This is a genomic window from Veillonella sp. 27098_8_77, assembly GCF_041431535.1.
Taxonomy (GTDB): Bacteria; Bacillota; Negativicutes; order Veillonellales; family Veillonellaceae; genus Veillonella.
Window position 1 is genome coordinate 1 of the sequence record NZ_JAPVXW010000006.1, and the last position, 57,671, is coordinate 57,671.

At 39.8% G+C, this 57,671-nt stretch carries 56 protein-coding genes and 1 pseudogene (1 of these 57 running past the window's edge); 56 read left to right on the plus strand and 1 reads right to left on the minus strand.

Features of this window, described 5'->3' with window-relative positions; translation table 11 throughout:
• Positions 1–77: 77 nt before the first annotated feature.
• The 31 genes from O3617_RS04830 (at position 78) to pyrR (ending at position 31,054) form a co-directional block, all read left to right on the plus strand.
• Positions 78–1,268, plus strand: coding sequence for a RuBisCO large subunit C-terminal-like domain-containing protein (locus tag O3617_RS04830; protein ID WP_371448962.1), 1,191 nt, complete (start codon positions 78–80; stop codon positions 1,266–1,268).
• Between the two features lie 91 nt (positions 1,269–1,359).
• The gene (locus tag O3617_RS04835) at positions 1,360–2,169 is read left to right on the plus strand and encodes an MBL fold metallo-hydrolase (protein ID WP_371448964.1); all 810 of its coding nucleotides are present in this window, start codon (positions 1,360–1,362) and stop codon (positions 2,167–2,169) included.
• Between the two features lie 13 nt (positions 2,170–2,182).
• Positions 2,183–2,662: a 23S rRNA (pseudouridine(1915)-N(3))-methyltransferase RlmH gene (gene rlmH, locus O3617_RS04840; protein ID WP_371448966.1), complete on the plus strand. Its 480-nt coding sequence runs from the start codon at positions 2,183–2,185 to the stop codon at positions 2,660–2,662.
• Positions 2,663–2,768: 106 nt separating this feature from the next.
• Positions 2,769–3,224 carry a CBS domain-containing protein gene (locus tag O3617_RS04845; protein ID WP_371448967.1) on the plus strand — a complete coding sequence of 152 codons (456 nt, stop codon included), beginning with the start codon at positions 2,769–2,771 and terminating at the stop codon, positions 3,222–3,224.
• 158 nt (positions 3,225–3,382) lie between these two features.
• Positions 3,383–4,687: a trigger factor gene (tig, locus tag O3617_RS04850; protein WP_371448969.1), complete on the plus strand. Its 1,305-nt coding sequence runs from the start codon at positions 3,383–3,385 to the stop codon at positions 4,685–4,687.
• Positions 4,688–4,721: 34 nt separating this feature from the next.
• A complete protein-coding gene (gene clpP / locus O3617_RS04855) occupies positions 4,722–5,315 on the plus strand; it encodes an ATP-dependent Clp endopeptidase proteolytic subunit ClpP (protein WP_316579824.1) in 594 nt (197 codons plus the stop codon).
• Positions 5,316–5,327: 12 nt separating this feature from the next.
• Entirely contained in the window at positions 5,328–6,581 is a 1,254-nt protein-coding gene (gene clpX / locus O3617_RS04860) for an ATP-dependent protease ATP-binding subunit ClpX (RefSeq protein ID WP_371448971.1), read from the plus strand.
• Positions 6,582–6,646: 65 nt separating this feature from the next.
• Positions 6,647–8,956 (plus strand): endopeptidase La, encoded by a 2,310-nt coding sequence (gene lon, locus O3617_RS04865; protein WP_371448973.1) that lies wholly within the window; start codon positions 6,647–6,649, stop codon positions 8,954–8,956.
• Positions 8,956–9,654 (plus strand): ribosome biogenesis GTP-binding protein YihA/YsxC, encoded by a 699-nt coding sequence (yihA, locus tag O3617_RS04870; protein WP_371448975.1) that lies wholly within the window; start codon positions 8,956–8,958, stop codon positions 9,652–9,654. Before lon ends, yihA begins: the two co-directional genes overlap by 1 nt.
• Complete coding sequence (locus O3617_RS04875; protein ID WP_371448977.1) at positions 9,651–10,622, plus strand: polyprenyl synthetase family protein; 972 nt, start codon at positions 9,651–9,653, stop codon at positions 10,620–10,622. Before yihA ends, O3617_RS04875 begins: the two co-directional genes overlap by 4 nt.
• Position 10,623: 1 nt before the next feature.
• The gene (gene tatC, locus O3617_RS04880; RefSeq protein WP_371448979.1) at positions 10,624–11,508 is read left to right on the plus strand and encodes a twin-arginine translocase subunit TatC; all 885 of its coding nucleotides are present in this window, start codon (positions 10,624–10,626) and stop codon (positions 11,506–11,508) included.
• 22 nt (positions 11,509–11,530) lie between these two features.
• A complete protein-coding gene (locus O3617_RS04885) occupies positions 11,531–14,188 on the plus strand; it encodes a valine--tRNA ligase (protein ID WP_371448981.1) in 2,658 nt (885 codons plus the stop codon).
• Positions 14,189–14,197: 9 nt separating this feature from the next.
• Entirely contained in the window at positions 14,198–15,505 is a 1,308-nt protein-coding gene (locus tag O3617_RS04890) for a folylpolyglutamate synthase/dihydrofolate synthase family protein (RefSeq protein ID WP_371448983.1), read from the plus strand.
• A 9-nt stretch (positions 15,506–15,514) separates the two neighbouring features.
• The gene (locus O3617_RS04895; protein ID WP_371448984.1) at positions 15,515–16,783 is read left to right on the plus strand and encodes an O-antigen ligase family protein; all 1,269 of its coding nucleotides are present in this window, start codon (positions 15,515–15,517) and stop codon (positions 16,781–16,783) included.
• A gap of 368 nt (positions 16,784–17,151) precedes the next feature.
• Positions 17,152–18,654 carry an acetyl-CoA hydrolase/transferase family protein gene (locus tag O3617_RS04900; RefSeq protein WP_005377419.1) on the plus strand — a complete coding sequence of 501 codons (1,503 nt, stop codon included), beginning with the start codon at positions 17,152–17,154 and terminating at the stop codon, positions 18,652–18,654.
• A 28-nt stretch (positions 18,655–18,682) separates the two neighbouring features.
• Entirely contained in the window at positions 18,683–20,329 is a 1,647-nt protein-coding gene (locus tag O3617_RS04905; RefSeq protein ID WP_118353668.1) for a methylmalonyl-CoA mutase, read from the plus strand.
• A gap of 27 nt (positions 20,330–20,356) precedes the next feature.
• Positions 20,357–20,752, plus strand: a complete 396-nt coding sequence (locus O3617_RS04910; RefSeq protein WP_005377409.1) for a cobalamin B12-binding domain-containing protein — start codon at positions 20,357–20,359, stop codon at positions 20,750–20,752.
• A gap of 78 nt (positions 20,753–20,830) precedes the next feature.
• Complete coding sequence (meaB, locus tag O3617_RS04915) at positions 20,831–21,769, plus strand: methylmalonyl Co-A mutase-associated GTPase MeaB (protein ID WP_287506062.1); 939 nt, start codon at positions 20,831–20,833, stop codon at positions 21,767–21,769.
• A 51-nt stretch (positions 21,770–21,820) separates the two neighbouring features.
• Entirely contained in the window at positions 21,821–22,243 is a 423-nt protein-coding gene (gene mce, locus O3617_RS04920) for a methylmalonyl-CoA epimerase (RefSeq protein ID WP_005377395.1), read from the plus strand.
• Positions 22,244–22,279: 36 nt separating this feature from the next.
• Positions 22,280–23,809, plus strand: coding sequence for a carboxyl transferase domain-containing protein (locus tag O3617_RS04925; protein ID WP_205096844.1), 1,530 nt, complete (start codon positions 22,280–22,282; stop codon positions 23,807–23,809).
• A 73-nt stretch (positions 23,810–23,882) separates the two neighbouring features.
• Positions 23,883–24,227, plus strand: coding sequence for an OadG family protein (locus O3617_RS04930; protein ID WP_287506035.1), 345 nt, complete (start codon positions 23,883–23,885; stop codon positions 24,225–24,227).
• 22 nt (positions 24,228–24,249) lie between these two features.
• Positions 24,250–24,417: a hypothetical protein gene (locus O3617_RS04935; protein ID WP_287506037.1), complete on the plus strand. Its 168-nt coding sequence runs from the start codon at positions 24,250–24,252 to the stop codon at positions 24,415–24,417.
• 98 nt (positions 24,418–24,515) lie between these two features.
• On the plus strand, positions 24,516–24,899 hold the full coding sequence (locus tag O3617_RS04940) for a biotin/lipoyl-containing protein (protein WP_005377346.1): 384 nt from the start codon (positions 24,516–24,518) through the stop codon (positions 24,897–24,899).
• 73 nt (positions 24,900–24,972) lie between these two features.
• On the plus strand, positions 24,973–26,094 hold the full coding sequence (locus O3617_RS04945; protein WP_371448986.1) for a sodium ion-translocating decarboxylase subunit beta: 1,122 nt from the start codon (positions 24,973–24,975) through the stop codon (positions 26,092–26,094).
• 197 nt (positions 26,095–26,291) lie between these two features.
• Complete coding sequence (locus O3617_RS04950; RefSeq protein ID WP_371448988.1) at positions 26,292–26,549, plus strand: hypothetical protein; 258 nt, start codon at positions 26,292–26,294, stop codon at positions 26,547–26,549.
• Between the two features lie 39 nt (positions 26,550–26,588).
• Entirely contained in the window at positions 26,589–27,887 is a 1,299-nt protein-coding gene (locus tag O3617_RS04955) for an SLC13 family permease (RefSeq protein ID WP_118353671.1), read from the plus strand.
• Positions 27,888–28,126: 239 nt separating this feature from the next.
• Positions 28,127–28,390: a SemiSWEET family transporter gene (locus tag O3617_RS04960; protein WP_004696474.1), complete on the plus strand. Its 264-nt coding sequence runs from the start codon at positions 28,127–28,129 to the stop codon at positions 28,388–28,390.
• 498 nt (positions 28,391–28,888) lie between these two features.
• Positions 28,889–29,053, plus strand: coding sequence for a DUF362 domain-containing protein (locus O3617_RS04965; RefSeq protein ID WP_005386021.1), 165 nt, complete (start codon positions 28,889–28,891; stop codon positions 29,051–29,053).
• Positions 29,054–29,144: 91 nt separating this feature from the next.
• A complete protein-coding gene (gene lspA, locus O3617_RS04970; protein ID WP_371449070.1) occupies positions 29,145–29,603 on the plus strand; it encodes a signal peptidase II in 459 nt (152 codons plus the stop codon).
• Positions 29,604–30,521: an RluA family pseudouridine synthase gene (locus tag O3617_RS04975; protein ID WP_371448990.1), complete on the plus strand. Its 918-nt coding sequence runs from the start codon at positions 29,604–29,606 to the stop codon at positions 30,519–30,521. It begins immediately after the preceding gene.
• A gap of 11 nt (positions 30,522–30,532) precedes the next feature.
• Complete coding sequence (gene pyrR / locus O3617_RS04980) at positions 30,533–31,054, plus strand: bifunctional pyr operon transcriptional regulator/uracil phosphoribosyltransferase PyrR (protein WP_371448992.1); 522 nt, start codon at positions 30,533–30,535, stop codon at positions 31,052–31,054.
• A 100-nt stretch (positions 31,055–31,154) separates the two neighbouring features.
• Here the strand turns inward: pyrR and O3617_RS04985 are convergent, their stop codons facing one another.
• A complete protein-coding gene (locus O3617_RS04985) occupies positions 31,155–32,360 on the minus strand; it encodes a nucleotidyltransferase family protein (protein ID WP_371448994.1) in 1,206 nt (401 codons plus the stop codon).
• 185 nt (positions 32,361–32,545) lie between these two features.
• Between O3617_RS04985 and O3617_RS04990 the strand changes: the two genes are divergently transcribed.
• The 25 genes and pseudogenes from O3617_RS04990 to hisS all read left to right on the plus strand — a co-directional run.
• Positions 32,546–33,109: a hypothetical protein gene (locus O3617_RS04990; RefSeq protein WP_060807901.1), complete on the plus strand. Its 564-nt coding sequence runs from the start codon at positions 32,546–32,548 to the stop codon at positions 33,107–33,109.
• Positions 33,110–33,112: 3 nt separating this feature from the next.
• Positions 33,113–34,318, plus strand: coding sequence for an acetate/propionate family kinase (locus O3617_RS04995; protein ID WP_275249262.1), 1,206 nt, complete (start codon positions 33,113–33,115; stop codon positions 34,316–34,318).
• 138 nt (positions 34,319–34,456) lie between these two features.
• Entirely contained in the window at positions 34,457–35,074 is a 618-nt protein-coding gene (locus O3617_RS05000; protein WP_371448996.1) for a hypothetical protein, read from the plus strand.
• Positions 35,071–35,640: a nucleoside triphosphate pyrophosphatase gene (locus tag O3617_RS05005; RefSeq protein WP_371448998.1), complete on the plus strand. Its 570-nt coding sequence runs from the start codon at positions 35,071–35,073 to the stop codon at positions 35,638–35,640. The genes O3617_RS05000 and O3617_RS05005 overlap by 4 nt, the downstream gene beginning before the upstream one ends.
• A 108-nt stretch (positions 35,641–35,748) precedes the next feature.
• Positions 35,749–36,447, plus strand: a pseudogene (gene radC / locus O3617_RS05010) (DNA repair protein RadC).
• Between the two features lie 44 nt (positions 36,448–36,491).
• Positions 36,492–37,529 carry a rod shape-determining protein gene (locus O3617_RS05015; RefSeq protein ID WP_371449000.1) on the plus strand — a complete coding sequence of 346 codons (1,038 nt, stop codon included), beginning with the start codon at positions 36,492–36,494 and terminating at the stop codon, positions 37,527–37,529.
• On the plus strand, positions 37,526–38,443 hold the full coding sequence (gene mreC, locus O3617_RS05020) for a rod shape-determining protein MreC (protein ID WP_371449001.1): 918 nt from the start codon (positions 37,526–37,528) through the stop codon (positions 38,441–38,443). The genes O3617_RS05015 and mreC overlap by 4 nt, the downstream gene beginning before the upstream one ends.
• Positions 38,440–38,931 carry a rod shape-determining protein MreD gene (gene mreD / locus O3617_RS05025; RefSeq protein ID WP_371449003.1) on the plus strand — a complete coding sequence of 164 codons (492 nt, stop codon included), beginning with the start codon at positions 38,440–38,442 and terminating at the stop codon, positions 38,929–38,931. The genes mreC and mreD overlap by 4 nt, the downstream gene beginning before the upstream one ends.
• A gap of 38 nt (positions 38,932–38,969) precedes the next feature.
• Positions 38,970–40,862, plus strand: coding sequence for a penicillin-binding protein 2 (gene mrdA / locus O3617_RS05030; protein WP_371449005.1), 1,893 nt, complete (start codon positions 38,970–38,972; stop codon positions 40,860–40,862).
• Positions 40,863–40,874: 12 nt separating this feature from the next.
• Entirely contained in the window at positions 40,875–41,789 is a 915-nt protein-coding gene (locus tag O3617_RS05035; protein WP_371449006.1) for a P-loop NTPase, read from the plus strand.
• Positions 41,790–41,796: 7 nt separating this feature from the next.
• On the plus strand, positions 41,797–42,900 hold the full coding sequence (gene rodA / locus O3617_RS05040; RefSeq protein WP_371449008.1) for a rod shape-determining protein RodA: 1,104 nt from the start codon (positions 41,797–41,799) through the stop codon (positions 42,898–42,900).
• Positions 42,901–42,960: 60 nt separating this feature from the next.
• Entirely contained in the window at positions 42,961–44,844 is a 1,884-nt protein-coding gene (locus tag O3617_RS05045; RefSeq protein ID WP_371449009.1) for a TIGR03960 family B12-binding radical SAM protein, read from the plus strand.
• Positions 44,816–45,511: a TIGR03936 family radical SAM-associated protein gene (locus O3617_RS05050; protein ID WP_371449011.1), complete on the plus strand. Its 696-nt coding sequence runs from the start codon at positions 44,816–44,818 to the stop codon at positions 45,509–45,511. The genes O3617_RS05045 and O3617_RS05050 overlap by 29 nt, the downstream gene beginning before the upstream one ends.
• A gap of 59 nt (positions 45,512–45,570) precedes the next feature.
• Complete coding sequence (locus O3617_RS05055) at positions 45,571–46,998, plus strand: Rne/Rng family ribonuclease (protein ID WP_323725221.1); 1,428 nt, start codon at positions 45,571–45,573, stop codon at positions 46,996–46,998.
• Positions 46,999–47,026: 28 nt separating this feature from the next.
• Positions 47,027–47,596: a manganese efflux pump MntP family protein gene (locus O3617_RS05060; protein WP_371449013.1), complete on the plus strand. Its 570-nt coding sequence runs from the start codon at positions 47,027–47,029 to the stop codon at positions 47,594–47,596.
• A 209-nt stretch (positions 47,597–47,805) separates the two neighbouring features.
• Positions 47,806–48,117 (plus strand): 50S ribosomal protein L21, encoded by a 312-nt coding sequence (rplU, locus tag O3617_RS05065; protein WP_005377353.1) that lies wholly within the window; start codon positions 47,806–47,808, stop codon positions 48,115–48,117.
• 2 nt (positions 48,118–48,119) lie between these two features.
• Entirely contained in the window at positions 48,120–48,434 is a 315-nt protein-coding gene (locus tag O3617_RS05070) for a ribosomal-processing cysteine protease Prp (protein WP_371449014.1), read from the plus strand.
• A gap of 12 nt (positions 48,435–48,446) precedes the next feature.
• Positions 48,447–48,731: a 50S ribosomal protein L27 gene (gene rpmA, locus O3617_RS05075; protein ID WP_004696430.1), complete on the plus strand. Its 285-nt coding sequence runs from the start codon at positions 48,447–48,449 to the stop codon at positions 48,729–48,731.
• A 251-nt stretch (positions 48,732–48,982) separates the two neighbouring features.
• The gene (hydG, locus tag O3617_RS05080; protein WP_371449016.1) at positions 48,983–50,401 is read left to right on the plus strand and encodes a [FeFe] hydrogenase H-cluster radical SAM maturase HydG; all 1,419 of its coding nucleotides are present in this window, start codon (positions 48,983–48,985) and stop codon (positions 50,399–50,401) included.
• A 281-nt stretch (positions 50,402–50,682) separates the two neighbouring features.
• On the plus strand, positions 50,683–52,677 hold the full coding sequence (gene recJ / locus O3617_RS05085; RefSeq protein ID WP_371449017.1) for a single-stranded-DNA-specific exonuclease RecJ: 1,995 nt from the start codon (positions 50,683–50,685) through the stop codon (positions 52,675–52,677).
• Positions 52,674–54,914, plus strand: coding sequence for a bifunctional (p)ppGpp synthetase/guanosine-3',5'-bis(diphosphate) 3'-pyrophosphohydrolase (locus tag O3617_RS05090; protein ID WP_371449019.1), 2,241 nt, complete (start codon positions 52,674–52,676; stop codon positions 54,912–54,914). Before recJ ends, O3617_RS05090 begins: the two co-directional genes overlap by 4 nt.
• Entirely contained in the window at positions 54,914–55,549 is a 636-nt protein-coding gene (locus O3617_RS05095) for an MBL fold metallo-hydrolase (RefSeq protein ID WP_371449021.1), read from the plus strand. Before O3617_RS05090 ends, O3617_RS05095 begins: the two co-directional genes overlap by 1 nt.
• A 30-nt stretch (positions 55,550–55,579) precedes the next feature.
• Positions 55,580–56,068 (plus strand): Fur family transcriptional regulator, encoded by a 489-nt coding sequence (locus O3617_RS05100; RefSeq protein WP_005376313.1) that lies wholly within the window; start codon positions 55,580–55,582, stop codon positions 56,066–56,068.
• A complete protein-coding gene (hemZ, locus tag O3617_RS05105; RefSeq protein ID WP_371449023.1) occupies positions 56,061–57,488 on the plus strand; it encodes a coproporphyrinogen dehydrogenase HemZ in 1,428 nt (475 codons plus the stop codon). The genes O3617_RS05100 and hemZ overlap by 8 nt, the downstream gene beginning before the upstream one ends.
• Positions 57,488–57,671, plus strand: the 5' portion of a protein-coding gene (hisS, locus tag O3617_RS05110; RefSeq protein WP_371449025.1) for a histidine--tRNA ligase. Its footprint extends 1,088 nt past the window's final position; 184 of the gene's 1,272 nt are visible here — the first part of the coding sequence; the start codon lies at positions 57,488–57,490; its stop codon lies beyond the right edge, outside the window. Before hemZ ends, hisS begins: the two co-directional genes overlap by 1 nt.

Here is a 57,671-nt window from a genome sequence, read left to right on the forward strand (position 1 = left end):
CTTTTTTGTATCTATTTATGGAAAGGTGTACTGCTTTGGTATATAATTAAATAATGTTATTGCAAAGGAGACGCATTATGAAGGACGATCGATTTATAGTTACCTACCGAATTGAAGCTGACACATATGAAGACGCAAAGTCTATTGCTTGGGCTGTTCAAGTAGAACAAACGATTGAATTCCCTTATGAATTTGTAACTGATCCATATATTAAAAATACAATTACCGGTCGATTGGAATCTCTCGAACCGATGGCACCAGATTCCGCATATGCTACTGTGGGAGTGATGCCTAATGTAGTGATTGATGTTTCTCGCTATTATGTAGCTCGCATTTCATATCATATAGATACTACCGCATTAGAAGCAACACAATTCTTAAATGTCATATTTGGTAATTCTTCCTTACAGCCTCATATTTGGGTGGTGGATATAGAATTATGTCCAATGTTATTGGACGTTTTCAAAGGACCACGATTTGGGCTTCACGGCATTCGCCATTTAGTTAATACTCCTACGAGACCGATGATTCAGGCCGTTATTAAACCGATGGGAACACCTAATGAAGAATTAGCTCGTATGTGTGCTGCCTATACTCGTGGGGGCGTTGATGTTATTAAGGACGATCATGGCATTACGAATCAATCCTTTTCACAGTTTAAGGATCGCGTAAGACGATGTGCTGCTGCGGTGCGTGAGATGAATGAAGCTCATGGAAAACACGCATTATATGCAGCTAATGTGTCTGGTGACGGCACAGATGTATTAGAACGAGCTTATTTTGCTAAAGAGGCAGGGGCTACGGCACTTATGGTGGCCACAGGCCTTGTTGGTGCTGGTTGGTTGCATAAATTAGCTACCGATGAAAAATTGCGCTTGCCGATTATTCACCATCCTGCCTATTCTGGTGGCTTCGTAAGTCCTGGTGTGTCCGGCATTGCCGACTATTTACAATTGGGATTCTTACCTCGATTATTTGGCGCTGATATGATGGTTTTCGTGTCCTATGGAGGTCGTTTTACCTTTACTCAAGAGCAATGTAAGCGAATTGCCGCGTATATTAAACATCCCGTAGGATTGGTGAAAGCAGGGTGTCCGGCTCCTGGTGGTGGTGTGACTGATGCACGCCTCACAGAATTAGTTGAGTTGTACGGAAATGATACAATGTTCCTCGTTGGGGGCGATATGTTCCGTCGTGGACCAGATCTTGAGTCGAATATGGCGTATTTTATCAATCGCTTAGAAGAGTTAAGCCAACTGAAAAAGTAATAATGGGTGAAGGATAACTTTCACCAAAACAGTTATGGGTGAATGAAAAGCTTTCACTAACAGTCATATATTAATTAGATGGAGTAGTTTGATGAGTGAATCCTCACCGTTGGAGGTCCATGTTCTTGCCAGTGGTAGCAAGGGCAATTGTACAGTTATAAAAAAGGGAAATTCTGTAATATTACATGATGTGGGCATTAGTTGCCGACGCATCGTTAATGGACTTAAAGAATTACATATCGATATGAGCCAGGTGGAGGGAATATTTATTAGCCATGAGCATACTGACCATATTGCAGGGCTACAACAACTATTAAAGCGTTTTGATATTCCTGTATATACTAAGCAGGGCACGTGGCGTGAGATACAAGATAAGTTGATTGTCCCAAAACACCAACTGGTGGAATTAACCAAGGGCAGTTTGTCGCTTGGTAATCTTACGGTGGAGTCCTTTGGCGTTAGTCATGATGCGGCAGATCCTATAGGCATCAATGTATTTTCCGGTAAAGACAAGGCAACAGTTGTCACCGATACCGGTGTGATTACGGACGATATATTGCATCGATTAGATGACAGCACATTGCTAGTCTTGGAGGCTAACTATGATCCTCAAATGTTGCGCTTCGGCCCGTATCAACCCTTTTTAAAGCAACGCGTGGCAAGTGATGAAGGTCATTTAAGTAACGAAATGGCTGCACAGGCCTTACTTATGATGAAACGACCTAATTTTATGCAGGTCATTTTGGCACATCGCTCTGAAAATAATAATAACCCTGTCCTCGTAACGCAGACGATTGGTCAAATGCTCGTCGATGGGGGCGTTAAAATTGGCCCAGAAATGAAATTACAGCATGGCCAACCTAACGAAATAGTATCCATCCGGTCTGTTCATAAAAATTAGAGGTACATCTTGTATGAAGTTTCATGTAATCTGTATTGGTAAATTAAAAGAAGCGTATCTTCGCGAAGGGGTTGCAGAGTTTGTAAAACGTATGCGCCCCTATGGAGGCGTTACAATTACTGAATTGAATGAAAGTAAAATAGGGGATAAGCCCAGTGATGCGGACCGTAAACAAGTAGTCGTAGAAGAGGGACAGCGATTGTTAAAGGCCGTTCCTAAATCGGCATATACCGTATTGCTAGATGTATATGGTAAAACGATATCTTCTGAAAATTTGGCCTCTATGGTATCTAAATTAGAGGTGGACGGCATCAGTGATATGGCCTTTATCATAGGCGGTGCCTTTGGCGTTAGTGACGAATTGCGACGTTCTGTAAAATTTAAGTTATCCTTTAGCCCTATGACCTTTACTCATCAAATGGTTCGATTGTTGTTAGTAGAACAGATTTATCGCAGTACTAAGATAAATCGCAATGAACCATACCACTGGTGATATACCTAATAAATATTAGTTATATACAAATTTTGAAAAAGGAGTTTTCAACTATGAGGTCGAATAGTATAATAAAGAGTAAAGTTATATGAAGGAGGAATTCACTATGAAAATCCAAGACGTAATGAATAAATATCCTGTTACAGTTGGTAAAGATGCTCCGATTTCTGATGTAGCAGACTTATTGGTGAAATATAATTTAACAGCTGTCTCTGTTGTAGATGAAGAAAATAAATTGTTAGGTATTATTTCAGAAGGCGACTTATTATATAAAAAGGTTCGCCCTCATGTACCTCATTATGTAAATGTTTTGGGTGCTAGTATTTATTACAATGGTATTGGCGAATATAATGCACAATTCAAAAAATTGTTGGCATCCCATGTATATGAATTGATGACTAGCGATGTTATTACTACAACACCGGATAAAGATGTAGAAGAAATCGTATCCGTTATGCTAGATCAACATTTGAAAAACATTCCTGTTGTAGATAAAGAGTACCGTTTGGTAGGTATTTTATCTCGCCGTGACATCATCAAATTGATTGCAAAAGATAATTAATTATTTACATATATGTAATACTAAACAGCCACTCCGTATGAGTGGCTGTTTCCTTATAATGGTAATAATTGCATTGAATTTTCATTTATGATATTATAAGGAGTGCATAATATACTACAGAAATTTGGGCGTTTGCCCTTCAAGGAGGACATATTTTAATGAAAGCAACTGTAAATCCTGTTGATCAACACGTAGTAACGTTAACTATCGAAGTACCTGCAGCAGAAGTAGACAAAGGTATCAAACAAGCGGTAAAACGCATTGCAAACCAAGTGAACATTCCTGGTTTCCGTAAAGGCCATGCACCTCGTCGTGTATTGGAAATGAATTTTGGTAAAGAAGCAATCTTGGAAGAAGCCTTTGACGTATTGGCTAGCCAAAACTATAGTGCTGCTCTTCGTGAAAACGATATCGTTCCAGTATCTGATCCAGAAACTGAACGCGTACAATTCGAAGAAGGTAAAGATTTAATCTTCAAAGTAACTGTAACAAAACGCCCTGAAGTTAAACTTGGCGAATACAAAGGCTTAGAAGCTGAAAAACAAGACGCTACTGTAACTGATGAACAAATCGAAGAACAATTGAACAACATCCGCGAACAACAAGCTAAAATGGTTGTTGCTGAAGAAGGCGCTACAATTCAAAAAGACGACTTCGCAGTAATCGATTTCGCTGGTTCTGTTGACGGTAAACCATTTGATGGTGGTGAAGGTAAATCCTACCCATTACAAATTGGTTCCGGTAGCTTCATCCCAGGTTTCGAAGATCAATTGATCGGTGCAAAAGCTGGTGATGATGTAACTGTAAAAGTAACATTCCCAGAAGATTACTTCGTAGCTGAATTAGCTGGTAAAGAAGCAGAATTCAAAACTCATATCCATGATATTAAACGTAAAGAATTGCCTGAATTGAACGATGAATTCGCAAAAGAAGCAAGCTCTTACGAAACTATTGAAGAATTGAAAAACGATCTTCGCGCTAAAATGGAAGAAGAAGCATCCCGTCGTGCTATCGACACTTACAATGCTGATTTGATCCAAGCAGCTGTTAAAAATGCAACTGTAGATATTCCAGAAGTGATGATTAACGATCGTGTAGAACAAATGATTCAAGAATTGGCTATGAATATGGAAGGCCGTGGCTTGAAACTTGATGACTACTTGAAATTCTCCAATAAAACTATCGAAGATTTACGCACTGAATACAAAGATTCCGCAGCTGAAAACGTACGCGCTGATTTAGTATTGGATGCTGTTGCAACTGCTGAAGGTATTGAAGTAACTCCAGATGATATGAATCGCGAAATCTTCATTATGGCTCAAAACTTTGGGGCAGATCCTAAAGAAGTTTGGGATATTATTGCAAAAGAAGGTCGTGTAGCTATGTTAGCAGGCTCTGTAGCTCGCAAAAAAGCAGCTCGATTCATCATCGATAATGCAAAAGGTGCAGAAGCAGCAGAATAATGCTTGCTCACTAGGTACATGAAAAGGTGATTATATGTATGTACCAATCGTAGTTGAACAAGGCGAACGTGGAGAACGTTCGTATGATATTTACTCTCGCTTATTAAAGGATCGCATTATTTTCTTAGGTGGACCTATTGATGATAATGTTGCAAATGCGGTGATTGCCCAAATGCTTTTCTTAGAAGCAGAGGATCCAGATAAAGATATTCATCTATATATTAATAGCCCAGGTGGTGTTGTTACTGCAGGTATGGCTATTTATGATACGATGCAATACATCAAACCAGATGTGTCTACCATTTGTGTAGGTTCCGCCGCAAGTATGGGGGCTGTCTTGTTGACAGCGGGCGCAAAGGGAAAACGCTTTGCATTGCCTCATGCTCGCGTTATGATTCACCAACCATTGGGTGGTGTTCAAGGTCAAGCATCTGAAATCGAAATCCATGCCCGCGAAATTCTTCGTATGCGCGAAGAATTGAATGGTATCCTAGCGTCTCGCAGTGGACAAGACATTGAAGTGGTAGCTCGCGACACAGATCGCGACAACTTCATGAGTGCCCAAGATGCTGTTGAATATGGTTTAATTGATGAGGTGCTAACTCGCGATACTCTAGAAAGCAAGTAATGGAGGCGCTCATTGGCAAAAGATAAAGAAACTATGCGTTGCAGTTTTTGTGGACGCACAAGTGATGAAGTAAGAAAACTCGTAGCCGGTCCTAATGTGTACATCTGTGATGAATGCGTAGAAGTTTGTGAACGCATCATTGAAGATGAACTTGGTGACATCGGTACAGAAGACTTTAAATTAAAAGAATTGCCAACGCCAAAAGAAATTAAAGCTCATCTTGATCAATATGTTATTGGTCAAGATGATGCTAAAGTTTCCCTTGCGGTGGCAGTATATAATCACTACAAACGTCTACAGACAGACAATGTGGTAGATGATGTAGAATTACAAAAGTCCAATGTTCTATTTATTGGGCCTACAGGTAGTGGTAAAACATTATTGGCGCAAACATTGGCAAAAATGTTAGAGGTTCCATTTGCTATTGCAGATGCAACAAGCTTAACCGAAGCTGGCTATGTAGGGGAAGACGTAGAAAATATTCTATTAAAACTCATTCAAGCCGCTGATTATGATATTGAACGGGCAGAACGAGGCATTATCTATATCGATGAAATCGATAAGATTGCTCGTAAGTCTGAAAATCCTTCCATTACACGTGACGTGTCAGGGGAAGGTGTGCAACAGGCACTGTTAAAAATCTTAGAAGGTACTGTTGCTTCTGTACCACCTCAAGGTGGCCGTAAGCATCCAAATCAAGAGATGTTACAAATTGATACTACGAATATTCTCTTTATTTGTGGTGGTGCATTCGATGGTATGGATAAGGTAATTACTAAACGTACCGCTAAGAAAACCCTAGGTTTTGGTGCTGATGTACAACGTGCTGAAGAACGCGATGTATCTGCGATTCTTAAAGAGGTTGTACCGGAAGATTTATTAAAATTCGGCTTGATTCCTGAATTTATTGGTCGTTTACCAGTTATGGTAACTTTAGACTTGTTAGATCGGGATGCATTAGTCCAAATCCTTACAAAACCGAAAAATGCATTGACGAAACAATATGAAAAGATTCTATCCCTCGACGGAGTGGAATTGACATTTGAAGATGATGCATTAGAAGAAATCGCTGATGAAGCATTACAGCGTAAAACTGGTGCTCGTGGTTTGCGTGCCATTATTGAGAAGGTAATGAAGTATGTTATGTATGAAGTTCCATCTATGGATGATGTGGCAAAATGCATAGTTACCAGAGAAGCCGTAAAGGGCACAGGTGAACCTATACTCAAAAATGAGGCAGACAAAGACATCCAGCTGAAATCGTAATTCGAAGAAACTCATTTCTGTGTAGGAATGAGTTTCTTTTCATAATATAAATCCTTGGAGGACATATGAATTTACTCGAAGTAGGTATTCCTACCGTTCCCCTAAGAGGGATGGTTGTATATCCGAATATCGTGATTCACCTCGATATCGGTCGAGACAAATCCATCAAAGCGGTAGAAGCCGCAATGAACGAAGATCGTATTATGGCAGTAGTATCTCAAAAAGATGATACTGTAGATGCACCTACTGTTCATGATTTAGCCCAAATGGGCACACTTGTAAAAATTAAACAAATGTTGCGCTTACCAGGTGGTATTGTTCGTGTTCTCGTTGAAGGTATTACTCGTATTCGTGTCATGAACATTACGAGCATGGATCCTTATTATGTGGGGGACTATGAACGTATTGCATCTATTTTCGAAGATGATGTAGAACTTGAGGCGTATCGTCGTTTAGTACAGTCAAAATTCAATGAATGGGCTGATGAAGCTAAAACGATTACAGAAGAAGGCGTTACACGCGTTATGGAATTGCGTGACCCTTGTGAATTAGCCGATCAAGTAGCATTTATGCTACCTGTTAATAATGCAAAACGACAAGAGTTACTAGAAGAATTATCTGTTGCAAGACGATTGAACATGATTGTTGGTATTCTTAATATGGAATTACAAATTTCTGATTTAGAAAACTCCATTAATAATCAAGTTCGTCAAGCTATGGAAAAAACGCAAAAAGAATATTTCTTGCGTGAAAAGATTCGCGTTATTCATGATGAATTAGGCGATAAGGGTGATCCGGAAGAAGAAGCGGATGAATTAAGAGAGCAATTAAAGGCTCTTAACTTGAGCGAAGAGGTTCATAATCGGATTGATAAAGAAATTTCTCGCTATAGCCGCATGCCACAAATGATGCCAGAAGCGACTATTCTCAGAAATTATCTTGACTGGGTATTGAGCTTACCATGGAACGATGTTACAGATGATCGTCTAGATATCAATGAAGCTAAAGACATCTTAGAGGCTGATCATTATGGCTTAGAAAAGGTTAAGAAACGTATCTTAGAATTCTTGGCTGTTCGCAAATTGACCGGTAAGAATAGCGGTTCTATCCTTTGCTTAGTAGGACCTCCTGGTGTTGGTAAAACATCATTAGCTTCATCCATTGCTAAAGCGATGAATCGTAAATTCGTACGCGCATCCTTAGGTGGCGTTCGCGATGAAGCTGAAATTCGCGGCCATCGTCGTACATACATTGGCGCATTGCCAGGTCGTATGATTCAAGGCATTAAAAATGCAGGTACACGTAATCCTGTATTCTTGCTCGATGAAATTGATAAGTTGGCATCTGACTACAAAGGTGATCCATCATCTGCATTGCTCGAGGTGTTAGACCCAGAACAAAATAGCACATTCAGTGATCATTTTATTGAAATTCCCTTTGATTTCTCCGATGTATTTTGGATTACTACAGCTAATGTAGCATCCAATATTCCAGGCCCATTGTTGGACCGTATGGAAATTATCGAGCTTTCAAGTTATATGGAAGATGAAAAATTAGAAATCGCTAAGCGCTATTTAGCACCTAAACAAATCGAAAAGAACGGTTTAAAAGATAATAAGATTAAACTATCTGATGCAGTGTTAAAGAAAATTATTTCTGAATATACTCGTGAAGCTGGTGTTCGTACCTTGGAAAAAACGATTGCAAAGGTATGTCGTAAGATGGCGTACCAAGTGGTCGAACAAGGGGTTGAAACGCCAAAGGTTTCCGTTAAAAATTTACCAGATTACTTGGGTGCACCTATTTTCATCGACCAAGAGCGTGAAAAGAAACCACAAGTGGGCTATGTTAATGGGCTTGCTTGGACCTCTGTAGGAGGTGTAGTATTACCTTGTGAAGCTACAACAATGGCGGGGACTGGCAAATTAGCACTAACCGGTAGTCTTGGTAAAGTTATGCAAGAATCTGGTCATGCAGCGATGAGCTATATTCGTCATAATGCAAAGTCCTTGAAAATTGATGAAGAATTCTACAAGAAATTGGATATTCATGTTCATCTTCCAGAAGGGGCAACGCCAAAGGATGGTCCTTCTGCAGGGATTACTATGACATTGGCTATGGTTTCTGCGTTGACAGGACGTAAGGTTCGCTCTGATCTTGCCATGACAGGTGAAATTACATTACGCGGTCGCGTATTACCAATTGGCGGTCTTAAAGAGAAATTGTTAGCAGCATTGTCATATGGTGTTAAAGAGGTTTTAATTCCTAAGGGAAATGAAAAGGATATTCCTGAGTTACCAGACAGTGTAAAAGAAGGACTTATCATTACACCAGTAAAGACAATGGATGAAGTTTTAGCAAAGGCACTTGTATAATGCAAAAGAAGAAAAAATCCACAAAACATATGGGGCCAAAACCACAATATACAAGAAAAGAAATGAAAGGGCCTCGCATTATAGCAGCAAAATATAATACATCCTGTGTAAAGGCTGATCAATATCCTGAAGGGGATACGGTAGAAGTAGCTTTCTTGGGACGCTCTAATGTGGGCAAATCCTCACTGATTAATTCTTTGTGTAATCATCGTGGTTTAGCTCTCGTCAGTGGACAGCCAGGGAAAACTAAGACGATAAATTATTTTGATATTGAATCAAAAGAGGATATTAGCGAAACTGAAGAACGTCGGTATCATTGGTTCCTAGTCGATTTACCTGGCTACGGCTTTGCAAAAACGAATAAAGATAATCGCAATATGTGGTCATCATTTATATCTGACTATATATTACATTCTGAACGATTGATGCTGTTATGCTTACTTATTGATGGGCGTCATCCAGAGATGCCTATTGATAAGGTGGCCTTTGATTGGCTCGTTGAGGCTGGTGTGCCACTTCAAATTGTGGTTACAAAGGCTGATAAACTTAACGCTAAAGAAAAATCTGTAAATTTAGCAAAAATTAAAGCTATATATCCGACGGATGCGCCACCGATATTGTATAGCTCATTGAAACATACAGGACGTGAGCTACTACAACAACGAATTAATAAAGTATTAGTAGGGGAGGAAGCATGAGTAATTCAAACCAATTAGAGATGATGGAACGCATCGCTCTTGATTTAGAGGGTGTTGAACGTGCTCTTGCAGCATCCTTTAATACAGGGTCTGAAGATTTTAATGAACTCATTCGACCTTTATCCGAGGCCGGTGGCAAACGGCTAAGAGCTCAATTATGCTTGCTCATCGCCAATGCGGGCCAATCGATAAAGGAAGAGCGCATTAAAATTGCAGAAGCTGTTGAAATGTTACATCTGGCTACATTGATCCATGATGATGTTCTGGATCAGGCTGAAATACGTCGTGGTGAAGAAACTATCCATAAGCATAAAGGAAATAAGGTTGCTATTTTAAGTGGGGATTATCTATTCGCCAAAGCATTCCGCATTGTCTCTGAAATGCCTCATATGGAATATTTAAAAATCTTTTCTCATATCATCACTTGCCTTGTGGAAGGTGAGTTCATGCAAATGGAAGATGTATATCGCATCGATCAAGGCATAGAGCGGTATATGATAAAGACCCAAAAGAAAACAGCTGACTTTATGGAAGGCTGCATGGAACTCGGTGGCCTCTTAGGCGGTTGGTCTACTGAAGAGATTGTGTATCTAAAACGGTATGGTCACGCATTGGGCATGGCATTCCAGATTACTGATGATATTATGGACTATCGCGAAACCTCAGATACCACAGGCAAACCTGTAGGTAATGACCTACGAGAGGGTTTATTGACATATCCATTGCTCAGTATTGTTAATGAAAGCAATCAGGACCAATTGCTGAAAGATATCAAAAATCTAAATCATGGCGGTAACGAACAAGATTTAATCGATTATGTTATAGCCCAAGGCGGCATAGATAATACATTACAGGTAGCACAACAGTATTGTGATGATGCGTTATCTGCATTACAATCTATACGTGATTTTGATGGTAAAGAGTTTTTGGTATTAGCTGTTCAAAACTTGGCAGATAGAAAGGTATAATATGGAGGCTTTCGAACCTAAAGATTTCGAATATCCCATTAAGAAACCTTCATTTGACAGTGTAGTTCGGCAAAAACGTCGGGAGCAAGCACAAAAAGCAGAACAGGAGCAATATGCTGTAGTTAATGCGGATACGGCCGAGGATAGTCCAGAACCGTTATATACGGAGATGGAACAAAAAATGATGGATGAAGCAGCTAATTTATCGTTGGTAGGTCATTTATCAGAACTTCGTAGACGTATTATAATTATGGTAGTTACTATTATTATAGGAACGGGCATCGCCTATTATTATGTAGATGTTTTATTAGATATTTTGTTGGCCCCTGCGGGCAAATTGTATTATATGCGTCCTACAGAAGCCTTCTTTACATATATGAAGGTTTCCATCGTAGGCGGCATAATTTTGGCATCGCCCATCATATTGCATCAAATATGGCTCTTTGTAAAACCAGCGTTGACGGTTCGTGAAAAACATCTATCAAACTGGATTTTACCAGTAGCCTTTTTGTTGTTTGTTATAGGTATTTTATTTTCCTATATCTTAGTGTTGCCCGCTGCGGTTAAGTTCTTTATGGGCTTTGCCACCGATGAATTGCAACCGATGTTTTCCATTGGTCAATATATGGACTTTGTATTGGCCTTTGTATTGCCGTTCGGCTTTATATTCGAACTACCATTGATCATTATCATTATGGGATACTTTAACTTAATTACATCCCAATTTTTAAAGAAGAAACGCAAAATATTTATTTTGCTTTCCTTTATTATAGGTGCAGTAATTTCACCTACACCGGATATGTTCTCACAAACCATGATTGCATTGCCGATGATCTTATTATATGAAACTAGCCTCTTTGTGTTAGCTAAAGTGATGAAACGATAAGTACTTACTTTCAGGAGGAACGATGAAAACCTACGAAAATTTAACCACCTACAATCCTGGTGAAATCGAAAGTAAATGGTATTCCTATTGGGAAAACCAAGGTTACTTTCACGAAGAAGTAGACACTGACAAGGAACCATTTAGCATTGTATTGCCACCTCCAAATGTAACAGGTATGTTGCATATGGGGCATGCGCTAGATAATACATTACAAGATATCTTGATTCGTTTTAAACGTATGCAAGGTTACAATGTGTTATGGATGCCTGGTACAGACCATGCTGGTATTGCTACACAAATCAAGGTAGAAGAAATGCTCGCCAAAGAAGAGGGCAAATCTCGCTATGATTTAGGTCGTGAAAAATTCGTAGAACGCGTCTGGAAATGGAAGAAAGAATACGGCGATACTATTGTTAAACAAATTCGCAGCTTAGGTGCGTCCTGTGATTGGAGCCGTGAACGTTTTACATTGGATGAAGGCTACTATCATGCAGTGCGTGAAGTATTCGTAAGCCTTTATGAAAAAGGCTTGATTTATCGTGGTGAACGTATCATTAACTGGTGCCCTCGTTGTGCAACAGCGTTGTCTGATGTAGAGGTAGAACACGAAGATGAACACGGTCATTTATGGCATATTAAATACCCTGTAAAAGGTGAAGAAGGTCGCTTTGTTATCGTTGCAACAACGCGTCCTGAAACAATGTTCGGCGACGTAGCGGTAGCGGTAAATCCTGAAGATGACCGTTATAAAGATTTAATTGGTAAAACATTAATCTTGCCATTTGTTAATCGTGAAATTCCTGTTATCGCCGATGACTATGTAGATGCAAGCTTTGGTACCGGTTGTGTAAAAATTACACCAGCTCATGACCCTAACGACTTTGAAATGGGTCAACGTCACAACTTAGAATCCATCGTTGTTATGAACAATGATGCGACAATGAACGACGGTGCTGGTAAATTTAACGGCATGACACGCGAAGAAGCGCGTAAACAAGTGGTAGCTGAGCTTGATGGATTAGGATTGCTAGAAAAAATCGAAGATCATGACCATGCGGTTGGCCATTGTTCCCGTTGTAAAACGATTATTGAACCAATGGTTTCTAAACAATGGTTCGTAGATATGAAACCTCTTGCAGAGCCAGCATTGAAGGTTGTAAAAGATGGTGAAGTTCAATTTGTTCCTGAACGATTCACCAAAACCTATGTAAATTGGCTCGAAAACATCCGTGACTGGACGATTTCTCGTCAATTATGGTGGGGTCACCGTATTCCAGCATGGTATTGCGATGACTGTGGTGAAACTATTGTTAGCCGTGAAGACATTACAGAATGCCCTCATTGTCATGGACATGTAACACAAGATCCAGATGTGCTTGATACATGGTTCAGTTCTGGTTTATGGCCTTTTGCTACCATGGGGTGGCCTAAAGATACAGCAGAGCTTAAACAATGGTATCCAACAAGTGTACTCGTAACTGGTTATGATATTATCTTCTTCTGGGTTGCTCGTATGATTTTCATGGCTCTTGAGTTTGAACATGAAATTCCATTCAAACATGTATTTATTCATGGTCTTGTACGCGATAGCCAAGGTCGCAAGATGAGTAAATCCTTGGGCAATGGTATTAATCCATTAGATGTAATCGGCGAATATGGTGCTGATGCATTGCGCTTTACACTTGTAACAGGTAATACACCGGGCAATGATATGCGTTTCTACATGGAACGTGTAGAAGCAAACCGCAACTTTGCAAATAAAATTTGGAATGCTTCTAAATTTGTTCTCATGAATTTGACGAATTATGATGAAAGTTTCGTTCCTACTGAGGCTGATTTGACATTGGCTGACAAATGGATTGTTGAAAAATACAATGAAACCGTAGCAAGTATTACTGCAAATCTTGATAAATTTGAGCTTGGTGAAGCGGCTAGCTCCGTATATGATTTCATTTGGAATACATATTGCGACTGGTACATTGAACTTGCAAAACCTCGTTTGTATAGCGATGCTAATGAACGCGATCGTCGCACTGTACAATATTTGCTTGTAACAATCTTGCGTCATATGCTTGAATTGTTGCATCCATTTATGCCATTCGTTACAGAACATATTTGGCAACATTTGCCTCATGAAGGTGAAAGCATTGTGATTGCTAAATGGCCAGAAGCATTAGCTTTCACAAATCTTACAGAGGCTGCACGTCAAATGGAAGTTATGATGGATGCTATTAAAGGTATCCGTAACATGCGCGCTGAAATGAATGTACCTTTAGGCAAAAAAGCCGAAGTTATCGTAGCACCGACTGATGCGTCTATCGCTGAGGCCGTTGCAGATCATAGCGATTATTTCGTAACACTTGCATGGGCTGAAAAGGTAACTATTCTAGGTGCTGATGATCCAAAACCTGAAAATGCAACTGTAACTGTTGTAAATGGTATGGAAGTATATCTTCTATTGAAGGATCTTATCGATGCAGATAAAGAAAAAGAACGTATCGAAAAAGAAAAAGGTCAAATGCAAAAAGAAATTGCACGCTTAGAAGGTAAATTGAGCAATCAAGGTTTCCTTGCAAAAGCACCAGAAGCAGTTGTAGCAAAAGAAAAAGAAAAACTAGAAGAATATAAACAAAAACAACAAGCGTTGTTAGAACGTGAAGAATTCTTAAAAACCTTATAGGAGGTTTATATGACATACGAAGAAGCCTTAACGTATTTAGAAGATACCTCATCCTTTGGCATAAAACCTGGGTTAGAGCGTATTCGTGCATTATTGCAAGCGTTGGGGAATCCTGAACGAGATTATAAAATCATTCATGTTACGGGTACAAATGGCAAAGGTTCTGTAACAACCTATATTTCGTATGCTCTATTTACCAGTGGATTACGGGTGGGGCGATTTACATCGCCTCACCTTGAATCTTATACGGAGCGTATAGAAATTAATGATGTTCAAATTAGCAAAGACGCTTTTGGCAGTTTGATCGATTGTGTTCGACAAGGCGTAGATAAGATCATTGCTGATGGGGTAGAGCCACCTACACAATTTGAAATTCTAACGGCCGCAGCATTCCTATTCTTTAAAGAACAAGGTGTAGACTATGCTGTTGTAGAAGCTGGCTTGGGGGGATTACTGGATTCAACGAATGTTGTGACACCAGTGGTTTCCGTTATTACTAATGTTACCCTTGATCACCAAGCGTATTGTGGCAATACGGTGGAAGAGATTGCCAAGCATAAGGCAGGCATTATAAAAGAAGGTATTCCTGTTGTAACAGCGGCTCAAGAAGGACCATTAAAGGTCATTGAAGAGACAGCTGAAGAAAAACATGCACCATTATATGTGTTTAACAAAAAGTTTGGTATCGATAGCCGTAGTGTAGTGCCTGGTGGGCAATTGATTACGGTCAGTGCTATTGGTGCACCGCCTGCTATGTTATTTACAACGATGGCTGGGATTCATCAATCTGTCAATTTGGCTTGTGCATTACAAGCTGTACGCCTAGTTATGGAACATGATGATGCTATTAGTGAAGAAACAATGCGTGAAGGCTTTGCCCGTGCTACTTGGGCTGGTCGTTTTGAGATTAAAAAAGCTTTGGATCGGACATTTATATTTGATGGTGCCCACAATGCAGCCGGCGCAGAATCTTTCGGTATGACTTACCATGAATTATTTGGAGATACGCCAAAAACAATGGTGATGGCTATTTTGTCAGATAAGGATGAAATGGGTATTATTCACGAAGTTGTAAAACCAAAAGATACAGTCATTGCAGTGGCTGCACCAACACCACGTACAGAGGTGCCAGAGAAATTGGTAGAAACCGTTCGGCAATGTGTGAAAGGGGTAGTGGCACAAACAGAGGATTCTGTGAGCAATGCTCTTGATTTAGCATTACAATCGACACAAGATGGAGATATCATTGTTGTGTGTGGATCATTATATATTCTTGGCGAAGCTCGCGGTTGGTTACAAAACCGTATGAGCCACTAGGTAATCATTATGGATCACTCATTATTTCCAACGGAAACAAAGTTGAAGTTTTATATTGAACGACTCATTTATGGCGTGGCTATCGCCATGCCTCTACAACCGATGGTAGGGGATGTGCTTTTGTGGCTGGCCGTTGGGCTTGCCATTGTCGATTTAATACGAAGTCGTAGTCTTAGCTTACCTACGGGCTGGTTGTCTTGGACTGTTATGTTTTTCGTCCTTTGGACGGGCGTATCAGCTGCCCTTTCCGATAATGCGCAATGGGCTTTGACAAGTTGGTTTTATCAGATTGTGGCCGGTGGCGGTATCTATTATTTAGTACGTACCTATATTAGTACGCCAAAACAGTGGCGTTATTTTCTTCAATGTACATTGGGAACGGCGATTCTCGTTTGTTGTATAGGTGCTTATGAATATATTTTTATTCCTAATCATCATATTAAGGAATGGGTTGATGCCATTCAATTTCCAAAATTGATGCGACGCATGTCGTCAACATTGACGAATCCCAATCTATTGGGTGCTTACTTGTTGATGATTCTCAGCGTTAGCATTAGTTATCTATTGGTTTACTGGAAGGGCTTATCCGATAAAATCTTATCGGACGAATATAAGAAACAAATCTACATGATGATTCCCATAGCATTAATACTTTTTGTTACCATGCTATTAACGTATTCACGTGGCATATGGATCAGTTTTGGTGCCATGATTATTTACTGGGGTATTTTTGTAGAACGTCGCTTATTATTATCTCTGTTAGCAATCCCAATCATTCTGTATTGTTATGATGGGGAAATTGCGACTCGACTTTGGTCTATATTCCAAGGCCATGATACATCGGCGGATTTACGATGGGCCTTGTGGGATAGCACGATGTACATCGTTCGTGAAAATCCTGTATGGGGGATTGGATGGAATACATTTTACTTAGTATATCCAGAGTATAACTATTACATTCAGGGCCCTAATATATTAATGTATCATGCCCATAATTTATATCTTAATATGTTGGCTGAAATCGGTATACCGGGGCTTATCTCTTTTATAACTGTATTATTAGGTCATGTGATTACCTCCATACGTTTAAAAGGTGATGTATTCCGCAAAGCGGCTTCCATCGGTGTTGGTGCTTTAGCAGTCGGTGTCCTTGTGAGTGGTTTGTCCGATTTTGAATTATATAGTCACCAAGTAACGATTACATTCTGGTTATTGCTAGGGTGGGTAGGTGCTTTTGTGAAAGTTCAACAAAATCAGGCTGAAATCAATCATAATTAAAACGCATCGAAAAAAATCGAAATTATTGCCATTGGTATACTATCAAAAGAAAAGAGTGAATTGAAGAGAATCTATATAATGTATAGAGATTCTTCGATTCACTCTTTTATATCTATATATATGGAATTATAAAATTACAGCAATAATTCCTGAGAGTTATAACGATGTGAATTTAATTTATCCAAAAAATAGAAAATTGATGACTTTTAGTCATAATACCCCATAAATGTGTGACAAAAAATACATTTTATGCATATAAGTTGACAATGCTATTCTAAAAGCATACGATGAAATTGGTTTAAGGAACGGTTTAGACCAAGAGATTGATCAACTGTCGTTTAACAAGGTGATTTTAAGGAGATGGTACGATGATAGACATCAAAGATCGCGTTAAAAATGCGGCCCTCCAAGGCAAAATTGTCACAGCTTATGAAGCAGCTCAAATGATTAACCACAATGATAAAGTTGGTATTTCTGGCTTTACTCCATCTGGTTATGCAAAAGCTGTACCATTGGCTTTGGCTGAACGAATGGAAAAAGAACCATTCAAAATTGATTTATGGACAGGTGCTTCTGTAGGTGATGAAGCTGACGGTGCATTAACACGTGCACATGGTATTAACCGTCGTTTCCCTTATCAAACAAATGGGGATACACGCAAAGCTTTAAATAGCGGCGACATCAAATACGTTGATATGCACTTAAGTACAATGGCGCAAAATGTACGCTATGGTTTCTTTGGTGATTTAGACGTAGCTATCGTAGAAGTTTGTCAAATCAATGAAGATGGCTCTTTAGTACCTACAACATCTGTTGGTAACTCTCCAACATTTGTTAGCCAAGCTAAAAAAGTTATCGTAGAAGTAAACGTATCTCAACCATTATCTTTGGTTGGTATGCATGATATCTACGAACCACTTGATCCACCATATCGCAAACCAATTCCATTGGAACATGCTGGTGATCGTATTGGTACTGATGCAATTCCTTGTGACCCAGACAAAATCATTGCAGTAGTTCCTTGTGATGTTCCTGATACTACAAGACCTTTGGCACCTATCGATGATGATGCAAAAGCAATGAGTCAACACCTTATCAAATTCTTTGAACAAGAAATCGGTGAAGGTCGTTTACCTGAAAACTTGCTTCCATTGCAATCTGGCGTAGGTTCTGTAGCAAATGCAGTAATCAGCGGATTGGCTCAAGGCCCATTCAAAGATTTGTCCATTTATACAGAAGTAATCCAAGATGGTATGTTTGACTTAATCGATGCAGGTAAAGTAACTGTATGTTCCGGTACTGCATTAAGTCCTTCTCCAGATGGGTTGAAACGTTTCTATAATAACATCGATGAATATCGTAAAAAGATTATTCTTCGTCCACAAGAAATTTCCAACAACCCTGGTATTGCTCGCCGTATTGGTGTCATTGCCATGAATACCGCTATCGAATTTGATATTTTTGGCAATGTAAACTCTACTCATATTATGGGTAGCAAAATGATGAACGGTATTGGCGGATCTGGTGACTTTGCACGTAGTGCATATCTCACTATTTTCTGTACTAATTCCGTTGCAAAAGGTGGCGACATCAGTTCTATCGTTCCATATGTATCTCATGTGGATCACCCAGAACATGACACTATGATTTTCTGTACAGAACAAGGTGTTGCTGACTGTCGTGGTTTGAGCCCAGTGGAAAGAGCTCGTTTGATCATTGAAAAATGTGCTCACCCAGACTACAAACCAATGTTAACTGAATACCTCGAAAAAGCACTCGCTGCAACTAAGAATGCCCATACACCAATGTTGCTCGACGAAGCTCTTTCTTGGCATAAACGCTTCACAGAAACTGGAAGCATGAAAAAATAACCTGTTTTTTTAGGAGGATGATGAAAACATGGCTTACGAAAACCTTAAAGCCCAAATTGCTGAGTACAATAAACTTTGTGACGAAAAGTGTGTAAAAACTCCAGAACGTCAAAACTTGAAATACAACCGCGTGTATACACCAGTTGATATTGAAGGTTTTGATTATGAACGTGATTTGGGTATGCCTGGTGAATATCCATATACTCGTGGCGTACAACCTACAATGTACCGTGGTCGTTTCTGGACTATGCGTATGTATGCTGGTTTCGCGACAGCTGAAGAATCTAACAAACGTTACCGTTACCTTATCGAATCCGGTGCAACTGGTCTTTCCTGTGCATTCGACTTACCTACACAAATCGGTTATGACTCTGATGACGTTATGGCTGAAGGCGAAGTTGGTAAAGTAGGTGTAGCGATTGACTCCTTGGCAGATATGGAAATCTTGTTCGATGGCATCGACCTTGGCAAAGTATCCACTTCCATGACAATCAACGCTCCAGCATCCGTTTTGTTGGCAATGTATATCGCAGTAGCTGAAAAACAAGGCGTACCTTCCACAGAATTGAAAGGTACAATTCAAAATGATATTTTGAAAGAATACGCAGCTCGTGGTACTTACATTTTCCCTCCAAAACCATCTATGCGTTTGATCACTAATATCTTTGAATATTGCTCTCAATACGTTCCAAAATGGAATACAATTTCCATCTCCGGTTACCATATCCGTGAAGCAGGTTCCACAGCAGCACAAGAAATCGCATTTACAATTGCTGATGGTATCGCATACGTAGAAGCAGCTTTGAAAGCTGGTCTTGATGTTGATACATTCGCTGGTCGTCTTTCCTTCTTCTGGAATGCTCATAATAATGTACTTGAAGAAGTTGCTAAATTCCGCGCATCCCGTCGTTTATGGGCAACAATCATGAAAGAACGTTTTGGTGCTAAAAAACCAAAATCCATGATGCTTCGTGTACATACTCAAACAGCTGGTTCCATGTTGACTGCACAACAAGTTGATAACAACATCGTTCGTGTTGCTCTTCAAACTGCAGCTGCTGTAATGGGCGGTACTCAATCCTTACATACAAACTCCCGTGACGAAGCTTTGGCTCTTCCTACAGAAGCATCTGTACAAGTAGCTCTTCGTACACAACAAATCGTGGCTTACGAATCTGGTTTGGCTGACGTAGTTGACCCATTGGGCGGTTCCTACTATGTAGAAGCTATGACTAACGCTATCTATGACGAAGCTATGGCTTACATCAAGAAAATTGATGAAATGGGCGGCGCTGTAGTAGCAATCGAAAAAGGCTACATCCAAAAAGAAATTCAAGAATCCGCTTACAAATGGCAAATGGAAGTTGAATCTGGCTTGCGCACAATCGTTGGCGTAAACAAATTCCAAGTTGAAGAAGAAGCTCCAAAAGACTTGCTTCGCGTAGATGCTTCCGTTGGTGTTAACCAAGCTAAGAAAACTCAAGCAGTTCGCGCTAACCGCGATCAAGCAGCAGTTGACAAAGCTTTAGCTGATTTGAAAGCTGGCGCAGCTGACGAAAACGTTAACTTGATGCCATTAATTCTTGCAGCAGTTAAAACATATGCTACTTTGGGTGAAATTTGTAATGTATTGCGCGAAGTATTCGGTGAATACCAAGCTCATTCCACATTATAATATCGGCTAATTTCGGAGGTAATTATCATGGCAGAAAAACGTATTAGAGTAATCGTAGCAAAACCAGGTCTTGATGGTCATGACCGTGGTGCAAAAGTTGTAGCACGCGCACTTCGCGATGCTGGTTTCGAAGTAATCTACACAGGTCTTCGTCAAACTCCAGAACAAATCGTAGAAGCAGCACTTTCTGAAGACGTTAATGTAGTTGCATTATCCCTTCTTTCTGGCGCTCACAACACATTGTTTCCTAAAATTGTTGAACTTTTGAAAGAAAAAGGCATGGGCGATGTTCTTGTAATCGGCGGCGGCGTTATTCCTGATGCTGATATCCCTGGCTTGAAAAAAGCTGGCGTAGCAGCTGTATTCACACCTGGTACTCCAACTGGTGATATCGTTAACTTCATCAAGGAAAACGTAAAATAATTAATTGGGCAAGAGAGGGGCACAACTGAATAGTTGGCTCCCCTCTATTCCCATATTCAAAGATAGGTGGTGAGGCGAATGGATTTAGTTAAAGGCCTCTTTGAAGGCTCAAGACTAGCCTTAGCACGGTCCATCACTGCTGTAGAAAACGAGTATGAAAATGCCATCGATATTATGAAGGCTATTTACCCTAAAACGGGTAATGCCCGTATTCTCGGTATAACTGGTGCCCCTGGTGCAGGTAAAAGTACTTTGACAGATAAGGTTGTTAAACATTATCTTGATCAAGGTAAAAAAATCGGCATCGTTGCCATCGACCCAACTAGCCCATTCTCTGGTGGTGCTATATTGGGGGACCGTATTAGAATGAATGATTTGACATTAAATGAAAATGTATTCATTCGAAGCATGGGGACGCGTGGTAGTCTTGGTGGTTTATCCAAAAAGACTGCAGACGTTGTAAAATTAATGGATGCCTTTGGCATGGATTTGATTATCATTGAAACAGTAGGTGTAGGTCAATCCGAAGTAGATATCGTAAAAAATGCGGATACTACATTGGTTGTGCTCGTTCCTGGTCTCGGTGATGATATCCAAGCTATTAAGGCGGGTATTCTTGAAATCGGCGATGTATTTGCTATCAATAAAGCTGACCGAGATGGTTGCGATCGTTTGAATGTAGAAATTGAAATGATGCTTGACCTTGATTCTCGTGAAGTAAAATGGCGCCCACCAATTAAGCGTACAATTGCTAGTAAAGACCAAGGCGTAGATGAACTTATCGAAGCCTTAGATGAACATTTTGAGTATCTTGAAGATTCCGGTGAATTGGAATCTCGTCGGGCAGAACGTACCCGCGATGAAATCATCGCAATGATTAATGAACAAATTGGTCGCTATGTAGCTGATAAAATCATTACAAGCGACGAATTTAATAGCCAAGTGGCAGCTGTCAATGAACGTGAAAACGATCCATATACAGTTGTTAACGGCGTAATTAATAACGTGCTAAAGTAGACGGCGACTACATAGCATTAGAGATTTAGCCTTATAAAGGAGATAATCGAAATGGCTTTTAAAGTATTACAAGTGGATCACATCGGTATTGGTGTTAATGATTTAGCAGCAACTAAAGAATTTTACAAAAATGCTTTAGGTATTCAACATCTTCCTGAAGATGAAGTAGTAGAAGAACAAAAAGTAAAAGTATCCTTCTTCCCATGCGGTGATGCTGAATTAGAATTCTTGGAAACTACTACACCTGATGGCCCTATCGGTAAATTTATCGAAAAAAATGGCGGTCGTGATGGTATCCAACACGTTGCTTTGCGCGTAGATAATATTGAAAATGCTATTGCTGATCTTATGGCGAAAGGTATTCGTATGATTGACGAAAAACCTCGTTATGGTGCTGGCGGTTCCTCTATTGCATTCGTTCATCCTAAAGCTACAGGTGGCGTATTACTTGAACTTTGCCAACGAATGAAATAAAATATTATTGTAACAAGTTTTTATGGAGGTGCTGACATGCAAACAGTGCAAGAAAAAATTGAGTTGTTGCACGAAAAACTAGCTAAAGTTAAAGCTGGTGGCGGTGAAAAACGCGTTGAGAAACAACATTCTCAAGGTAAAATGACTGCTCGTGAACGTTTGGCTAAATTATTCGATGACAACTCTTTTGTTGAACTTGATCAATTCGTTAAACATCGTTGTGTTAACTTCGGTCAAGACAAAAAAGAATTACCAGGCGAAGGCGTAGTAACTGGTTACGGTACTATCGATGGTCGTTTGGTATATGCATTCGCACAAGACTTCACTGTAGAAGGTGGTTCTCTTGGTGAAATGCACGCTGCTAAAATCGTTAAAGTACAACGTTTAGCAATGAAAATGGGTGCTCCTATCGTTGGTATCAATGATTCCGGCGGGGCTCGTATTCAAGAAGCTGTAGATGCTCTTGCTGGTTACGGTAAAATTTTCTTCGAAAATACAAATGCATCTGGCGTTATTCCACAAATTTCCGTAATCATGGGACCATGTGCAGGCGGTGCTGTATATTCTCCAGCATTGACTGACTTCATTTACATGGTTAAAAACACATCTCAAATGTTCATCACTGGTCCTGCAGTTATTAAATCTGTAACTGGTGAAGAAGTAACAGCTGAAGATCTTGGTGGCGCAATGGCTCACAACTCTGTGTCCGGTGTTGCTCACTTCGCAGCTGAAGATGAAGATGATTGCATCGCTCAAATCCGCTACTTGTTAGGTTTCTTACCTTCTAACAACATGGAAGATGCTCCATTGGTAGATACAGGTGATGACCCAACTCGTGAAGACGAAGGCTTAAACAGCTTGTTACCTGATAACAGCAACATGCCATACGACATGAAAGATGTTATCGCAGCTACTGTAGATAATGGTGAATACTATGAAGTACAACCATTCTATGCTACAAACATCATTACATGCTTTGCACGTTTTGATGGTCAATCTGTTGGTATCATTGCTAACCAACCTAAAGTAATGGCTGGTTGCTTGGACATCAACGCATCCGACAAATCTTCCCGTTTTATCCGTTTCTGTGATGCTTTCAATATTCCAATCGTTAACTTCGTTGACGTTCCTGGTTTCTTGCCTGGCACAAATCAAGAATGGGGCGGTATCATTCGTCATGGTGCTAAAATGTTGTATGCTTACTCTGAAGCAACAGTACCAAAAATTACTGTTATCACTCGTAAAGCATACGGTGGTTCCTACCTTGCTATGTGTTCCCAAGATTTGGGCGCCGATCAAGTTTACGCTTGGCCTACATCCGAAATCGCTGTAATGGGTCCTGCTGGTGCAGCTAACATTATCTTCAAAAAAGACGAAGATAAAGACGCTAAAACAGCTAAATACGTAGAAGAGTTTGCAACTCCTTACAAAGCTGCAGAACGTGGCTTCGTAGATGTTGTAATCGAACCAAAACAAACTCGTCCAGCTGTTATCAATGCGTTGGCTATGCTTGCAAGTAAACGTGAAAACCGTGCTCCAAAGAAACATGGTAATATTCCATTATAATTCGATTCGGTAATCATATCATCGAATTTGGGAGATACCTTTCTTTACTTATTTTTTAGAAAGGGGAATGATTATGGAAGGACAAGCAGTTACTACCAATCCCTGGTTAATCATGGCCATTAATATGACAGTTGTATTTGTTGTGTTGATTCTTTTAGGCATTTTGATGACAATCGTTCATTTGATTGACCCTACGAAAAAGAAAAAAGAAGCACCTGCAAGTGCTCCTGTTGCAGCTCCTGCAGCTACTCCAGTGGCTACACCAAGTGCATCTGCTCAAAATGAGGATGAAGTAGTAGCAGCTATCGTGGGTGCCATTGTGGCGATGGGGTACTCATCTGAACAAATTGCATCTATTCGACCTACAGCAACCAGTGCTAAATGGCGCATGGAAGGTCGTTTAAGCGGTAGAAATTAATATTTTTTAGGAGGCATTTGTCATGAACAATGCTACAAAAGCTAACGGTAAAGCGCCATCTCAAGATGTAATTGCAGTTATCGTTGGCGCATTAGCGGCAATGGGTTATTCCGCTGATCAAATCGCGCATATCCGTCCAATCGTAAGCTACAATTGGAAAATGGAAGGTCGCTTACGCGGTAATCGATAAGATTAACGCTTTTAGATAATCGATAGGATTATCAGAACTATATGTGTAAATGAATTTTAATTATTGTGTAAGATATACACATTTTGGAGGAATTTAAGATGAAAAAATTCAACGTTACAGTAAATGGCACAGCATATGATGTAGAAGTTAATGAAGTAAAAGCTGCAGCTCCTGCAGCAGCTCCTAAAGCAGCTCCAGCAGCAGCTCCTAAAGCGGCTCCTGCACCAGCTCCAGCTCCAGCTGCAGCAGCAGCTCCAGTTCCAGCAGGTGCTGAAACTGTAAAAGCTCCAATGCCTGGTAAAATCCTATCTGTAGCAGTATCCGCTGGCCAAGCAGTTAAAAAAGGCGAAACTTTGTTGATTCTTGAAGCTATGAAAATGCAAAACGAAATCGCAGCTCCTCATGATGCTGTAGTTGCAGAAGTTCGCGTAGCTGCTAACCAAACTGTATCCACTGGCGATGATATGGTTGTTCTTGGCTAATACCAAGTGTTGTCTTATGGCGCGGCTGCGCCGCGTCATATAACAATTTTATATTTGTGAAAGGGGAACGCATATGGAGGCTTTTGCTGTTGCGATTCAATCTGTTATAACTGATAGCGGGTTCCTCGCATTTACAACAGGCAATGCTATTATGATTCTTGTAGGTTTGATCCTATTGTATTTAGCATTTGCTAGAGAGTTTGAACCATTATTGTTGGGTCCGATTGCGTTTGGTTGTGTACTTGCTAATATTCCGCGTAACGGCTTCGAAGAAGGCGTAATGGCGCTTATTAGTGCAGGTATCTCTCAAGAAATCTTCCCACCTTTAATTTTCCTTGGTGTAGGTGCAATGACTGACTTTGGTCCACTCATTGCGAACCCTAAAACATTGCTTTTAGGTGCTGCTGCACAAATCGGTGTATTCGTTGCGTTAGGTGGCGCTATGATGCTCGGTTTTACAGCTCAAGAAGCTGCAGCTATCGGTATCATCGGTGGTGCAGACGGTCCTACATCTATCTACTTAGCTACTAAACTAGCTCCTCATTTATTAGGTGCTATCGCGGTTGCCGCATATTCTTATATGTCCTTGGTACCGTTGATTCAACCACCTGTAATGAAATTATTCACTACGCAAAAAGAACGTGAAATTGTGATGGAACAATTGCGTGAAGTTACACGTTTTGAAAAAATCGTATTCCCAATCGTTGCAACAATCTTCATTTCCTTATTGCTTCCTTCCATTACATCCCTTTTAGGTATGTTGATGTTAGGTAACTTGTTCCGTGAATCCGGCGTAACTGATCGTTTGTCCGATACATCTCAAAATGCGTTGATTAATACCGTTACTATCTTCTTAGCAACTGGTACTGGTTTAACAATGAGTGCGGAACACTTCTTAAGCGTGCAAACACTCCTTATCATCTGCTTAGGTTTGGTTGCATTCATCGGTGGTACAGCTGGTGGCGTATTATTTGGTAAATTAATGAACTTAGTCGATGGTGGTAAAACAAATCCACTTATTGGTTCCGCTGGTGTATCTGCGGTTCCAATGGCGGCTCGTGTATCCCAAGTAGTAGGTGCTAAAGCTAACCCAGCAAACTTCTTGCTCATGCATGCCATGGGTCCAAACGTAGCTGGCGTTATTGGTACAGCAGTAGCAGCAGGTACAATGCTTGCTATGTTGTCTAGCCACTAATAGTTTAATAATTATTCACCAAGGTGTGCCATTTTAGGTACACCTATTGGTGAATAAAAAATCCCCTGTATCGTATGTAAACATGCAGAAAAGGGGTATATTAGCAATAAATGCTTTGTCAGATCGGTCATTATGTGATGAGCAAGAATTTCACTAAATAACCTTCTAGTGCTTTCTATATAGTAGAGGTGGTCGTCTTGTTATCAATTGAATTAAAAATACTGATTTGTTTCGTATGGGCATTTATTGTTTTTTTAGTTACTGCACTGATTATTGGTGTTGAACGCAAATCACAATGGTTCCAAAGAAGAACTAAATATTCTTGGTTTAATCGCCGAGGATTTCTAGGAGAAGCATTACTTTTTGGTTATCCCAAAACTATAGAGGGATATGGGGTTACATTTTTAATGGCTTGCGCCATTAGTGTCGTAGGCTATGTTTTATACCTCATATAACTACAATCAGTGCATTTCTCTGAAGGGAGATGATGATGTATGGGTGCTGCAGAACAAACCTTAATCGTCCTTGCAGTCATGGCTGTTTTATTCGTTACGGAAATTATTCCTTTAGCTATCACTTCTTTAGGCGGTGCAATTGCCCTTGGCCTTATGGGGATTATTACTCCTAAGGTTGTATTCTCTGGTTTATCTGATAGTACAGTTGTGTTGTTCGCCGGCATGTTTGTTGTTGGTGCTGCGTTATTCTACACAGGTTTAGCTCAAAAGATTGGTGAAACCGTAGTTTCTCATGCAGGCACTAGTGAAAACGGTTTGATGCTTGCCATCATGCTTGTTACCGCTACTATGTCCGCATTCTTATCTAACACTGGTACAACAGCTGCGTTATTACCTGTAGTTGTTGGTATCTGTTCCGTTGCTAAGATTCCTGCATCTCGCCAATTGATGCCATTAGCATTTGCTGCTGGTATCGGCGGTATCATTACAATGGTTGGTACACCACCAAACATCATTGTAAGTGGTACATTGACTAAATTTGGTGAACAACCATTTGGTTTCTTCGAATTTGCATGGATTGGTATTCCTTTGACTATCGCTACTATCATTTTCATGATGTTAATTGGTAAGCATTTGCTTCCTAAACATGAAATTCAAGATGCTGGTGACGTTGAACAAGAAGTTGCAGCTGAAGATATCTCTAATGATCCAAAGAAACAATTATACTCTGGTCTTATTCTTTTAGGCGTAATCATCGCTATGATTTTAGGCGATACCTTAAAAGGCGTTGGTATCAATTTACCATTGAGCATGGTTGCCGTTATTGGCGCAATGCTTTGCGTATTGACTGGTTGCTTGAACGAAAAACAAGCTTATACATCCATTGACTGGGTTACAATCTTCTTATTTGCAGGTATGATGCCAGTTGCCACTGCACTAGATCAATCTGGTGCTGGTAAAATGATTGCTAATGCAGTTATCGGTATTATGGGTTCCGACCCTAGCCCTTACTTTGCAACAGCAGTATTGTTCATTTTGTCTTGTGTAATGACTCAATTTATGTCTAACACAGCATCTTGCGCATTGTTGGCTCCTATCGGTATCTCCATTGCTCAAGGTATGCATGCTGATCCTCATGCTGTATTGATGGCTATCGGCGTTGCTGCATCTTGTGCATTCGGTACACCAGTAGGTACACCTCCAAATACATTAGTACTTGGCCCTGGTCAATACAAATTTACTGATTATGTAAAAGCCGGCGTTCCATTGATTTTAGTTTGCTTCGTAGTAAGCTTAATTATTATCCCAATGGTATGGCCATTCTTCCCTGGTAAATAATAGGGAATAGGTTACTCTACTATAAAGCACACACGAGGTCGAATCGTAAGATTCGGCCTCTTTTTTTATGATTTTAGCCTATATGATTTTAATATAGATTACATATAAGTGTAATCAAAAGCAATATGAATTAAACTAATTTGCATGATTAATTTTACACAATTGACTACATCGAAAAAAATATGATATAGTATATTGTGTAAGATATAATAATGTAATGTTGAATAAGGAGGTCATCTATGACAAAAGAAAGATTTAACATGTTAGTTGGTTCTATTGGTGCATTTATTGGTGTATTTGTATTTTTAGCCTATATCCCACAAATAATTGCTAATCTTCATGGTCAACCTAGTCAACCATGGCAACCATTATTTGCAGCAGTATCCTGTTTGATCTGGGTATTATATGGTTGGACAAAATCACCTAAACGTGATTATATTTTAATCGTACCAAACCTTGCAGGCGTTATTTTAGGTACACTAACATTCTTAACATCTTTCTAAGTGCTATAAGAAGAAAATAAATAGTATTATTGTTATATAGTGAATAATAGTAAAGATATTCCTTTACTATATAAATATAAATGAGGTCGAATCGTATGATTCGGCCTTTTTTAAAAGAGTGAAGTTTATATGTTAAATTAAAATATTGATAAGCATTAAATCTGTTGTAATAAAAAAATAGTTTTTATGATAATAAATATTGATAATTAAATTCCTATTATGATGATTAGGGTTTTATAAAATTGATAATTACAGCGTTCTCATTTATTGAGTATCATATTCAATTAATTAAATGAAAAGTAATATCAAAATACATGTAAATATAGGTCTTGTATGATAAAAATGAAAAAATGGTATGCAAAAATATATATAGTTTTTTATCATTTTCGTTTGACTTTCAATAATTATTGTGTGATAATGAGAACAGAAGTTAAGGCAAGTGCCTTTTTAAATGATAATAATAAGTTTTCTTTTATAATGTTCCTATGGAGGTTTATCATGAGAGTTATTGCTGATGGTTGCATTAAATGTGGTTCTTGCGCATCTGTTTGCCCAGTTTCTGCTATTTCTGAAGGCGAAACTAAATACGAAATCAACGATACTTGTATCGACTGCGGTTCTTGCGAATCCGTTTGCCCAGTATCTGTAATTTCTGCAGAATAATCACAAATAAAATATGCCCCTCGTTGAGGGGCTTTTTTATTTTGCCTAAAATCATGTAACTTAGTATAATAGGAATATTAAGATATATATTATTAAAAGGGAGTATAACTTGTTTTATTTAATTGCGATTATTTGGCTTGTACTTGATCAAGCTTCTAAATATTATGTGATGAACCATTTTGCTCTTGGTGAATCACTACCGGTTATTCACAATGTATTCCATCTTACGTATATTATTAATCGCGGCGCAGCCTTCGGTATGTTGTCGAATCAACGATGGTTTTTTCTAGCTGTCGCTTTTGTATTAATTATCGTATATGGCTTCTATCGTAAGCGTGTTAATAATGGTTCAGTATCGTTACGTGTAGGAACTGCATTGTTGATTTCTGGAGCTATAGGTAATGGCATAGATCGATATGTACTACATGGGGTAGTAGATTTTTTTGATTTTAGAATTTGGCCTATTTTTAATATTGCAGATATTGGTATATGTGTAGGCGTTGTATGTGTCATATATTATTTACTAACATCTGAACATGAGGAGAAATAGATGAACGAATATAAAGTATCTTTTGAACAAGAGGGAAAGCGTCTTGATGTATTTCTGACGGATGTGATGGAAGGTTCTCGTAGCTATATCCAGAGTCTTATCAAATCTGGTCATGTTTTGGTAAACGGCAAGGTTGGTAAGGCTAACTTACGCCTTAATGCAGATAGCACTATTTCTGTAGATATTCCAGAACCAGAATCGGTAGAAATTTTACCAGAGGATATTCCTGTTGAATATCTTTATGAAGATCACGATATTACTATCGTCAACAAGCCTCGTGGCATGGTTGTGCATCCTGCAATTGGCAATTACTCAGGCACGCTTGTAAATGCTTTACTGTACCATTGTAAGGATTTGTCTGGTATCAATGGTGAAATTCGCCCTGGTATCGTTCATCGTTTAGATAAGGATACATCTGGTGTCATGATGGCTGCTAAAAATGATGCAGCTCATATTGGCTTGGCTGAACAGGTGAAAGCTCATAGTGCAAAACGTACGTATTTAGCGCTCGTTCAAGGGAATATTGTAGAAGAGAAGGGGGTTATTAAGGCTCCTATCGGAAGACATCCTAAAGACCGCATGAAAATGGCCGTTGTCTTTGAAAACAGTAAGGATGCAGTGACGCATTTTAGAGTGTTAGAACGTTATGGATATCATACATTAGTAGAATGTGTATTAGAAACGGGACGTACTCATCAAATTCGCGTTCACTTTGCGCATATCGGACATCCTGTTGTTAACGATCCTTTTTATGGATATCGACGCATGGACTTTCCTATAGAGGGACAAGCACTTCATTCTCATACATTAGATGTGGTGCATCCAATTACAGGTGAACCTATGCATTTTGAGGCACCTGTACCGGAGGATTTTCAAAATTGTATCGCCTTTGCTAAAGAATATAGAGAACGCAGATAAGGGATAAGACTATGGAAACAAAGCGTATTTTGATGGATGGAGATGCCATTAAACGTGCTATTAGACGTATTGGTCATGAAATATTAGAACGTAATAAAGGACTTTCAAATGCAGTAATCGTCGGTATTGAACGGCGTGGCGTTATGCTGGCTAAACGGTTACAAGGTGAAATCGAAGCCATTGAAGGCATTCATATTGCATGTGAACCTTTAAATGTAGCCATGTATCGTGACGATCGGGATACGCGGCCTAAGGAAGGGGAACCTTGTTCTATTGATACAACAGAGAAAACCATTATTCTCGTAGATGATGTTCTTTATACAGGTCGTACCATTCGTGCTGCTCTAAATGCTCTCATGACATCTGGTCGTCCTAAATCTATTCAATTAGCTGTTCTAGTTGATAGAGGCCATCGTGAATTGCCTATACGCGCTGATTATGTGGGGAAAAATATTCCTACGTCTCATTTGGAGAAGGTGCGCGTACAAGTTCAAGAATTAGATGGCTGTGATGGCGTAACTATCGAACAATAATAGGTAGATATAACAAATTGCATATGAAAAGACTCGACGCACATGGTCGAGTCTTTTTTGTAGGGGAATATATAATATGTTAAGACTATATTGTCATAACCTATATTTTAATATATTGTGGGGAGTAGCGAAAATCTTCGTGTCCTGTACGCGCCATAGGGGATTTAAAACTATAAGCCTGTAGATCAGTAGCCTTCGTATCAATTTCCATCATTCGGCGACCAAAATCGGAAATCATTGTTGATGCTTTGGCCCATTTTTGAATAAGTGGAATGCTCGGTGTATTGTGCTTTAACCACGTGCGACCGCGCTGATTAAATGCTAATAATCGCGCGTATTGAGGCCCTAGTATATGAGCTTCTTGTAATATTGGCTTAGTGATTTGTAGCGCGGTATAGGCTGCCATGCGGCGTAGTCTTGCATAGGTATAGCGTTTTGTCTTTATCTCTTCTTGTGCGTCCGTCCAGTTTACTTGCTGCATAGCTTTGTGCCAACGATGCTCAATGCCTTCCGTAAAATCTCCATATGTTTGTAATTCTTCAATTGAAAGTAAACGATTGATGCCATGCAGGATATCGTTGTATCTTTCGTAGTCTACATAGGCTCCCTGTGCTATGACCTTGTGCATGTCTTCTATGATTGTTTGTGGTACATAGGCATCGATTGTTGTACCTTCTACGAGTGCTTTACGTAATGCGGTTCCAGAAGGAAAATCTTGTCCTTGAGAAAGGTTAGGACTATGATGTGATGACTGTCTAGTAATGGGAACGACCATAAGATTAGTAAAATACCGTTGGGCCGCGCGAATATACTCAAGGCCTAGTAGTGAGTTTGGCGCATTGTTAATGAGTTCTCCATTTGGTACATACTTAGCAATCACTTGGCGTAATGCCGTACCATAAGAAACACCGGTTTTTATATGGTGTTGAATGGCATCTTGTCCTTGCGGCGTATTTAGAAATTCAGCGGCTGTATGCAATATGGCATTATCATCGAGTTCAGAACCAAAGGAAATGCTATGAATATGTAGAGCTTTCATAAGGCGCACCGCACCGGTACAAAATAGTTCTGCACTGCCTAGAGCATAGACTGTAGGTAATTCGATGACGATGTCGGCACCGCCATAAATAGCCCAGCGGGCACGGTCGAATTTGCTAAAATATGCAGGTTCACCGCGTTGTACAAAGGAACCACTCATAATGGCAATAAGTACTGTATCTGGATATTCAGCACGTAAGGTATGTAATTGGTAGGCGTGACCGTTGTGAAATGGATTGTATTCGCAAATAATGCCGATTGATTTCATCAGAGTTCCTTTCATAAATCTTATTTCTATTATTATATAATAAATCGAAAATTTATATAATGTGTTACATCATCGTATAATCGGATTTTTATTGGAATTATAGAATTTCTTGTGAAAGTACTAGAATGGGACGCGGTGTAATGGTATAATTATCTGTGAATTCTGATTTGACGTGAGGTGATTTGATGAAAGTACAGTGGAAACGAGCGTTACAGACCATCGTGTTAGGTACATCCTTATTGGCTTTAGCCGGATGTGGATCTAATAATGTGATGGATATATATAGCTTTGGTAATCAAGTCATTCGTTCCGGTCAATCGGAAGTGACTGTAGCCTTGCCATATGAAATGGGGAAAACATCAGAAACGACGAGTGTCGATGGATATCCTATGGATGCGTATGGTAGCCTAAGCCAACATATGTTGATTTCTGTAGAGGCCCGTCAACCGGCACCGAATAAAGCGTTGCCAACGGTTGCACAGTTTGTGGATCAAAAGAAATCTGAATATGCAAAATTGGGTGCTACTGTTAATGTGGAATCCATCGATTTGAATGGGGTGCAAGCACAACTTATTACTGGTGATTTTTACGTTAACAAAATTAAAACTAGTTTCTCTCAATATGTCTTTATGGATAAGGGCGTATTGTGGAATATAACCTATAGATATCCTACGGATGATCAAATAGGCGCTGATATCAGCAAACAAATTAAAGATAAGATTTACGTTACGCAAAAGAAAGAGGGTTAATCAATGAACGTATTAGTAGTTAACTGCGGTAGTTCTTCCTTGAAATATCAATTACTTGATATGACAAACGAAACTGAATTGGCGAAAGGTTTATTTGAAAAGATTGGTGATCAAGACGCTATCTTCACTCATAAACGTCCAAACGCAGACAAATTAGAACGCGTTGAACCAATTTTGAATCACAAAGAAGCATTACGCATCTTGCTCGACATCTTAGTTGATCCTGAATTTGGTGTTATCAAATCTATGGATGAAATCGATGCAGTAGGTCACCGTGTAGTACATGGTGGTGAAAAATTCGCTGATTCCGTATTGATTACACCTGCAGTAATGGAAGCTTTGGAAGAATGTGCATCCCTTGCTCCATTGCATAACCCACCAAATATTCAAGGTATCGAAGCTTGCCAAGCTATCATGCCAAACGTACCACAAGTTGCTGTATTCGATACTGCATTCCACCAAACAATGCCTAAAGAAGCTTACATGTATGCGCTTCCTTACTCTTACTATGAAGATTATGGCATTCGTCGTTATGGCTTCCATGGTACATCCCACAAATATGTAGCACAACGTTGCGCAGAATTGATGGGTAAACATATGTCTGATCTTCGTATCATCACATGTCACTTGGGTAATGGTTCTTCTGTATCCGCTATCAAAGGTGGTCGTTCCATCGATACTACAATGGGCTTCACTCCATTGTCCGGTTTGATTATGGGTACTCGTACTGGTGATATCGACCCTGCTATCGTTCCATTCTTGATGGACAAAACAGGCATGTCCTATGAAGAAATCGACCGTGTTATGAACAAAGAATCCGGCGTACTTGGTATTTCCGGTGTGTCCAATGACTTCCGCGTAATCGAAGAAGCTGCTGCTAATGGTAACAAACGCGCTAAATTGGCTCTTAACATGTTCCACTACAAAGTTCGTCGTGTAATCGGTGCGTTTGCTGCTGTTATGGGCGGTGTTGATGCTATCATCTTCACAGCTGGTATCGGTGAAAATGGTATCGGTAACCGCGATGCTATCTGCAATGGTTTGGAATACTTAGGTACTCGTATCGATGCAGAACGCAACAATGTTCGCGGTAAAGAACAAGAAATCAGTGCTGAAGGTTCTAAAGTAAAAATCTTCGTAATCCCTACAAACGAAGAAATCATGATTGCTCGTGATACTCAACGTATTACAAGCGCTTTGAAAAAATAGTATAATCCATTAATGGTTGTTTAACTATTACATACAAACCTCGCTTATATCTGAGATATAGGCGGGGTTTTTGTAGTTTTTCAGACCTGAATCCTATATAATAAATAGTATGCAGAGTCATTTTGAAAGGGGTTACGTATGAATATTTTATATAGCGAACAGTCTCAACGCACTCGTAGTGCAGAGTTATTAGTACTGGTATTTGTTATTTTGTTGATTGGTGCTATGGCTTTCACCACCTATAGGAGTATTGCAGTGGGCCATATATTGATTTCAGAATATTTTATAGAAATAATGGCGCTCATTGTCATTGTTAAGCAAGCGGTGAGCCGATATACATATATATTGACGGATTCTGAATTTATTATCAAAGAAATATCCTTTTTTAGAAATCGTACATTTTCTGTAAAATATGATGATATTGATGGCATATATCCATATAATCGCGATTTTTTAACGAACTTACGATATCGTTATAAATATAGAAAATGCTCTACCTCTGATGATAGACCGATTTGGTTTATGGTGTATTCCATTACAAATGGAAAAAAGGTTCAATATGGTCGCGTTATGTTGAAAGCAGATGATGCATTCTATGAAACATTGGAACGGTTTGTTCCTAACCGCGTTCGTGTACCAGAAGCAGATGTCGTTTTCTACGCTACGGTGCGTGCAGATGCGGTAAAACAGGGCATCGATGTTAAAGAATATTATGAAAGTCTAATTAAGAGTGCAGAAGAACAGGAACAAGAATGAGTGGATTATATTTAGCAAGTCAATCTCCTAGACGAACAGAATTATTACATCAGGTGGGAATAGATCATACCGTTGTCTCTAGTTCCTATGTGGAAGATAATGTAGTGACTACGGATCCTATTGAAATGGTGAAAGCTCAGGCCCTTGGTAAAGCGCGTTGTGCTAATGATGTGCCAGACGGTGGCATTGTATTGGGTGCCGATACAATTGTTGTACATAATGGAAATATATTAGGTAAACCACATAGCAAGGATGAAGCACGTTCAATGCTTCGTACGCTATCTGGTCAGGTTCACTCTGTTATTACTGGCGTAGCCTTACTTATCAAGGGACGTGAAATCGTCTTTCACAATGAAACAAAGGTATATTTCAAAATGCTACAGGATTTTGAAATCGAGTCATATATTGATTCCATGGAACCGATGGATAAGGCTGGTGCCTATGGAATTCAAGGGAAGGGTGCCTTGTGGGTTGATAAAATTGAAGGATCTTATACAAATGTTGTAGGCTTGCCTGTAGAGCATGTATATGAAGAGCTGTGTAAAGCGTTAGGTGTTAAGTCCTAAGAGTGAACGTTAAATAATGCATTTGGATTAAATGTACGTGTATATTGTAATGTAACGTAGAAATATGAGGCTGATTGTGTAAATGTACTGTAAGAATGGAGAAATTCTATGCAAGTCAGAACTATCAGCGTAAAAGATATGTTGCCATTTCAACGGCCACGAGAAAAGTTTGTTGCTTTAGGTCCTAAGCAAATGGCGATGGAAGAATTATTGGCTATTTTGTTACGAACAGGATTAAAAGGGTAGTCATCCATTGATTTAGCCCATACGATTATTGATTCTTTTACCGATGGCATTCACGGGTTAAATCATATGACCGTTGATGATTTAGTGAAAATTAAGGGTGTAGGTGTCGATAAAGCGGTTACGATTTGTGCTGCCGTAGAATTAGGTAGGCGTTTAGGAGAGTTGAAAATTACGTCTACGTACGAAGATTTTTCACAACCTTATGTAATCGCCCAATATGTGATGGAACGGTTGCGCCATGAAACGGAGGAACATGTACTAGCGGCCATGTTGACGTCACGCAATAAATTAATTCATATTGAGACCATATCTAATGGAGGCCTCACATCGAGCCTTGTAGAGCAACGTGCAGTTTTTAGAAAGGCCATTGCGTGTAATGCAGCTGCTATTATTTTGATTCATAATCATCCGTCTGGAGATAGCAGGCCTAGTGATGATGACATACGGGTTACCAAGTTATTTGTCAGTGCGGGACAGTTTATGGGCATTCCAGTATTAGACCATATCGTCATAGGTGATGGCGAGTTTACGAGCCTAAGTGAAATTGGTAAATTAAGCTAGTTATGGTAAAATGGAATGATGATGTAATGAAGGAGATTAGCATTATGAATTCCATTTTACCGTCTTTAGGAAAAGACGTAAGTATCGATATTGGTACATCTATGACCCGTGTCATGGGGGGCACGCGAGAGACGATGATGAGTGAGCCATCCATTGTGGCTACAGATACAAAGTTAGAAAAAATTGTCGCCGTCGGTGATGAAGCAGATCGCATTGTACGACGTGCACCGGATATGTGGCGGTCATTGACGCCTCTGCAGGATGGTTTTATCGTCGATTATCGCGTAATGCACACCATGTTGAAATACTTTCTTCACAAGGTATCCAATACCTTGCGTAGATCCCGTGTACTCGTTGGCGTACCTTGTGGTATGACCGATGTAGAACAACGGGCCATGATGGATGCCGTAATTCAAGCTGGTGCGCGGGAGGTATTCCTTATTGAACGCCCTGTAGCCGCCGCAATTGGATCTGGTCTGCCTATTTTTGATGCCCGTGGATCTATGGTCATTGATATTGGTGAAGGCACTGCTGATATGGGGATTCTCTCATTAGGTGGTACCGTTATTAGTAAGACTATACGTTTTGGTGGTGGCGATTTAGACCGCGCCATTATGCAATATATTAATCAGTGTTTTGGTTTGATGGTATCTGAGCAAACTGTGACGGATATTAAACATGCCGTTGGCACCGCTGTTGTTCCTGCAGAGGATTGTGAATTTTCCTTTACTGGTCGCGATATGACGAGTGGTATCGTACGACGGTCGGTACTTCACCAATCTGAAATATACGAAGTGATAAATAGACGACTTGAGAACTTTTTAGATGCTATCCAACAAATGATTCGCGTTACGGCCCCTGAATTGGTGGCTGATATTATGCAACACGGCATCGTTTTAACAGGTGGTATGGCACGTTTGCAGGGCTTAGCAGAGCGTATTAGCACCGAAATGGGGGTGCCTGTTCGCGTAGCATCTGATCCTGAACTAAAGGTTGTACAAGGACTTCATCGTTGTTCAGGTCAAATTGTAGAATTAGCTAGATTTATCATTAATTCAAAGGATAGAAGGGGACATGTATGATACAGTCAGATCGAAAATTATTAATATTTGTTGTCCTCGGCTGTATTATCATGGCCCTGTTGGGCTTTGCCTGGAAACAACGTACTAGTATTCCCTTTGTAACCGTACCTTTGGAAAAGATAACCACACCATTTACCTATGGTTCGGCTCGTGTGCTTTCAACCATTCAAACAGGTATACATATCATTGATAATGCTATATCGGGCTTGGTTGAAAGTGATAGTAAAGATAATACCATTGCAGAATTGCAGCAAAAAGTAGCAAATCATGATGAAGTGGTAGCTGAAAATATTCGACTTCGTCAAATGCTTAACTATAAGTCGTCTCATCCTGAATTAACAATGACATTGGCTGGCATTATTACAAAAGATTTTGGTACTTGGAGTAATACATTTACTATTGACCGTGGTGAAAATGATGGAATCAAACCCAATATGGCTGTTGTAGTACCAAGCGGTGTCGTTGGGTTTGTTACCGATGTATATCCTAATTCTGCACGTGTGCAAACCATTTTGGACCCACGCAGTGCCATTGGCGTTATTGTACAACGCCCAGAATCTCGCTTAGCTGGTGTGGTGAAGGGGGATGGCAATCATCCTAATGAGCCGATGATGGTTAATATTGCACGAGATGGTGATGTTCTGGTAGGAGATAAATTGATTACATCTGGTTATGGTGGCATTTATCCAAAAGGATTACTTGTAGGCAATGTGTTGAGCATTACCAATGATACAGAAGGTTTTGTTAAAAATGCAGCCATTCAACCAACTGTTGACTTTAATCGTCTTGAAGAGGTATTTATCATTACTGCTTCTACGGTGAAATCACCAGATAAAGCTCAATTGGAACCAAAATTGGTGCCACAAACGCAGCGTGACCAAGTTCAAGGTGCTAAAGGAGCGGTAAATCAATGAGATATATTGCATTAGTTCTCATATGTGGGGCCTTGTATTTCATGCAAGCCCAATTATTACCGGCCCTGTTTCATACGAATTGGCTACCGAATTGTATATTGACAGTCGTTGTATTGGTTACGATTTTTAAAGGACGCAGAATGGGACTCATAGCTGCCGTAGTGGGGGGCTCCATTCATGATATATTAATATCTAATTTCTTTGGGTTACATCTGTTCCCATACCTAGTCGTAGTATATCTATTGTCGTTAGTAAAAAGTAGTGTTTACGAAGAACGTTGGTATTGGTCCTGTGCTATTATCGGTGTATGTACTATTTTAGATGGCATTGTACGATGTATTATGATCAGTGCGAGTGGTGGCGATATCCAATTTATTTCTTATATAGGCCATATGGTTATGCCAACTGTATTTTGGAATGCCATATTAGGTGGCATAGGACACAAACTGATAGGCTTTATGGAAGAAAAAGAGGATTATATTTGGTAGTGTTGCAGATTTAGTAAAGCATATAAGGGGAATCATAGGTGCTTGAAAGTTTATATAAAAGAAAAAAAACGAGCCGTTTTGATGTTCTTTTCTATATTGTAATGGGTATTTTCATTATCCTAGGCCTTCGTTTGTTTGCAATGCAAATATTAGAAGGCGGTTATTATCAAGCGAAAGCAGAAGGTAATCGGTTGCGCATTGTACCGATGACGGCTGCCCGTGGTGTTATGTATGATCGAAATGGTCAAATTTTAGTCGGATCTAGACCTGCCTATACTATTTCTATCATGCCTAACGGAAAACCATTAGATGATGATGAATTGGCTAAACTAGCTACATTGCTACATAAAAAGCCAGAAGATATTCAAAAAAAGGTAAATGATCATAAACATGGTTATGAACCGATACGTATTGCTAATGATATTTCTATGGATGTAGTAACAAGCATAGAAGAACATCGCCATGAATTACCTGGTGTCTCTATCGACGTAGAACCATTGCGATATTATCCATACGAAACTATGGCTGCGCAGTTGTTTGGGTATGTAGGCGAAGTTAGTGAGGACGAACTAGCAGAAATTAAAGAGCAAGACCCTAATACGACGGTTGGTGCCGGCTCTATATTGGGACGTGCAGGGCTTGAAAAGCTTTATGATTCGGTATTGCGTGGCGTTGATGGGGGCAAGCAATTAGAGGTTGATGCATCTGGTCGTCCTGTAGCAGAAGTGGATCGAAAGAACACGGTTCCCGGTTCAAACATTCATCTTACCATAGATGTAAATATTCAAAAGGCTGCAGAAGAGGCGGTAAAAAAAGAATTAGATCAGTTACGTAGTTCTGGTGCAACCGGTGCGGCTGTCGTTGCATTAGACCCTAATACAGGTGCTGTCCTTGCCATGGTTAGTGCGCCAGAATTTAATCCTAACTGGTTTGCTAAGGGAATTACATCGGCACAATGGAATCAATTGAATAATGATAAGAGCCATCCATTTGAAAATAAGGTGATTGCTGGTGAATATCCTCCAGGATCACCATTCAAGATTGTAACCGGTACAGCAGCACTAGATTTAAAAAAGGTATCTCCTGATGAAATGATCTTTGATAGTGGTAAACACTGGCTCATTGATAAGCGAAATGCAGAAGGTGAAGCATTAGGGTGGCTAAATTTCAATCGAGCCCTAGCTAAGTCTGATAATGTGTATTTCTATGAAATGGGCAATCGATTAGGTATTGAAAATATCGATACTTATGCTCGTTACTTTGGTTTAGGTGAAAAAACAGGAATTAACCTTGTTGGTGAAGCTGCTGGTAATGTAGCAAGTCCAGAGTATAAGCGAAAAGTGTTTGATCAAGATTGGTATTTAGGTGAAACCTTTGATGCGGCTATTGGACAATCATTCCATTTGGTAACGCCATTACAGATGGCTGTACTCCTTAGTCAAGTTGCCAATGGTGGTATTCGATATCAGCCATATGTGGTGAGTCGCGTCGATAATCCTGACGGGACACCGGCCGAAATCTTTGGACCTAAAAGCTTAGGTGTTCTTCCAGTGCCCAAAAATATTATGGACCTCATTCGAGAAGGCCTTCGCGATGTAACTAGCGAAGGTGGTACAGCGGGTGAATTATTTAAAGGCTTCCCTGTGGCTGTAGCAGGTAAAACAGGGACTGCGGAAAACGCACATGGTCGAGACCATGGATGGTTTGTTGCATATGCACCATATGATAAGCCTCAAATTGTCGTCGTTGCTCTTGTAGAACAAGGCGGTTTTGGTGCTGGTTCGGCAGGACCTATTGTGCGTGATATTTTGAGTGCTTACTTTAAGGTTCCTACTAGTAGTTCAAAAAATAATGATACAAAATCAACTGATGGAAAATCAGCGAATACAAAAAAAGGAACACAAGATATTAAACCAAGTGTAAAGGAATAGGAAGGATATACGATGGGGGATATAATCGGTCTTATCTCAGGTAAGGGCGGCGTAGGTAAAACGACAATAACCGCCTGTTTAGGGGCTGCGCTCAGCGAACAAGGCTATCGCGTTCTTCTTTGTGATGGCGATTTCGGCTTACGGGACCTAGATATTATATTGGGAAAAGAAGATGAAGTTTGTTTTGATGCGTATAATGCATTAGAAGATAAATCCATGGCTGATGATGTAGTCATAAAGGTACAAAGTAATCTATATTTTCTACCGGCTAGCCAAAGTGTGCGTTGGGAAGATATGGGGCGAAAAAAATATCGAAAACTTGTGAGCCATTTAGCAAAGTCTTATGATTATGTACTCGTTGATTGCCCAGCCGGTATTGGTCGAGGCCTAGAATCAATTGTAGAACTAGCACAACGTTTTTTAATCATTACACAACCACTATGGGTGTCTATCCGAAATGCAGCACGGGCTATTCAGTTCTGTCGTGAATATGGTCATAGAGACTATGCTGTCGTGTTTAATGCAGTTCGTACAGATCGAGATATGCCGAATATGTATGACATGCTCGAAGCGCTTGGCGCTGAATATGTAGGTTCCATTTTGCCTTATGATACACAGATTTTAGATGATACTCAGGATGGTGTACTCATTCAAGATATGCCAAATGCATATCGCCATATGTTAACCCCTATTGTGGACTATATAACATCTGGCGATGCGTGGGATGAGCAAGACATTATTGATCGCTTTCACGATGTAACTACTGTGAAAGCGGTAGAACCTACAGTGACTGCTACATTGGCACAGCCTGTAGATGTAGAATCAGAAATTAATAGTTCTTCTGTAACATATACCAATTCTTGGACCACTCGAAGTCGGCTCCTTTCCGGAAAGGAAAGTATGTGGCGACGTGTGCGTATAAAGTAGGTGTCATATGTTACAACGAATTTGGCGTGATTGTGATTGGACAATCATTATATGTACGATATTACTCGTTACTATGGGGGTCATTGCCATCGGCAGTGCTACCCATATTAATCAAACTGGACTTCACTTCTCTACACTGGTTGCTAAACAGTTGATTTTTTTCATAGTCAATGTAGCACTTGTTATTGGCATTCAATTTATGGATTATCATAAATTACGAGATTGGGCGAACGGCATATATATTTTGACGATTATATTGTTGCTCGCCGTAATCTTTGTAGGGACTTCAGCATTAGGTGCACAACGATGGATTCAATTGGGACCTATAACGATTCAACCGTCAGAGTTTTCAAAATTGCTCATGATTATCTGTATGGCAAAGATGCTAGAACCGCGATACGACAAGTTGAATACCTTTAAATCTCTATTTGTACCTGTACTCTATGTAGGAGTGCCTATTTTATTGGTGTTTATGCAACCGGACTTGGGTACATCCCTCGTTTACATCGCTATTTTTATTGGTATGCTCTTTGTTTCGGGCATACGATTGCGCTTGGTTCGTATCATCGCTACCGTAGGTGTTTTACTAATGCCGTTGGCTTGGTTTGTTTTAAAAGACTATCAAAAACAACGGATACTCGTATTTATGAACCCTGATATCGATCCATTTGGATCAGGCTATCATATTATCCAGTCTAAGATTGCCATAGGTTCAGGAACCATATTTGGAAAGGGATTGTTTAACGGGACGCAAAGTCAACTAAACTTTTTGCCAGAAAATCACACCGACTTTATTTTCTCTGTAATTGGCGAAGAGTTAGGTTTTATAGGTTGTATTTTTGTATTAATCCTTTTGTTTATGCTTATTTATCGGAGCATCAAGGTGGCCTACACATGTAATGACCATTTTGGCATGTTACTTGCTACGGGGATTGGATCCATGTTATGCTTCGAAGTATTGGTCAATGCAGGCATGACCATGGGGATTATGCCGGTTACGGGGATACCGTTGCCATTTATTAGCTATGGTGTTAGTGCATTGACAACGAATATGATTAGTATTGGTATTTTATTAAATATATCAATGCAACGTAAAAAATATATTTTTTAGTTATAATTCTGATTTTAGGAATAAGTTTGAAAGAAGTCTTTCATAAAAGACGGAGGATGTATGATTCAATTAGATACGTCGTGGTTACAACATGTCCAAAAACCGGCTCGTTATACGGGCGGTGAATACAACAGTATTGTGAAGGATCACGGTACTGTTGATGTAACTATGGCGCTAGGATTTCCCGATGTATATGAAGTGGCTATGAGCCATTTAGGCATCAAAATTCTATACGGTTTAGTCAATCGCCGTGAAGATGCAGTAGCTGAACGCGTATTTGCACCGTGGCACGATATGGAAGAGGAAATGCGAAAACGCAATATTCCTTTATTTTCCTTAGAAACACGTACGCCTATTAAGGACTTTGATGTACTTGCGTTCACATTGCAATACGAGATGAGTTTTACCAATATTCTAAATATGCTAGATTTAGCAGGTATTCCTATGTATGCAAAGGATCGGAATATGGATTTCCCATTGCTCGTATGCGGAGGCCCTTGTGCATATAATGTGGAACCGATTTCCGATTTCTTTGACATCGTATCCCTTGGTGAGTCTGAAGAATGGGGCGATGAATTTATCGATCTTTTGAAAGCTGAAAAAGCGAAGGGATTCCCTGGCGGCAAGGAAGCATTCTTGCGCAAGGTAGCTCAAATTCCAGGTACCTATTGTCCTGCATTATATGATGTGGAATATTCGGAACAAGGCGATTTTAAATCGATTACACCACGCTTTGAAGATGTACCAGCGACGATTCAAAAACGCATCATAGAGGATGTAGAACATGTGTTTTTCCCGACAAAACCGGTGGTGCCATTTTTAGATATCGTTCATGACCGTGCTGTTCTCGAATTATTTCGAGGCTGTACTCGTGGCTGTCGATTCTGTCAGGCCGGTATGCTCTACCGTCCAGTTCGCGAACGGACACCGGAACGATTGTTAGAAATTGCAAAAGAAACAATCGCTAATACTGGATATAATGAAATATCTTTGATGAGTTTAAGCTCTGCAGACTATTCTAAATTACCAGAACTCGTGGATATGCTCATGGAGGAGTTTAGGGATAAACAGGTTAGTGTTAGTTTACCATCATTGCGTATTGATAGTTTCTCTATCGATATTGCTAAAAAGGTGCAACAAGTGCGTAAAAGTGGTCTTACCTTCGCACCAGAGGCCGGCTCACAACGATTGCGCGATGTTATCAATAAAGGTGTTAGTGAAGAAGATTTGTTAGCAGCTTGTACGAATGCTTTCAAGTCCGGATGGCACACGGTAAAACTATACTTTATGATGGGCTTACCAACTGAAACGGATGAAGATTTAGCGGGAATTGCAAATCTTGCGTACAAGGTACTTGATTTACATCGTGAAATTACAGGTAAACGCAATGGTAGTGTGACCGTTAGTGTGTCCTTTTTTGTACCGAAAACACATTCTCCATATCAATGGTATGGTCAACAAGATGTAGAAGAGATTCACCGTAAGCAACAATATTTAAAATCTCTCATTAATAACCGCAATATTTCCTATCATTATCATGATGGTTATACCGGATATATGGAGGCCGTATTTGCTCGTGGTGACCGCAGATTATCTAAGGTATTGGTAGAGGCATGGAAATTAGGCTGTAAGTTCGATGGTTGGACTGAGTTTTTCAGCTATGAAACTTGGTTGAAAGCCTTTGAAAACTGTGGTGTTGATCCTGCGTATTATGCACGTCGCACCCGTGAGTTTGATGAACCATTGCCATGGGATCACTTAGATTGTACCGTTAGTAAAGCTTATTTAAAACGCGAATGGGATCAAGCTGTTGCTGAACAATTGACGCCTGATTGCCGTCGTGGCCCATGTAGAGGTTGTAATGTATGTCCTGAATTAGATACGGCTATTGTAGATTATAAGGAGGGTGGCAGAGTTGAAAAAATTACGTTTGGCCTTACATAAAGGCGAAGAATTACGATTCTTGTCGCATCTCGATTTCGCACAAGCTGTAGAGCGTATGATTCGCCGTGCACAGATTAAGATGGCCTATTCAGAAGGCTTTAATCCGCATATGAAAATCAGTTTTTCCTCCGCTTTGGCGTTAGGTTTAACGGCCGAAGCGGAATATATCGATATGGATGTGCTAGAGGATGATACTTTAGAGTCCATTATAGACCGATTAAATAAGGTAGCTCCTCGTGGCCTTGAGGTCCTTGGCGGAAAGATTATGCCTGATAAAGTGAAAAAAATGATGGCTATTTGTAACTTTGCTATTTATGAAGTAACGGGGCCTGTTACCGATGAAAATGTTGACTGGGATACATTGCTTACACCTTTTAATGATGCTACGGAAATCTCCTATGAAAAGGTTACACCTAAAAAGACACGTGTTATCGATGTAAAAGAATTCGTAAAAGAACCGATTACAGCATCTATGCACGATGGTATGGTGACATTAACGATGGGCATTGGTATCTATCCACAAGGTACAATAAAACCAAGTGAAGTTTGGAACTTAGGTAAAGATCAATATAATTGGCCCATAACCTCTGGTTACGAAATTCACCGTAAAGCGATTATGGTAGAAAATGAAGAAGGCCGTTTTACACCATTAGAAATTAATTACTAAGGTTATATAGATTAGATTTTGAATGTAATATATTTGAACCGAACGAAGGGAGGGATAGGATGCATAAGATTTTGGTCAATGTTATGCGCGAGGAAATCCGCATGGCCGTTATCGATGAAAATGAACAACTCGTTGATTTTGTGTTGGAGCGTACCGATGAGACTCATATGGCAAACCATATGTACAAGGGTACTGTTAAAAATGTATTGAATGGAATGCAAGCTGCCTTCGTCGATATTGGTGGGGCTCAGAACGCTTACTTAAACCTTCAGCAAGGTAAGGAACAAAAAATTTTACCTCGCCTATCTGTGGGACAACAAATTCTAGTTCAAGTGGTGAAAGAAGAAATGCTTGGCAAAGGTGCACGTGTTACCGCTGATGTAAGCTTAGCAGGGCGTTTTATGGTATTATTGCCATACTCTGAAGGTATGCATATTTCTAAGAAAATCACCGATGAAGCAGTACGTGCAAAACTACAAGAGTTGGCAGCCCCTTATGTGAAAGAAGGTTGCGGATTTATTATCCGCACGGCTGCAGCTAAGGCCAGTGCTGATGAAATCGCTCGCGATATGGATTACTTGTGGCGCACATGGCAACATGTGTTAAAACGTTTTAAGGTGGCTAAGAGCGGTACAGATCTCTACAGTGATGCGGACTTTTGGTTCCGCCTCGTGCGAGATTATGCGCATCGCAATGTAGAGGAAATTATCGTCGATTCTGACATGGGAGAATCTAGGCTTATGGATCTCTTAGGTCACGGACCAACATCGCAGCGCATTAAAGTTACACGCCATCGCGATAGTACACCTATCTTTAAAGCGAACCATATTGAACCTCAATTAGAAGATCTTATCTCTCGCGATATTAATCTACCTTCTGGAGGCTCTATCCGCATCGATCATACGGAAGCCCTTACCGTATTTGACGTAAACTCGGCTCATTATACGGGAAAATCTAATAAGCTAGAAGATTTAGCTTTTACAGTCAACAAAGAGGCGGCTAAGGAAATTTGTCGTCAATTGCGCTTGCGCGATATTGGCGGTATTATCGTCGTCGATTTCATCGATATGAAGGATAAAGAACATCAACAAGAGTTGTTAAAATTGTTAAGCGCACAGGCTAAACTAGATAAGATGAAAACCGTTGTCTGTGGTATTAGTTCGCTCGGTTTGGTGGAGATGACCAGGAAGCGTGCACGCCAGGGGTTACAAACATTGATGTTTGATACATGTCCACAATGTGGTGGTACTGGTTATATGTTGTCTGGCCGTACTGTGTATATGCAGATTGTGCGCCGCATTCGTGAATTATTTAAATCTGGACGTATTAAATCCAATCTAGAAATTGAAGTTCACCCAGAGGTGGCACAATATTTAACAAAATCTGTGCTCGATGATTTAGGGGCCTCTATTGGTCGCAGTATATCAATCGTAGTGAACCCTCAGATTAGCCGGGAAGGGTATTCCTTGATGGCCGTTGCAGAATAAGTAAGTTGTATGTTGATAGGTGAGTATCGTGTCTGTTTTCGAAATTGTATTAATTAGTATTGGCCTTGCCATGGATGCCTTTGGTGTCTCTATTGGCAAGGGGTTGACCATGCCAGTTGGAGAAAATGGTAGAAAAGTAACCTTAGCCTTTTTATTTGGTCTATTTCAGTTCCTTATGCCTGTTATTGGATGGCTCATTGGACGTCAGTTTATCGATGTTATCTCCGAGTGGGATCATTGGATTATATTCGGTCTTCTAGGGTATCTCGGGGTTGCTATGATTCGTGAAGGCCTTAGTGATGACGATGACGAAGATGATGATAAGCAATTTTTAGGGGCTTGGGAAATGATTATGCTCTCTATAGCAACGAGCCTTGATGCGATGGCTGTAGGGTTAACCTTTGCCTTTTTACCAATCAATATATGGGAAGCATCGACCATGATTGGTGTCATTACCTTTGTTATATCCTTAATCGGTGTATATTTAGGTAAATTCATGGGCCAATTCGTAGGAAAATATGCAGACATACTCGGTGGGGGCGTCCTAATTCTTATCGGGACTAAGATACTCTTGCAGCATCTTGGGATTATCGGATAATTTTAAAGGCTGTATATATATGAAAGTGTCAGAAACTGAGCGGATTCTACCGATTTGTGTTTGACATGAAGATGTAAATACGATATACTATATCAGTATTAGTTCGGTTTACTGAACTTTGCAATCCGCGTGAAGCAGGTTTAAACGCCCGACCGATGTTCGGGTCGGGATACCGAATTCAGCGAGTTCGATAACAAGGAGGTGTTCTCATGTACGCAATTATTAAAACTGGTGGTAAACAATATCGCGTTGCTGAAGGCGATGTAATTACTATCGAAAAATTGGAAGCAGCTGCTAACGATTCCGTAACATTTGAAGAAGTTTTGACTGTAGTGAATGACGGCGATGTTAAAGTTGGCGCTCCTCTTGTAAACGGTGCAAAAGTTACAGGTACAGTTCTTGAACATGGCAAAGGTAAAAAAGTTTTAGTATTCAAATACAAAGCTAAATCCAACTACCGTCGTCGTCAAGGCCATCGTCAACCGTTCACAAAAGTTCGTATTGAATCTATCCAAGCTTAATTATGGTTTCCATTGGAATCCAGCGGAATGAAGACGATCAAGTGATTGGTTGTCATATGTCCGGTCATGCAGGATATGATGAACATGGCTATGATATAGTGTGTGCAGCAGTATCTGTGCTGTCTGCTACGGCTATGTTAGGACTTACCAAAATTGCAGAGCAATGCGGTGAGTTTTCCAATAGCGAAGGCCAATGTGATATGGTCCTCTCTGGTGAAATAACCCAGAGTGGTCAGGATATATTAAATACTATGCTTCTCGGACTAGAAGAAATTAGTAAACAGTATCCAGAGTTTGTCCAAATACACGAAATATAGGAGGTGAACTTCATGTTTACTTTTGATTTGCAATTGTTCGCACATAAAAAAGGTGTGTCCAGTACTCGTAATGGTCGTGATAGTGAATCTAAACGTCTTGGTGTTAAATGCCATGATGGTTCCATCGTAAAGAGCGGTAACATCATCGTTCGTCAACGTGGTACTCACTTCCACCCTGGTACTAACGTAGGTATCGGTAAAGATGACACTTTATTCGCACTTGTGCCTGGTAAAGTAGCATTTGAACGTGCTGGTCGTTATAACCGTAAAGTTAGCGTATACCCTGTAGAAGCTTAATTTTACAAATATTAATCCCTAGTGGTTTACCCACTAGGGATTTTTTGTGTTATTGTTTAGGTGAATTATGGTTTATCGTATACAGTGCATGGGGAAAATGATTATTTGTTATAGTAAATTCCAATGCTTTTTAGTAGGAATAGTGGTATACTTAGTACAGTATCGGTGAAAGATTACTAAAATAGTAATGATATACTTTCACAGACCTAACTAGAGTGGCATGTCCACTGGAAAGATTTGAGGTAAGTACTATGTATGATGTAAAATCTTCTAAGGCGGAGGAATTTATTTCTCATCAAGAAATCCTTGATACTCTTGCCTATGCAGAGGAAAATAAAGAAAATCGTGAATTATTAGACCAAATTTTGGCTAAGGCGGCTACATTTAAAGGCTTAAATCACAGGGAAGCAGCAGTTCTCTTGGAATGCCCATTGCCTGAATACAAGGAAAAGTTATTTGCACTAGCTAAAGAAATTAAAAAAGCTATTTATGGTGATCGTATTGTATTATTTGCGCCGCTCTATTTGTCTAATTATTGTATCAATGGCTGTGTATATTGCCCATATCACTCTAAAAACCGCGACATTAAGCGTAAAAAATTGACACAAGAACAAATTAGAGAAGAAGTTATTGCTCTAGAAGCCATGGGCCATAAGCGCATCGTTATCGAATCTGGCGAAGACCCTCTTAATAACCCACTTGATTATATTTTGGAATCTATTAAAACGATTTATAGCATTAAAAATAAAAATGGTGAAATCCGTCGTGTTAATGTAAATATCGCTGCATGTTCCGTGGAAGACTATAAAAAATTACATGACGTGGGCATCGGCACCTATACATTGTTCCAAGAAACATATAATAAGGAAAATTACGAAGCTTTGCATCCAACAGGACCAAAGAGCGATTACGCATACCATACAGAAGCGATGGACCGAGCTATGGAAGGCGGCATTGATGATGTAGGTATTGGTGTATTGTATGGCCTAGAACATTATAAATATGACTTTGTAGGCCTTTTGATGCACGCAGAGCATTTAGAAGCCGTTCATGGTGTAGGTCCTCATACGATTTCTGTACCTCGTATTTGCCCTGCTGATGACATCGACGTAGATGATTTTAGCAATGCTGTACCGGATGATATCTTTGAAAAAATCGTGGCTCTTATCCGCGTTTCTACACCGTATACGGGCATGATTATGTCCACTCGTGAAAGTCAATCTATGCGTGAACGTGGTTTGGCATTAGGTATTTCCCAAATTAGCGGTGGCTCTCGTACCAGCGTAGGTGGCTATAAGGAAGAAGAAAAACCAGAAGATAATACGGCTCAATTTGACCGCAGTGATACGCGTACATTAGATCAAATTGTAGATTGGCTATTGGGACTCGGCTATGTACCTAGTTTCTGTACCGCTTGTTATCGCGCAGGCCGTACAGGCGACCGCTTTATGGCTCTTGCTAAATCAGGTCAAATTCATAACTGTTGCCAACCAAATGCGTTGATGACATTAAATGAATACATCATGGATTACGGTGATGAAAAGACTAAAAAACATGGTGCCAAGGTTATCGAAGACCAATTAGAAAATATTAAAAATGATTTGGTAAAAGATAAGGCAAAGGCATACATTGCACAAATGGAAGATGGGAAACGGGATTTCCGTTTTTAATTTGAATTTTTCTTACTAGTAATGCGAACATAATAGTATATAGAACTATAAAACAGCACTGTTTATTATGAGAATGATAATGAACAGTGCTGTTTTTTTGAGAAAAACAAATTAAATTTATAGATGTTAAATCGATAAATTCCTTTGTTTATAAGGGCATTTGTAGTATAATGAAAGAAAGTGATAATGATAATAGATTTATAAACAATGTTAATATTGATTATAAATTATTACATTATTCATCAACATTATTTTATGTACATGTCACCGAGGTTTGGATTATGAAGAAAAAACGTTGGCATATTATGCCAAGGGATATAGAAAAAGAAAATACATTGATCCGTGAACTCGGTGTAAATCCGATTGTAGCGAGATTGATGGTGAATCGGGATATAGATTGTGATGAAGGCCATCGATTTTTAGAGGGCACACTCAAGGATTTGCTAGATCCATTTTTATTAAAGGGTATGGAAACGGCGGTTGCACTAATCCTTGAAACCATAGAAGCAAAAAAATCTATAGTTGTGTATGGTGATTATGATGTGGATGGCATTACTGCTACATCTTTATTATATCGTTTTTTGGTTAAAATGGGGGCCTGTGTCAGCTATTATATACCAGAACGCCAAAGTGAAGGCTATGGATTGAATTTAGATGCCTTAGAGCATATCATCTCTGATGGTGCATCTTTAGTTATAACTGTAGACTGTGGTATCAGTTCCTATGATATTGTGGAGGCTGTTTGTGATCGTATCGATATCATTATTACAGATCATCATACGGCGCCACCGCAAATTCCACCGGCTCGCGCCGTTATTAACCATAAACAATCAGATTGTCCATACCCGGATAAAAACTTATCCGGCGTAGGTGTAGCGTTTAAATTATGTCAAGCCCTTTGGTTGCGTCAATGTGGTGAGTGGTATCTTGAAGATTTAGATATCGTTGCACTAGGGACTGTTGCTGATGTTGTTCCTCTAGTAGGGGAAAACCGCATTATCGTACAAGCAGGCCTTAAAAAGATGAACGAGTTGCCTAATTTGGGTATCGATAAGCTCATCGATGTGTCAGGTTTACATGGTAGAACCATTACTGCAGGGCATATTGGATTTACCTTGGCGCCTCGTTTAAATGCAGCTGGGCGCGTTACCCATGCAACACGTGCTGTTGAATTGCTTGTTACAGATGATGTAGATTTAGCGGAAGTGATTGCCCAAGAATTGCAAGAAACGAATATGGAACGCCAAGAAATAGAGCGGTCTATTCATGAAGAGGCGCGAGCGAATGTGGCCGTACAAGGACATCTTGCCGATTATGTAACCGTAGTGGCTGGAGAAAATTGGCATCCCGGTGTTATCGGTATCGTTGCATCGCGATTGGTAGAAGAGTTTTACAAGCCTACACTTGTTATCAGTATTGATAATGGCGTAGGGAAAGGCTCTTGCCGTAGTATAGAAGGTTTTAATATTTATAACGCATTAAAATCCTGTGAAGATATATTGATTCAATTTGGCGGTCATGCCGCAGCGGCTGGATTTAGTATTGATGCTAGCCGTATTGATGAATTGCGGTATCGTTTAACAGAGTATTGTAAGGCTCATGTTTCTCCTGATGAATATATTCCCGTCGTATCCATTGATGCCACATTGCCCGTTGATGATATCGATGTAGATATCGTAGATCGTGTGTCCGCCTTAGAACCGTATGGGATGGGCAATAGTACCCCTATATTTGGCGTTATGGATGCTAAGGTGCAGGACATTATGCTGATGGGGCAACTTAAAAATCACTGTAAGGTGATTTTAGCTACCGCCAATGGTAGCATTGATGCTATCGCTTGGAATCGCCCTGATTTGTTTAGACATATTTTTCAAGGCATGAATGTGAAAGTTGCCTTTACACTTCAAAAAAATGAATGGCAAGGTTTTGTATCTCCACAACTCATGATTCAAGATATAGAGCCTGTTGTAGAAGAGCCAGTTCAATTGAGTGCTGAAGGGTTACGTGAAATATATACAATTGTACGCCTAGCATTAAAAGGCGGTGCTAATTCTTTATATCATGTGGAACAAGAAATTTTGCGACGCAAACCAGAAAATCAGAATGGAACGTCCGCATTGATGGCCCTTGATGTGTTTAAAGAATTAGGTATTATAAGTGAAGAAACAAATGATAATGGACAAGCGATGATCCGTTGGAATGTAATCAACGGTAAGCTTGATTTGACTACATCCGTTACATTTATAACATATAGTCAGCAGGAGGTGATACAATGATGACCATAAATGAAGAAGGTAAAGCCTTGGTGGAACAAAAGGGCTTTAACAAAGAAGAGGCTTTAAAAGAGTTTATGGATTATGTGCATTCCTATCTAAGCGATGATGAATGCGACCAAATCATGAAGGCGTTCACCCTTGCAGACAAAGCTCATGAAGGTCAATTTAGAGCCTCTGGTGAACCGTATATTATGCATCCTCTTGCAGTAGCTGAAATTTTGGCGCATTTGCAAATCGATCACATTACATTGATGGCAGCATTGCTCCATGATGTGGTAGAAGATACGGAATATACGAAGGAAGACATTGAAAAATTATTTGGCTCAGAAGTGGCGTTCCTCGTGGATGGGGTAACAAAATTAAATCAGTTCCAATACGAGACCAAAGAAGACAGACAAATGGAAAATTATCGCAAGATGATTTTGGCCATGGCGAAAGATGTGCGCGTTGTCGTTATTAAACTGGGTGACCGTTTACATAATATGCGTACCTTAAAACATATGCGTAGCGATAAGCAAAAACGCATTGCCAAGGAAACATTGGAAATTTTTGCTCCTTTAGCACATCGTCTTGGTATTTTCAATGTGAAATGGGAACTAGAAGATTTGTCGTTCCGGTACTTGGAACCAGATAAGTATTATGATCTCGTGGACCAAATGAAACAAAAACGTCAAGCCCGTGAAGATATCGTTAACGATACGATGGCGCAGTTGACAAAGGCTCTTGGTGAAGCGGGCATTAAAGCGGATATTAAGGGGCGACCAAAACATTTCTATAGCATTTATAAGAAAATGAAAAAGGATAATCGCGACTTGTCTCAAATCTATGATTTGTTAGCTGTTCGCGTTATCGTCGATACCGTTCCGGATTGTTATGCAGTTCTCGGCATCGCACATAGTTTGTGGAAACCGTTGCCATATCGTTTTAAGGATTATATTTCCATGCCGAAATCCAATATGTACCAATCATTGCATACGACGGTTATCGGTACCATGGGGCAACCTGTAGAAATTCAAATCCGTACATGGGAAATGCATCGCGTTTCAGAATATGGCGTAGCGGCTCATTGGCGTTACAAAGAAGGCAATAAAAATGGCGATAAAGATTTTGACCAAAAGGTTGCTTGGCTTCGTCAAGTACTCGAATGGCAGGATACGTCGAATCCAAAGGAACTCGTTAATGCCTTAAAATTAGATGTATTCTCCGGTGAGGTATTTGTATTTACACCTAAGGGTGATGTGGTTAAATTGCCAATTGGTTCTGTACCACTTGATTTTGCTTATCGCGTTCATACCGATGTAGGTCATCGGTGCGTGGGGGCGAAGGTAAATGGAAAAATCGTTCCTCTCGATTACACCTTGCAAAATGGGGATATCGTAGATATTATTACGTCTAAAACGGGTAAACCAAGCCTGGATTGGCTCAATATTGTAGGTTCTTCTGAAAGTAAGAATAAGATCCGCAATTGGTTTAAACGAGAAAATAAAGAAGAAAATATTGAAAAAGGTCTTGAAGCTCTTGAGCGTGAAGCCAAACGCCTCAACTACAGTTGGAAAGAACTTTGCAGTGACAATCGCATTCAACAAGTTGTAAAACAGTTGAAGTCCAATACTGAAAATGAACTATATGCCGCTTGTGGCTATGGTGGCATACCGGTAAGTACAGTTCTATTGCGATTGGTTGAACTATACAAAAAATCAAAAGAGCATGAAGAGTCCCGAAAAACAACGGAACAAATTATTGAAAAATTAAAGGTGCAAGGGGCTAAAAAGGCTAAGAACGGAACCGGTGTCCTCGTAAAGGGCGAGCCGGGCGTGATGGTTCGTATGGCTAAATGCTGTAATCCTGTACCGGGTGATGATATTATCGGCTATATTACAAGAGGTCGCGGTGTATCCGTACATCGCTCCGATTGTACGAGCCTCGGTCATACACCAGAAGATTTAGAACGCATGATTGAAGTTTCGTGGGACGAATCCTCTAGCGAATCCTTCCATGTAGGTATCGATATTCAAGCCTATGATAGATCGGGAATCCTCATGGAGGTAATGGCGGTGCTTTCAGAATTGAAAATCACCATTACCAATATGAATGCAAAGGTTTTAGAAAATACGAAAAATGTAATAATCAACATTGTCGTTGAAATTCGAGATATATCGCAACTTGATTTTGTTATGACTAAATTGCGCCGTATCCGTGAAGTGTATACGGTACAACGTAGTAAAGGAGGTGCATAATGGATACATCAAACTTAGTCCTCATGCGCATGCCGTTGGGGCCGCTTGGAACAAATTGTTATGTGATAGGCGATAAGGAACAAGGGGAAGCGTTTATTATCGATCCGGCTACAACAGAGGTGCTGGAGGCCTTGAAAAAACATAATTTAAAGCCCAAAGCAGTTCTATTAACACATGGTCATGGGGATCACATCGGTGGCGTACAAGGCATTGTAGATGCTTATGATGTGCCTATCTATATGCATCATGATGATGTGAAATATTTAAGTGATCCTGAATTGAATCTCAGCAATTATAGTAATCCTACACCGATTATCGTGAAAGGGCATATTATTGAGGTTCATGAAGGTGATCACATCACCTGCGGTGCTGTTGACTTGACCGTATATGAAACACCAGGTCACACGCCTGGTGGCGTATGCTACTATATGCCAGGTCTAGTATTTGTGGGGGACACTTTATTTAATCAATCTGTAGGGCGCACCGATTTTGTAGAAGGTGATTATGATGCCCTTATCAACGCGATTAAAACAAAGTTATATACATTGCCAGACAATACGATGGTATATCCTGGACATGGTCCAGAAACGCAAATAGGTTATGAAAAACAATATAATCCATTCGTGGGTGCTTAATATATTTATTTAGTAAAGGGGATAGTAATTATGAATACAACATTGGAAAAATTAAAAGAACGCATTAAAGACAAAAAATACAAATTGACTACGCAACGTCAAACGATTTTACAAGCCTTCATCGATGCTGAAGAAAATCATTTGAGCGCAGAAGATGTATATGTATTGGTAAAAGAAGTAGCACCAGATATTGGTCTTGCAACAATTTATCGTACATTGGATTTGTTTACAGAACTAGATTTATTAAAACGCCTTGATTTTGGTGACGGCCGTAACCGTTATGAATTAAATGACGAAGAATTCGCTCATTTCCATCATCATTTGATTTGTGTGAAATGTGGTAAGGTTTCTGAGTTTGAAGATGATATGCTAGAAACATTGGAATCCATCATCGCTAAAAAATTGAACTTCCGCACCATTGACCATCAATTAAAAGTATATGGTTATTGCAGTGATTGCCAAGCTCACATGACGCCAGCAGAACTCGAAAAACTCGATAAAATGTCACATCATGCTTAATGGATATCATTACACAGGGCCACTACCACTTGGATCGGTAGTGGCTCATAACTGTGGCGCAGCAGGTTTATTTTCGTGCAATGAAGCGGCTGATGTAATCCTACATGCCGCCGAACGTGATAATATGTATACTTTGACCGTATCTATTCGCGGTGTTGAACATACCTTAACAGGGCCTATATCTTCTATGGGACGACGTTCCATAGGGCAGGCATTACTCGTATTATTACGTACAGAACAAGGTTTACCAGCTCATAATGAATGGGGCACGATGGTAGGGGTGCGTCCTACAAAATTACTTCATAAATATATAGATCAATATGGTTCAATAGAGGCTGCAACTCGTCACATTAGGGACGAGTTTTCTGTGTCTATGGAAAAATTAGATATTCTCAGCCGTATTGGACAATATCAACGTCCTTTTTTAGAGTCTCATTCTAATAAGGATATAAGCCTCTATTGTGGTATTCCATTTTGTGAAACCCGTTGTGTATATTGCTCATTTCCATACGGTTTATATCAAGAGTATCATCGACAATCTGAATTCATAGCAGCCTTATTAGAGGATATAGATGATGTACGACAAATTTGTGAAACTTATAATTTGTACACAAATACGCTCTATATGGGTGGCGGTACACCCACTATATTGAATAATGAAGATTTTCATCGTGTCCTAACTGGATTATCTACATTGATACCCGAAGGGCATGAATTCACGGTTGAAGCGGGAAGACCAGATTCTATAACCACTGAAAAAATACGGTCTATGCAGCAGTGTCATGTAAATCGTATTAGCATTAATCCACAGACTATGGATGATACTATATTACGTCGCATCGGGCGTGGGCACAGCGCACAAGATATCGATGATATGTATCGACATGTGAAAAAACATACAGATTTTGCTGTTAATATGGACTTTATAGCCGGTTTACCGGGACAAAATATAAAACATATGATGCATAACATGGATTATATTTGTCATAATTTGCCTGAAAATGTTACAATTCATACGTTAGCTATCAAACGTGGTAGTCCGCTTTATGATTTGAACATGCAACATGATGTACCTGATGAGTCCGTAGTAAAACACATGGTACAGTATGCTCAGGAACGATTAGAGCAGGCTGGTTATGTGCCGTATTATCTATATCGTCAACAATATATGAGAGGTCAACTCGAAAATATTGGGTATACATTGCCTGGTAAGGCGTGTGAATATAATATTCAAATCATGGAAGAGCGACAAACAATTATGTCTATGGGACCCGGTGGATCCTCTAAGTGGATGAAAGCTCCTTCGTATAGACAGAAAAAACAGCATATGCCTAAGGATGTAGATGTATATACAGATACATTAGAGGCTTTACTAGCTAAGAGGCATGCATTATGTAAATCATTTTGGGAGGTTGTGTAATGGCTATAAAGAGACCAAGAGGTACACAAGATTTCTTGCCAGAACAAATTGTAAATTGGCATTATATAGAACAGCATATGCGCGAAATTTGTAAAGCTTATGGCTTTAGCGAAATTCGTACACCTGCCTTTGAAGATACAAAATTATTTTTACGCGGCATTGGGGAAACTACGGATGTAGTAT

Excerpts from the sequence above, each read along its gene's own strand:
- O3617_RS04830 (WP_371448962.1), top strand. The coding sequence starts at position 78 with ATGAAGGACGATCGATTTATAGTTACCTACCGAATTGAAGCTGACACA.
- O3617_RS04835 (WP_371448964.1), top strand. The coding sequence starts at position 1,360 with ATGAGTGAATCCTCACCGTTGGAGGTCCATGTTCTTGCCAGTGGTAGC.
- rlmH (WP_371448966.1), top strand. The coding sequence starts at position 2,183 with ATGAAGTTTCATGTAATCTGTATTGGTAAATTAAAAGAAGCGTATCTT.
- O3617_RS04845 (WP_371448967.1), top strand. The coding sequence starts at position 2,769 with ATGAAAATCCAAGACGTAATGAATAAATATCCTGTTACAGTTGGTAAA.
- tig (WP_371448969.1), top strand. The coding sequence starts at position 3,383 with ATGAAAGCAACTGTAAATCCTGTTGATCAACACGTAGTAACGTTAACT.
- clpP (WP_316579824.1), top strand. The coding sequence starts at position 4,722 with ATGTATGTACCAATCGTAGTTGAACAAGGCGAACGTGGAGAACGTTCG.
- lon (WP_371448973.1), top strand. The coding sequence starts at position 6,647 with ATGAATTTACTCGAAGTAGGTATTCCTACCGTTCCCCTAAGAGGGATG.
- yihA (WP_371448975.1), top strand. The coding sequence starts at position 8,956 with ATGCAAAAGAAGAAAAAATCCACAAAACATATGGGGCCAAAACCACAA.
- O3617_RS04875 (WP_371448977.1), top strand. The coding sequence starts at position 9,651 with ATGAGTAATTCAAACCAATTAGAGATGATGGAACGCATCGCTCTTGAT.
- tatC (WP_371448979.1), top strand. The coding sequence starts at position 10,624 with ATGGAGGCTTTCGAACCTAAAGATTTCGAATATCCCATTAAGAAACCT.
- O3617_RS04885 (WP_371448981.1), top strand. The coding sequence starts at position 11,531 with ATGAAAACCTACGAAAATTTAACCACCTACAATCCTGGTGAAATCGAA.
- O3617_RS04890 (WP_371448983.1), top strand. The coding sequence starts at position 14,198 with ATGACATACGAAGAAGCCTTAACGTATTTAGAAGATACCTCATCCTTT.
- O3617_RS04895 (WP_371448984.1), top strand. The coding sequence starts at position 15,515 with ATGGATCACTCATTATTTCCAACGGAAACAAAGTTGAAGTTTTATATT.
- O3617_RS04900 (WP_005377419.1), top strand. The coding sequence starts at position 17,152 with ATGATAGACATCAAAGATCGCGTTAAAAATGCGGCCCTCCAAGGCAAA.
- O3617_RS04905 (WP_118353668.1), top strand. The coding sequence starts at position 18,683 with ATGGCTTACGAAAACCTTAAAGCCCAAATTGCTGAGTACAATAAACTT.
- O3617_RS04910 (WP_005377409.1), top strand. The coding sequence starts at position 20,357 with ATGGCAGAAAAACGTATTAGAGTAATCGTAGCAAAACCAGGTCTTGAT.
- meaB (WP_287506062.1), top strand. The coding sequence starts at position 20,831 with ATGGATTTAGTTAAAGGCCTCTTTGAAGGCTCAAGACTAGCCTTAGCA.
- mce (WP_005377395.1), top strand. The coding sequence starts at position 21,821 with ATGGCTTTTAAAGTATTACAAGTGGATCACATCGGTATTGGTGTTAAT.
- O3617_RS04925 (WP_205096844.1), top strand. The coding sequence starts at position 22,280 with ATGCAAACAGTGCAAGAAAAAATTGAGTTGTTGCACGAAAAACTAGCT.
- O3617_RS04930 (WP_287506035.1), top strand. The coding sequence starts at position 23,883 with ATGGAAGGACAAGCAGTTACTACCAATCCCTGGTTAATCATGGCCATT.
- O3617_RS04935 (WP_287506037.1), top strand. The coding sequence starts at position 24,250 with ATGAACAATGCTACAAAAGCTAACGGTAAAGCGCCATCTCAAGATGTA.
- O3617_RS04940 (WP_005377346.1), top strand. The coding sequence starts at position 24,516 with ATGAAAAAATTCAACGTTACAGTAAATGGCACAGCATATGATGTAGAA.
- O3617_RS04945 (WP_371448986.1), top strand. The coding sequence starts at position 24,973 with ATGGAGGCTTTTGCTGTTGCGATTCAATCTGTTATAACTGATAGCGGG.
- O3617_RS04955 (WP_118353671.1), top strand. The coding sequence starts at position 26,589 with ATGGGTGCTGCAGAACAAACCTTAATCGTCCTTGCAGTCATGGCTGTT.
- O3617_RS04960 (WP_004696474.1), top strand. The coding sequence starts at position 28,127 with ATGACAAAAGAAAGATTTAACATGTTAGTTGGTTCTATTGGTGCATTT.
- O3617_RS04965 (WP_005386021.1), top strand. The coding sequence starts at position 28,889 with ATGAGAGTTATTGCTGATGGTTGCATTAAATGTGGTTCTTGCGCATCT.
- O3617_RS04975 (WP_371448990.1), top strand. The coding sequence starts at position 29,604 with ATGAACGAATATAAAGTATCTTTTGAACAAGAGGGAAAGCGTCTTGAT.
- pyrR (WP_371448992.1), top strand. The coding sequence starts at position 30,533 with ATGGAAACAAAGCGTATTTTGATGGATGGAGATGCCATTAAACGTGCT.
- O3617_RS04985 (WP_371448994.1), bottom strand. The coding sequence starts at position 32,360 with ATGAAATCAATCGGCATTATTTGCGAATACAATCCATTTCACAACGGT.
- O3617_RS04990 (WP_060807901.1), top strand. The coding sequence starts at position 32,546 with ATGAAAGTACAGTGGAAACGAGCGTTACAGACCATCGTGTTAGGTACA.
- O3617_RS04995 (WP_275249262.1), top strand. The coding sequence starts at position 33,113 with ATGAACGTATTAGTAGTTAACTGCGGTAGTTCTTCCTTGAAATATCAA.
- O3617_RS05000 (WP_371448996.1), top strand. The coding sequence starts at position 34,457 with ATGAATATTTTATATAGCGAACAGTCTCAACGCACTCGTAGTGCAGAG.
- O3617_RS05005 (WP_371448998.1), top strand. The coding sequence starts at position 35,071 with ATGAGTGGATTATATTTAGCAAGTCAATCTCCTAGACGAACAGAATTA.
- O3617_RS05015 (WP_371449000.1), top strand. The coding sequence starts at position 36,492 with ATGAATTCCATTTTACCGTCTTTAGGAAAAGACGTAAGTATCGATATT.
- mreC (WP_371449001.1), top strand. The coding sequence starts at position 37,526 with ATGATACAGTCAGATCGAAAATTATTAATATTTGTTGTCCTCGGCTGT.
- mreD (WP_371449003.1), top strand. The coding sequence starts at position 38,440 with ATGAGATATATTGCATTAGTTCTCATATGTGGGGCCTTGTATTTCATG.
- O3617_RS05035 (WP_371449006.1), top strand. The coding sequence starts at position 40,875 with ATGGGGGATATAATCGGTCTTATCTCAGGTAAGGGCGGCGTAGGTAAA.
- rodA (WP_371449008.1), top strand. The coding sequence starts at position 41,797 with ATGTTACAACGAATTTGGCGTGATTGTGATTGGACAATCATTATATGT.
- O3617_RS05045 (WP_371449009.1), top strand. The coding sequence starts at position 42,961 with ATGATTCAATTAGATACGTCGTGGTTACAACATGTCCAAAAACCGGCT.
- O3617_RS05055 (WP_323725221.1), top strand. The coding sequence starts at position 45,571 with ATGCATAAGATTTTGGTCAATGTTATGCGCGAGGAAATCCGCATGGCC.
- rplU (WP_005377353.1), top strand. The coding sequence starts at position 47,806 with ATGTACGCAATTATTAAAACTGGTGGTAAACAATATCGCGTTGCTGAA.
- O3617_RS05070 (WP_371449014.1), top strand. The coding sequence starts at position 48,120 with ATGGTTTCCATTGGAATCCAGCGGAATGAAGACGATCAAGTGATTGGT.
- rpmA (WP_004696430.1), top strand. The coding sequence starts at position 48,447 with ATGTTTACTTTTGATTTGCAATTGTTCGCACATAAAAAAGGTGTGTCC.
- hydG (WP_371449016.1), top strand. The coding sequence starts at position 48,983 with ATGTATGATGTAAAATCTTCTAAGGCGGAGGAATTTATTTCTCATCAA.
- recJ (WP_371449017.1), top strand. The coding sequence starts at position 50,683 with ATGAAGAAAAAACGTTGGCATATTATGCCAAGGGATATAGAAAAAGAA.
- O3617_RS05090 (WP_371449019.1), top strand. The coding sequence starts at position 52,674 with ATGATGACCATAAATGAAGAAGGTAAAGCCTTGGTGGAACAAAAGGGC.
- O3617_RS05095 (WP_371449021.1), top strand. The coding sequence starts at position 54,914 with ATGGATACATCAAACTTAGTCCTCATGCGCATGCCGTTGGGGCCGCTT.
- O3617_RS05100 (WP_005376313.1), top strand. The coding sequence starts at position 55,580 with ATGAATACAACATTGGAAAAATTAAAAGAACGCATTAAAGACAAAAAA.
- hemZ (WP_371449023.1), top strand. The coding sequence starts at position 56,061 with ATGCTTAATGGATATCATTACACAGGGCCACTACCACTTGGATCGGTA.